This window comes from Anabaena sp. UHCC 0187, from assembly GCF_009712035.1.
GTDB lineage: Bacteria > Cyanobacteriota > Cyanobacteriia > Cyanobacteriales > Nostocaceae > Dolichospermum.
In genome coordinates this window covers 628952-686622 of sequence record NZ_VILB01000011.1, presented here as the reverse complement: position 1 = coordinate 686622, position 57671 = coordinate 628952, and the positions used below count along the sequence as shown (strand labels likewise).

Sequence of the window (57671 nt, the reverse complement as noted above, 5' to 3'; positions counted from 1 at the left end):
CACTTGAGTAATTTGCAAATTAGAAACTTTTACCCCAGAAACTCTAGCAGCGTCCCTTAGCAATTTTTGAGAAATAGATTTAGGTAAAGTATTTTGGTTTAACTGTGACTGTTCGGGATTTTTAGCATTTGCAGATGTATTATTTTCAGTTACACCTAAACCACAGGCAAACAAACTGGTAATAATCAAACCAAAGACCAAGATTTGCGGAAACTTGAAATTGTTATACATTTGGGAAACTAGCTTAGTGATTAAATTCATGACCTTATAAATTAACAATTGAATACTGAATTAAACTTAACTTTACAACTTATAAATAATTCTTTTCCTCCGCATTCCTCCTCATTCCTCCTCATTCCTCCGCATTCCTCCTCATTCCTCCGCGTCCTCCGCGTCCTCTGCGGTTCGTTTTGATATTAATTTCCTCCCCATTGCTAAAAGTGCCGTTCCATAAGCTGCTTCTGTATTTTTGGATGAAACAATAGGTACTTTTAAATAACGTTGACGAATAGCTGTCCAAGTAGAATTAGCAGCACCACCACCAGCAGTATAAATATGAGTTAAAGGATCTGCACCTAGATTTTGTAATAGTTCATATCCTTGAGCTTCTATTCTAGCCATACTTTCTAATAAACCATGTAGAAATTCTTGAGGTTGATCTGGACGTGGTTCTAGTCTGGGTAATAATTGGGGATCATTAATAGGAAAGCGATCGCCTGGTTTCAATAATGGGTAATAATCTAACACACTGGCTTGAGTCGGATCAATTTTGGCACTTAACCGCACTAACTCAATATCGCTGAAAAAATGCTTTAAAACAGCACCTCCAGTATTAGATGCACCTCCAGTTAACCACAAATCTCCTAAACGATGGCTGTAAATTCCATATCGCGCATCTTCGATTCTGTGCCGACTTAAAAGTTTTAGTACCAAAGTTGAACCCAGAGAAGTTACCGCTTCCCCCGGAAATTTAGCTCCACTGGCTAGAAAAGCCGCAATACTGTCCGTTGTGCCAGCAACCACCAAACAATCGCCTTTAAAGCCAAAATCAGCCGCAATCTGGGGAAGTAATTCACCAATAGCTGTACCCGGTGCTAATACTTGCGGTAACTGGAGGGGAATTTCTAGCTGTTCCAACCATTCTGGATATTGCAATTTTTCCACGTCATAACCCAATTTTAAGGCGTTGTGGTAATCGCTAATACCTAAATTTCCATGCAAGAGAAAACCCAGCCAATCGGCTTGATGCAATAAATATCTAGCTTTTGGAAAATCAGGTAATTCTTGCATCCAGAGGAGTTTCGCCAGACTAGATGTAGCACTTAACACAGTGTGATTTGCTGGTGCAATCTTGCTCAATCGTTCCAAAGCCATTGCCCCCCGACCATCATTGTACAATAGCGGCGCGTCCACAGGCTCTCCAGCCCCATCAGTCAGCAAAATAGTGGAAGAAGTCCCATTAATAGCGATCGCCCCGATTTCCTGTCTGAATACCCCCGGAATTTGCCCTAAAAGACTCCATAAAGCCTGTTGCCAACATTTCACCCAATCAACAGTCCCAACCTGCCAACAATGGCGCATTTCGCACTGAATGCGACCTTCTTCATCAATTACCACACCCCGTGCGCCAGAAGTACCAAAGTCAATACCAAGGGATAAATTCATAGATTCAGGGAAAAGGGGACTGGGGACTGGGGACTGGGGACTGGGGACTAGGGACTGGGGACTGGGAAAACTTCTTAACAACTGACCACTGACAAAGAACAACTGACCAATCCCCGGTTTTTGTTGCATCTTGTAACAAGATGTTTCCTAATTTTGGCAAAACAGGGAAAAGTAGTAAACGGAGTCTTGAAAATCTAGTTCAACTTAGGAGGATTTCCATCATGCCTATCTCAGATACCCAAGTTTACATTGCTTTGGTTGTGGCGCTAATTCCAGGAATTCTAGCTTGGCGTTTAGCTACAGAACTATACAAATAACACCAATGTAACTCTGTTACAGGTGATTAACCCTAGTATGAGTGGGTGTGGTTTCCAAATGCTTGTGGTTCTAAGCTATCAGGATTATGGAAATTGCACTTTACTTTACTAGGTAATATTTTATTCATCTTCATACTTGTATAAATTTCCCAAAAATGAAGTAATATGGCAGCTAAATTAAGCCGCAATTAGCACCTGTTTGCTTTTGACGGTAATTACCGTAAATTATGCAAGCCTTTTGTTATTACCATGAATGCGTTTCAACCATCTAGACCTCCTATACAGCCAGTAGAACAACGCCGAATTGTACCAAGACCTAAACGACACTTACGCCAACGTGCTTATCAGGTAATGGCACTGGAAACTACAGCTAAAGTAATAGTTAATATAGTTATTAGTGCAGCATCGGTATCTGCTTTAGTACAATTATTGCCTTATCATTGGTCACAACAGGACAAGTTGCGAGAAGTACGTACCGAAGTAAAAGTTATGGAAGGGCGTGTCCAAAAATTACGGTCGGAATTTAGCCACAATTTTGATCCCGGCGAAACTAAGAGTATTATGCAACAAAAATCATATCGTTTTGATGCTAATCAGCGTCCAATTATATTGATGAATCAAGATCAAACTGTAACGGAACAATCTGATTCAGCACCATAAAAAAGTGCAGAAAACATATTAATCATCATGGTTATTAGGGTGACTACCAAATGATAGAACTTTATATTTAGTGACAAAATTCAAATTTTTGAGTCAGTTTTACCAATAAATTCTAAAATTCTGAATTCTCAATTTAGCCATCTACCAAATTATTCTTCAAAAAATAGCAACTCGTTTAACCAGTTTTCGATTTGTAATCGCAAGCGATAACCGGAAACATTTTGATCACTTAAAAATGGTAGCTCTGCTAGTGCGCGACGGTAATCAGCAATTGCACAATTCCAATCACCCCAGAGATGATAAGTCCGTCCCCGTTCAGCCCAAATATTGCCTTTGAGTTGACCAAATAGCATAGCAATTTCTAAGTTTTCAATAGCTTCCGCATAGTCTCCTAAGTCACGTAAAGTAATACTGCGATTAATCCAAGCTCGAACATGATGGGGATTTATATCTAATGCTTGTTCATAATCAGCCAAAGCGGCTGTTAACTGACCACAAGCAGCGTAATAATTAGCCCGGTTATTGTAGGCACTAGCTAATTTAGAATTTAAGTCTAGGGCTTTGTTATAATCAGAGATGGCTTTTTGGCTGTCACCACTTTGAAAATAAATCAACCCCCGGTTATTGTAATCAACAGCATTTTCAGGATGATGATCAATGAGGTGACTTAACAGAGCGATCGCTTTAGTATAATCCCCTTGTTGTGCTAACTTCAAAGCACAAGAGCGTAAATAACGTTCTTCTAGCATTGATTCCTGACCATCCTGTAACCCCGCACATTGATAACAAGGATTGTTTTGATCAAAAAGACAGACTTGATTGTTTTGAATACCAGAATTTAAAAAAGAGTGCTTATTCATACGTTGCCTATTTGGTTTACTTGGTTTGTCAAATAAAGTTACAGTTTTTGTGTCCTGATGGCTCTAGGATTATTGAAGGACGTGGATTTTACATCCGGAAATAACACTAGCCATAAATCTAATAATGTATACTTCATACCCAAGTTCAATTCCCGAATCAGTAAAATTCTAAAGAATTGAAGTGTAAATTTTAATGATGGGGGGAAGAGGGAAGAGGAAGAGGCAATAAGAGTCTTACCAATCACAACTGACAACTGACAACTGACAACTGACAACTGACAACTGACAACTGACCAATCCCTATTTACCAATTCTAGAAGAGACATTTATAATGACAACAACAATTTCTTATGCTGATGCTACCGATCTCCATACCGATGACTATATTGTTCTTGGTTTAGCTACGTGCTTCTATAAAGAAGATGGGGAAGTACATCAAATTGAAGTGATAGAACCCATTCCTTCAGCAGCATTAGAAGCCCTATTTAAACAGATTCCTACCTCTTACAGGCTGGCTTACGCCACGACTTTAGGATCTGTATTAGATGGTGATAAAATGCTGTTGCCAGCAGGTTTCCCGGAATCGGCGCAATTTGGAGATGAATTTCCATTACGCTTGTTTTCTGCGGCTCGTACCTATAAGCGCCGTGAAGCAGCCCAAACTCTGATTCCCTTGGGAACTACTAAAACCGATTTGAATTATTCGATAGAGCGCAAACGGGTACTAAATGCGGCTAGAGTTGTCACCAAAGACGACAATGTAAAACAACATTCCCACACTCACAAAGTTCTTTAATTTCAGATTACCATGTTGAAACTTTACGGCGGCGCTCGTAGTCGGGCTGCAATTATCCAGTGGTATTTAGAGGAACTAGAAGTTCCTTATGAATTTGTGCTGCTAGATATGCAAGCAGGGGAACACATTCAGCCTGAGTTCCTGAAAATTAACCCTATGGGTAAAGTTCCCGCTATCGTGGATGGTGATTTCCAACTTTGGGAATCAGGGGCTATTTTGCTTTATTTGGCTGAAAAATACGATAAAACCGCTTATTCACTAGAAGAAAAAGCTGTATTTACCCAGTGGGTATTATTTGCCAATGCTAGTTTAGGAACAGGTATTTTTATAGAAGCCAATCGTGAGCGAGAAATGCCACGATTACTGACTCCTTTAAATGAAATTTTCGGAAAACAGCCCTTCTTGCTGGGTAATGATTTTACAGTTGCAGATGTAGCCGTGGGATCAATTCTCTCTTATATTCCCATTATGCTCAAATTAGATTTGAGTGCTTACCCAGCAGTTGAGAATTATATCAAGTCAATGTCTGAACGCCCCGCGTTTCAAAAAAGCATCGGTGGACGCAAGTAATTGACAATTGATAGCTGACAACTAACAATTGTCAGTTATATTTTCTAACGATAATTCGTAAATTGCAAGGCGACGGGAAAGTCTTCTTGTTTAAGACGTTGAATAACCAGTTGTAAGTCATCTTTTGATTTAGCTGTTACTCGCACAGCGTCACCTTGAATTGAGGCTTGGACTTTTTTAATTTCGTCCCGAATCAATTTAGAAATTTGTTTAGCAATTTCTTGGCTGATGCCTTTTTTCAAGGTGATTTCTTGACGAACACGATTGCCGCTGGCAGATTCGATTTGGCCAAATTCAAAGATTTTTTGGGAAAGGTTACGCTTGGCGGCTTTTTCCCGCAGGATGGTATGGACAGATTCTAAGGTAAAGTCGCTGTCAGTACCAATGGTAATTTTTTCCTCGCTTAATTCGATTGTAGTTTTAGTGTCTTTAAGGTCGTAACGGCTTTTAACGTCTCTTGTGACTTGATCAATAGTATTAACTAGTTCTTGTCTATCAAAGTCGCTGACGATATCAAAGGAAAAAGAAGTAGCCATAAATAAAATTGGTAATAGGGAATAGGCAAGAAGCAATAGGCAAGAGGGAAGATAGATAAATATTCTCCTTATTCCCTCAGCCTAATTATTTAATTTGCATGAGACTGAGAAAAAACAAAGTTCCCGAACTAAAAGAAGCAATACCAAACATGAGCGATCTTAACAAAGGTATATTTGCAATATAGAAAATAGAGTATAGCAAACGAGCAATGATAAAAGCGATGGCTGCGTTTACTCCTTGGGGAGAATTCACCCCCGTGACATAAGCCATTAGCGCTGCTGCGGCAAAAACCATAAACCCTTCAAAGGAGTTTTCATGGGCCCATGTTGCCCGTTGGGCATAGGGTGGCAACTTGTCAAACATGGCGCGAGGTGCAGAAAGATCATATCCTATCTGCACTCTAGCAAAAGCTACTAATAAATAGGGCAGATAAATGAGAATAGCCGCGACAACAATAGAGTATAAAAAAATAGCAGGTGCTGGTAATTGAGATAGGGACATTCAACTAATTTAATAGGGTGCTTGGTGTAGTGTTGATCATTTACTGTTAATGGATAAAGGGTAATTTAGTTAACTCATTACCCTTTACTCAATAATTTCCAATCTCTATTATTGGCTTTACAAAAACTGCGGTTCACCCTAGTCAAAGTAGAAAAGTGTTACCACTTTTCGCTGTTCTTCGGCATCACTACAGGTTTGTAGCAGAGTGCGACTATCGTGAAATGCAAAGCAGATGAGTTGTTGGCAACGAGAGACGATTTCTTTGTTACATAAGTAACTCGCTTCAGCTAAGGACAGGCTATCATTACTGGGGTTTTCTACCAGGTGCATTACCTGTTCTAATTGCTGGCGCGATTCTTGGGGTTGGCGTTCCAAGCTCTGGGGTAAAATTACCGTGAGTAAATTGGGATCAGCCCGTGTTGCGCCCCGGATGGCCGCAGAGTTTGTGCCTGTAGCACCAGAGGTAATGACGCGGTTGCCCGATAGAATCAGGGCATAAGTCATCATTTCAATGAGGTTCTGATGGGTAATTGGCACATGACGAGAACCTAGCAAGGCAATCCGCTTGGAACCTGTCTGTTGGATTGTTGCCAGTTCTTGGGCTAATGTATCTAGTTCGATAGTGTCTATTGACTGACTCAAAGATGAAGATCATGAGATTAAACAACCCAGATATTCTACCAAACAGCGTGTAGATGGGAAGCTAACTAGAGTTACATATTGCTACAATTTATTTAATAAACCAATTCTTCCGTACTATAGGGCAGATTTAAAGATTAAAAAGCACATTAAACAAGCTTGTTGGGAATTTTCAATAAATCCGTATCTAAAGTAGCTGTAGGCATATTTCTCATTTCCCAAACTTTAAGTAAAATCAAATACTCATAAAATGCTTGTAAAGTACACCAAGTAAATCCAGCCCGTCCGTCTAAGCACCCACCTAAAACAAAATACATATACATAAAGCGCACTAAGGGTCTAGCCGGAACGCGCAAAGACAAATCCTTTAAAGCGCGTCTTCGTTCTACTTCTGAATTACCGAAAAATAAATTTTTATAGTTAATCTTACCGCTGCTTAATTGGGATAATGTTTCTTTAGCTTCATCTGTAGAATAACGGTTATGTTTTTCAATCCAGCGACTTAAGCCCTTACCAGAAGTGTAATGAGGATAAGTTTCTTTTAAAAATCCTGTAGGACCATCACAGACTTCTCTTTCAGTATGTCCATAGTCTGTAAACCAAACTTTCCCATGACGGAAAAGACGCAATTGATAGCGAGGATACTGGGTACTGTGACGAATCCAACGATTCATAAACATCACCCTTTCGGCGACATAATAGGCAATGTATTCTGGATTTTGACAGGCTTGTTCACATTCAGCAAATAGTTGTGGTGTGATCCGCTCATCAGCTTCTAAAATATACACCCATTCATACTTAGGTTGTATGGACTCTAACATCCAAGTTCGTTGTTTTCCGTGACTTTCAAAGGGATGTGAGAAGATCCGCACAGGATAACAACTAGCGATTTCTACAGTGCGATCGCTACTGCAAGAGTCTACTAAAATAATGTCATCAGATAGCATTGCCGATTCTATGCAAGGGGCAATATCTAGCTCTTCGTTATATGTCAGTATGTAGACTGAGAACATTCTTTTCTAGTTTTATGGTGATGTGATTAAAATTATAACTGGCAGTCAGAATTAATTAATGATACCTTCTTTCTGCCAGATAAATACTGAGATTAACGCCCTGATGTGTTCCGTTTAGGACTACCTTGCAATGCGCCCATACTTCTTAATCCTGTCCAACCAATGATGATATAACCAATTGCCAATAATAAACTACTAATCCCAATTCGCAATTCCTTAACAGCATCATCCTGAATTTTTTTCAACTGTTGTTCTTTCTGACTGCGAATTTGGGTAATTCTCTGGGTGGCTAATTGTTGAGGATCTGTTTGCTCGGCGATAAAATCATCAAGAGCTTTAGGATTTGCTTTATACTTCTTGAGTAAATCCTTTTGGGCAGCAGGTAATTGCTGATTATTAAGTGCCTGATTGTACTTCTGCTCATCTTTAACTAGTTCACTTAGTTGAGTCCCTAGTTGCTCTTTTAATGCAGCCCGTTGCTTCTCTACAGCCGCCTTTACCTGATCATTACCCAGTTGGTTTTGTACTTGCGCTAACTGAGTTTTAACTTGAACTTCTAACTGTTCTGCTTCTTGATTAGTGCGTGTTAACGCCTGCCCCTTTACTTGATTGACGTTATTGAGGTGGAGGGGAAAAATTAGTAAAAATATCAACCCCAATAAACTTGAGATTATAAAAGTTGGGAGTTTTAAACTTAAAGATGATGAACGACTACCTTCATTGAGGCTATCAAACCAGTATGCAGTCAGAATTGCGCCCAAACCAACCATAGGGACAATACCTCTGTCTACAAGATTTCTACACAGGTTGATTTGCCAAACTTTATCTGTAGGTTGGAAAGGGACTAATAAAAATAGAAAATCTAGAAAAAAGGACAGTATACAGATTATCCCTATTAATTTCAGTGAGAGGGATGTATTGGAAGATGCAGGACGGTTAACCATATTTATTCACAGTGTTAATACAACAAATTAATTAGCATATCTAAAGTTAGTTTCATCATGTTCTCAACAAGATCAACCTGATGGCAACACAATTAGTAACAAATTTTACTAACTAATCTCATGATCTTTGGATTTCAAACTATACTACAGTATCATTTGTCATCTATTTTTTGTTTATGGCAGGGGTTAGTTGCTAATGGGAGAAGACGCTACAATTTTCTCCGCCATTTTTTCACCCTTGCTACTAAATCTCCATCTAACCAGTCATCAAACTGGGGATACAGTGGTAAACGTGGTAATAAATTCCAGCCCCCAGACTCTAAAATGCTTCTGAGTTCCTGTTCTTGTAAATGGGGATAATCAGGATTAACTTCATCCTTGGGACTTATTCCTCCCAAATCCCTCGCTCCAGCAGCTATACAAGCAAGTAACCAATTTTCATCTTTAACTAAATTAGGGGGAATTTGAATGGTAATATCTGCCGGTAAAATTTCCCGCGCTTTGGCAATAACTTCTGGTAATTGATGGGGATTAAATGGTGGAGCGTCAAAGGTTTGCACATTTCCAGGGCTGTGAGGCTGAAGAATTACCTCTTGAATATGATGGTAATGTGCATGAGATTCAGAAATAGCGGCTAAAGTCTCCCAACAATCTTCCTCAGTTTCCCCTATTCCTAAAAGTAACCCTGTAGTAAAGGGAATTTTTAACTCTCCTGCCCATTGTAATTGTTGCGATCGCACTTGGGGGAATTTACTCGGTGCGTGACGATGGACTGTATCTAATAATTTTGGTGTCAACTGTTCCAACATTAACCCCATAGACACATTCACATTTTTTAGTTTTTGCATTTCTGTCCAACTCAGTGGACCGACGTTGGTATGGGGTAAAAATCCCATTTCTATTGCTAATGCACACAAATCATAAATTCGCCCAAACCAATCTTCCCGTCTCGATGAATGGGGATGGACTTCACCACTCAGGATGAGGATTTCACAGACATTTTGGTTTTTAAGTTGTAACAAAATTTCTTTTGCTTCTTGAAGATTCAACCAGGGACTTTTACCCGGTTCTGTGCGGAAATTGCAATAAGAACAGCGGTTAAAACATTCATAAGTAGGAACAATAGTATAAGCAGGGCTGTAGGTAACAATATTTTGACTAGATAGAGACATATATAGTGGGAGTCAGGAGTCAGAAGTCAGGAGTCAGAAGGAATTAGGAGTCAGGAGTCAGAAGGAATTAGGACTTTAGGACTTTAGGAATCCAGTGATAAGTTAGGTTGCGAGAAAATGAAAACTTGTTACAAAAATATTAATGCTTGAAAAGCTTACTATATCTAGTTTATTGCTCTGAAGATGACTCGCTGTAAAAGATTTATTAAAAAATATTACGAAAACCCCTTTACAAATCGAAACATAAGGCTTAATATAAATTCATGAGGTAGAAACACCTACCAAAACATACATAACTCAAACGCAATTATAAACACATGACCACAACCTTACAGCAGCGCGAAAGTGCTAACGTCTGGGACCGCTTTTGTGAGTGGATCACCAGCACAGACAATCGTTTATACATCGGTTGGTTCGGTGTACTAATGATCCCTACTCTATTAGCTGCTACCACCTGCTTCATTATCGCTTTCATTGCTGCGCCTCCCGTTGACATTGACGGTATCCGCGAACCAGTTGCAGGTTCTTTGATTTACGGAAACAACATCATCTCTGGTGCAGTTGTTCCTTCTTCTAACGCTATCGGTTTACACTTCTACCCTATTTGGGAAGCTGCTTCCTTAGATGAGTGGTTGTATAACGGCGGTCCTTACCAACTAGTAGTATTCCACTTCTTAATCGGCGTATTCTGCTACCTCGGTCGTGAATGGGAACTTTCTTACCGCTTAGGAATGCGTCCTTGGATTTGCCTAGCATTCTCCGCACCTGTAGCAGCAGCTACCGCAGTATTCCTCATCTACCCCATCGGTCAAGGTTCATTCTCTGACGGTATGCCTTTGGGTATCTCTGGAACATTCAACTTCATGATCGTGTTCCAAGCAGAACACAACATCTTGATGCACCCCTTCCATATGTTAGGTGTAGCTGGTGTCTTCGGTGGTTCTTTGTTCTCTGCAATGCACGGTTCACTAGTAACTTCTTCCTTAGTTAAGGAAACAACCGAAAACGAATCACAAAACTACGGTTATAAATTCGGTCAAGAAGAAGAAACCTATAACATCGTTGCAGCCCACGGTTACTTCGGTCGCTTAATCTTCCAATACGCTTCCTTCAACAACAGCCGTCAACTACACTTCTTACTAGCTGCTTGGCCTGTAATCGGTATCTGGTTCACAGCTTTGGGTGTAAGCACAATGGCTTTCAACTTGAACGGTTTCAACTTCAACCAATCCATTATTGATTCTCAAGGTCGCGTCATTGCTACATGGGCTGACGTAATCAACCGCGCTAACCTAGGTATGGAAGTAATGCACGAGCGCAACGCTCACAACTTCCCTCTAGACTTGGCTGCTGCTGATGTTGCTCCTGTTGCTCTAACTGCTCCTGCAATCAACGGTTAATAAGTTTAGTTAAATAAGAAACGCCCTCCGTGTGGAGAGCGTTTTTTTTGTGTTCACTTTTCACATTCGCGCTTAGTTACATAATGCCGATAGCGAAACATGGCTTCTAGCTGTGCTTGTACTAACCAACCACTCATAAATTCCACTCCATCACCACCAGGTATAGAATAGTTGATATTATCGGTTAATTTAGTTTTTCCATTTTCTTCTGTAAACTCATGACGATGTACCCAGGACTCAAAGGGTCCAGATATCTGTTCATCAGTAAACAGACGATATTGTTCATAGTCTGTGTGACGCGCTAACCAGGTTAAGGGTAAGAGTCCTAGAAAAAGACGAAATTCTGTAATTGCCCCTGCACTTAGTCCTCCTTCCCGTCTGACTACTTGTAAAGGTTGCCAAGGTGGGGTGAGTATTTGGAGAATGTCTGGTCTTTCGTGGAATTTCCAAACTACTTCTACTGGTGCGTTGATGATTGAGAAATGTTTAAAGTGCAACATGGACAGAAAAACCTAAAATTGAGCCTTCAGATTCAGTATCTATAATTTTATACTTAGTCTAAATTGCGTAAAACGACGAAAATAGATGATTATCCCGGCTTTAAATTCACTAAACTCAGTATAATGAGAAAATACACAGAAAATCTGATTATGGGATTACTGGTTGAGTCGGGAACAAAATTATAAAAAATTTTATAATTTACCCAGCTACATATCCATTTTTTATGCCATAATGGAAATCGAGAAGTAATTCGGTGGACCACGTTTGTTTTTAGTATTGATAGGCTTTTTCCCTTTGGTATTTACAGACTTTTCTCCGAAATCTAAATCTCTACACTCTTATGATTTTGGAGAAAATCTATGTCAATTTATGTAGGCAACCTCTCTTATGACGTTACCCAAGATACTTTAAGTGCAGTTTTTGCAGAATATGGTACTGTAAAACGTGTTCAATTACCTACTGACCGGGAAACAGGCAAAATGCGCGGTTTCGGTTTTGTAGAAATGGATTCAGATGCAGAAGAAGAAAAAGCCATTGAAGCCCTTGATGGTGCTGAGTGGATGGGACGTGACTTGAAAGTGAACAAGGCTAAACCCAGAGAAGACCGTGGTTCTTTTGGTGGTGGAAACCGTGGTGGTGGTGGAAACTTCGGTGGTGGAAACCGTAACCGCTACTAATATTCAGAGATTTAAGGTGGATAAATATCTGCCTTGAGGATAACTAGGTTTGACAAAAGCTCAGGAATAAATGCCTGGGCTTTTTTAATGGAAAATTTTCTGATCAGAAAATAGGCTGAAAACCCCGGAATTGACACCTAAAAATTCAAAAAGTTTTTAGGTGTCAATGTCTTTTAATCTGGGAATTTACGCTTTAGCATTCCCAAAGGGTAAGCCGTGTGGGGGATTTAGCACCCAGTGACGTATGGTGTTATTAAGGTTCTTCAGCAATTTTTACAATCAGTTTTCCTATTTTATTACCATCAAAAAGTTTAAGAATCGCCGTTGGGGCATTTTCTAAGCCTGCAACGATTTCTTCAGTATATTTAATCTTCCCTTCTTGTAACCATTTCCCCATGTCCCGAAAAGCAATATCCCATTGCTGAAGATAATCAGTGACAATAAACCCCTTAACTAGTACACGCCGCATTAAAATTTGGCTAAAATTATAGGGGCCCGGTACAGGTTTTTGAGCATTATAAGTGGAAATTAAACCGCAGAGGGGAATGCGGGCGTTTAAGTTTACCTGTGTTAATACAGCATCAAGAATTGAACCGCCAACATTCTCAAAATATACATCAATCCCGTTGGGGCATGATTCAGCTAATGCGGGGATTAAATCGGCGGTTTTATAGTTAATTGCGGCATCAAAACCTAGTTCTTCTAACAGCCATTGACATTTCTCGTCTGAACCAGTGATACCTACGACGCGACAACCTTTAATTTTAGCAATTTGGCCGACAATAGAACCTACTGCACCGGCTGCGGCTGAGACAACTACAGTTTCTCCAGCTTGGGGTTTACCAATATCTATTAGCCCAAAGTAGGCAGTACAACCAATAAAACTCAAAGGACCTAAAAAGGCAGTTAGGGGAACTGGTAAAGGTTTGGGTAATTTTGTTAAGGAAAAGAGGTTTTGGGAAGATACTATGGCATAATCTTGCCATCCTAGGAGTCCTGAAACCAGATCCCCAGCTTGAAAATTGGGATTTTGAGATTCTTCAACTACACCTAAAACCAAACCACGCATCACTTGTCCTAGTTCCACAGGTGGCATATACTGGGGGCGATCGCTCATCCAAATCCGATTGGTAGGATCTAAGGAAAGATAGATATTGCGTACCAGCACTTCACCATTTTGGAGATGAGGAATTGGTTCTTCTCGATACTCAAAGTCACTGCTCTTAATATCCCCAACAGGACGAGCAACTAAGCGCCACTGACGATTTATCAATTTGTTCATAGGTGTTGAGATTAGCAGTTTTCAAACGCAAGAATATCCGTCAGGAGAAGTATTTTGGCAAATTGGCAGCAGTTATTCACAAAAATCATGATAATGATGGGGCAGCACTTGCCAGCATGATTAGTCATAAAATGTTACTTTGGGAAGCTATCACTCATTTACACTTCCCGACATTTACCAATGCCTTATCTTACTACTGCTGGGGAAATTTGTTCCCTAATTACTGAACATGGCAAAGCTAAAACTCTGTGGATAGATACAGAAGTTGCTGATTATCAAACTCGTAATCCGAGGTTATCACTAATTCAGGTTTTGGATAATCCTGAAGATATGACTGGTAATAGTGTTTATTTATTAGATGTTCTCGATAAATCAGATGTGATTGCTGATTTTGTGGAGAGGATTATGGCTAATGATGTTATTGAAAAAGTTTTTCATAATGCTCGTTATGATGTGAAATATTTGGGAGGTAAAAAAGTCAAAAATATTACTTGTACCTTGGAAATGGCGAAAAAAATACCTGCCTATCTCCTCCCAGTCCCTAATTATCAACTGAAAACTCTAGCTACTGAACTTTGTAATTTTCATGATATTGATAAACAAGAACAAAGGAGTAATTGGGGAATAAGACCATTAACTGAAGCACAAATAGAATATGCTTATCTTGATTGTATTTATTTAGCTCAAGTACATTTACAGTTATTGGAATTAGAATCAAATCTAATCGTAGATCCAAATCAGGAAGATCTAAGTTTATTGACTGCTAGATATATAGAAATTGAACAGCGACAAAAAATACTTAAGTCAGAATTTGAGCATTTGCAAGAACGAGTCAAACAAGCGATGTTAGCACAGAATATTTCAGAAACATCATCTTGCAAACTCACAAGTTATCAACGAAAAACTGTCAAAGCTCAGTTTCAAGACTTGGTAGATTTGGTAGAGAATCAAGGTATTGAGTTAGATTTTACAATTAATTTGACCGAGGATATCCGGAAAAATCTAGGAAGAAATCTAGAAAAATTATCTGTAAATGTTGATACAAATACTTATTGGAAAATAACTTCTAAAAATCAAGAAAGTGAAGAAGATTAATAATCACAATAATAAAAAATAAATCCTGGTGCTGGTATAAAAAATTTCTTGAAAGTGTTAACAAAATTAACAGAATTATCAGCAGTAATCTAGTAATAATATAAATGTAGATATAAAAGATTTTATTTTAAATATTTACTAATATCCGGCGATTAGCCAAATATAATTTTATTTATTAATTCAAGATAACGTCAGGAAATCTCGTTGTTTGGCTTGAATATTAATCAAAAAGCTAGAATATTGGAGAAGTAAGAAAGTATTTAGTGAATGATTTACTCCAGGCATAATGACGATTTATAGTAAATTATGAAATGGCAGTTATTGACACAAAAACAGCGAGGGTTAAACAGAGCATTCAATATAGCGATGTTTACCATTTTTAGCGGTATTATTTGCGTTTCTTGCAGTAATAATCAAGATGTCTTAGTGACAGAAAGAGGAGGAAGTACCCCAAATCCACAGATAGGACAAACATCTAAAGCTGGGGAATTTTATGTTCAGGGACAAACTCAACATCTTAAAGGTAATTTCCAAGCGGCTATTGCTGCTTATAGTAAATCAATTAGTCTTAATCCTCAATATGCACCAGCATTTAAAGGTCGAGGATTAGTGTATTTTGATACTGGCAATAAAGAAGGGGCAATTGCGGATTATAATCAGGCATTACGTCTGAACCCTAATGATGCCGAAGCTTACAATAATCGTGGCAATGCTTTTGCATCTATACGAGATTATAGAAGAGCAATTGCGGATTATAATCAAGCGATTAGTATTACGCCTAAATATGCCGAAGTTTACAATAACAGAGGTAACGCCCGTGCCAACCAAGGTGATAAAAACGGGGCGTTAGAAGACTATACTCAAGCGATTCGCATCAATCAAGAATATGCTGTAGCTTATAATAATCGAGGCAATGCTTATGCAGCAAGGGGAGAACAGCAAAAGGCAATATCTGATTATGATGAAGCTGTTCGGATTAATCCTAATTTCGGTGCTGCCTTTAATAATCGTGGTAACGCCTATGCTGCAACTGGAGATAAAACAGGAGCATTAAAAGACTTACAACGAGCAGCAGCTATTTTTGATAAGGAAGGAAATAAAGATTTGTATCAACAAGCAATGAAGAATATGGAAGAATTAGGTAAATAAATTACCGATTTCAACTTCCGCAAATTCTTCTAATGCTTGTCTTTCCGATTTCCATAAAGATACAACAATCCCGACAATGAACGCCAGGGGAATAGTGACTAATCCCAGATTTTTCAGGGGGAAAGGGGCTGAATTCACCACAAAATGTTAAATCTAGTAACGTTGAATAATAAAAAACCAACGTGAAAGCACAAGTATTTAGAGGCGTAAATCAATTATCCTACGAGGAAATCCCCGTTCCGACACTAGAAGCAGAGGAAGTTCTAGTACAGGTGCGGGTTGTAGGTTTGTGTCAGTCAGATATTAAAAAGATTCGCTATCCCTTGTATGAACCGCCACGCATATTTGGACATGAAACCGCTGGAATTATTGCGGCTGTTGGTTCACAGGTGAAAGGATGGACAGTAGGACAACGGGTAGCGGTGATGCACCATATACCATGTATGCGTTGCGCTTACTGCTTGAATGATAATTTTTCCATGTGCGATGTTTATAAAAATATCTCCACTACCGCAGGTTTTAACGCCAGTGGTGGCGGTTTTGCGGAGTATGTGAAAGTTCCAGGTCACATTGTCGAGAATGGGGGTTTAATTCCCATTCCTGATGATATCAGTTTTGAAGAGGCGAGTTTTGTTGAACCCACTAATTGCTGTTTAAAAGCCGTTAAAAAAGCCCAAATTGCACCGGGTCAAACTGTATTAGTTACTGGTGCAGGTCCCATTGGGTTAATGTTTATGATGTTGGTGAAGTATTTTGGAGCGAAAGCGATCGCTACCGACCTCTTACCATCTAGAATTGAAAAAGCTCTAGAAGTAGGCGCAGAAGCGGCTTTTGATGCCCGTGACCCGGAATTATCTGCCAAAATTCAGGCTTTAACTGGGGGAATGGGTGTAGATGTCACCTTATTAGCTGTTCCCAGTGATAAAGCATTTTTCCAAGCTTTAGACTGCACTCGCAAAGGTGGAAAAATCCTCTTCTTTGCAGAGTTCCCTGACGAGTTGACAATCCCCATTAACCCCAATACTCTCTACCGTCGGGAAATAGACTTAATGGGCAGTTATAGCTCATCCTACCGTCTACAAAGCCTATCTGCGGACATAGTTTTTAATCGCCGTATTGATGTCAAAGCCTTAATTAGCGATCGCTATCCCTTACAAGATTTACCACAAGCCGTAGACCAAGCCATCGCTCCCACGGCGGAAACCTACAAAATTTTAATCTATCCATAGGGTTGGGGACTGGGGACTGGGGACTGGGGAGAGAAATATTCTTATGTAACGGACAACGGACAACTAACAACTGACAACTGACAACTAACCAATTTTATGAAGTTTTATATCGTTTTTTTCATTTTGTAGTTTACGCTACAGAATTTTTGTTAGTTTAATAAATGAAAGGATAAAAGATTATCTATCACTAAATTAATAAACTTAAAAGGAGCGTAGTGTTATGTCTATTCAAGAAAAAGCCCGTCAATTAATGGTACGTCAACATCAGCAAGCTAAGAATCGTCAACAATCCATGTTGATGCGGGCTGCACAAGAACTTGGTTTGCATGAAGAAATATCTCACTACTGGAATCCCATTCAAGGTAAGATGGACCCAGCGACTCAAACGCTGTATGGACGTAGCCAAGCGGCTATGAGCTAGTTTTCTGGAACATTTGTGATCATGAGAAAAAGAAAGCCACCTGAAGAGGGTGGCTAAAAAATTTACTACTTTTACTACTCGTTGCAATTAGCAATCGTAATATAAGAAGAATTCGTAAGGATGTGGACGCAATTGCATTTGCTTAACTTCGTTAGCAACCTTGTAATCAATCCAATTTTGGATAAAGTCTTCAGAGAAAACGCCACTTTCAGTTAAGAAAGCGTGATCATTTTCCAAAGCTTCCAAAGCCAATTCTAAAGAACCAGGAGTAGAAGGAATCTTAGACAATTCTTCTGGAGAGAGTTCATAGATATTCTTATCTAAGGGTTCACCAGGATGAATTTTGTTTTTGATACCATCAATCCCAGCGCAAAGCATAGCAGCAAAGGCTAAGTAAGGATTAGAAGTAGCGTCTGGACAACGGAATTCTAAACGCTTGGCTTTGGGGTTGTCTCCAGAAAGAGGAATCCGCACAGAAGCAGAACGATTACCTTGGGAATAAGCCAAGTTTACAGGGGCTTCATAACCAGGTACGAGACGTTTGTATGAGTTGGTGGTAGGGTTGGTGATTGCCAACAATGCTGGAGCGTGTTTGAGAATACCACCAATGTAGTAAAGTCCCATTTCGCTCATCCCAGCGTACTTGTCACCGGCAAATAGAGGTTGACCATTTTTCCAAATAGATTGGTGACAGTGCATACCAGAACCGTTATCGCCAAAAATGGGTTTTGGCATGAAGGTGACGGTTTTGCCGTATTTTCTAGCAACGTTCTTGATCACATACTTGTAAGTCATCAACCAGTCAGCCGCTTCAATCAACTTACCAAATTTGAAACCAAGTTCGCACTGACCACCAGTGGCAACTTCGTGGTGTTGTTTTTCAATGGGTACGCCACAATCTTTCATGGTTAGCAGCATTTCTGTCCGCATATCTTGAAAGCTGTCAGTGGGAGGAACTGGGAAATAACCTTCTTTAACGCGGGTTTTGTAACCCAGGTTAGGACCCTCTTCTCTACCAGTGTTCCAACGACCTTCTACGGAATCTACATAGTAGTAACCGGAGTTGGTGGTTTGGTCGTAGCGGACATCATCAAAAATGAAGAATTCAGCTTCAGGACCAAAGAAAGCTGTGTCACCAAGTCCGGTGGAAGCTAGATAATCTATGGCTTTTTGGGCAATAACACGGGGGCAACGGTTATACCATTGGCCTGTGCGGGGTTCTTTAATACTACAAATGATACTTAGAGTTGGCTCTTTCATGAAGGGGTCAATCCAAGCGGTGTTTGGATCAAGCACCATTGTCATGTCAGATTCTTCGATGCCTTTCCAACCCCGAATACTAGAACCGTCGAAGGGAACACCGTCAGAGAATGAACTTTCATCAATCTGGTCTTGGTACATGGTCAAATGCTGCCAAGTTCCCAGTGTATCAATGAATTTCAGATCAATCATCTGAATTTTTTCGTCTTGAATCTTCTTCAAGATTTCTTTTGGGGTTGTCATTTTTACTTTACTCCTGATGTAGCCGATTAACTAATATAAAACCAAACTCTGCCCAAGCATCCTCACCTTGTTACGCTAACCCAAGTTGTCACACACCACCTGGAATATCGTAAATAGTTAACTTGACATGGTTTTGTCATGTTTGTTACAGATTGTCTGGATTACAGGTTATGTTAACCTTTCTTTCTTAATCTGTACAAAACTAGAAAATTCATAATCATGGGTCAACTTTGGCATAAAATCCTTAAATAGCAGATAGTTTTTGTGCCAGTAACTATTTTATGTGAATTGGCACGGGATTTTGTTGGTGCATAATTGCAGCCAAATTAATATCAAATCATAGATAGCTAATGATTGGGAGAAAAAAGAATGCGCGATGCCGTTACAACTTTAATTAAGAATTATGACGTAACCGGACGTTATTTTGACCGGAATGCTATTGATACCCTCAAATCCTACTTCGATAGTGGAACAGCTAGAGTCCAAGCCGCAGCCGCAATTAATTCTAATGCTGCCGCAATTGTGAAACAAGCTGGGGCAAAGTTATTTGAAGAACTACCAGAATTGATTCGTCCTGGTGGCAATGCTTACACAACCCGTCGGTTTGCCGCTTGTTTGCGAGATATGGATTATTACCTCCGCTACGCTACCTATGCGCTAGTAGCTGGTAATATGAATGTTCTGGATGAGCGGGTATTACAAGGACTCCGGGAAACTTACAATTCCTTGGGTGTACCCATTGGTTCTACTGTGCAAGGTATCCAGATTATGAAGGGTATTGTTAAGGAACAGGTAGCGGCTGCTGGTATTGCTAATACTGCTTTTGTTGATGAGCCTTTTGACTATATCACTCGTGAATTGAGTGAGATTGATATTTAATCGCTAATTTGGGTGATTATAAATCGCGGGACCACACAAACAAAGTCCTCATGGAGTGGGACTAAATGATTATCGCACTTTGGCATTTTTGACAAGGTGCGTTTATTTTTTTAACGGATTTTTTTAACTAACCGCAGAGGCGCAGAGGACGCTGAGGAAGAGAAGAAGGAGTTGTTTACATCTTAGTCATCTTAGTTGTTAATTGGGAAATTTCACAGTAACTGTTGTAATTATAGGGGGGAACATCTTGAAAGTCTTTATGTCTCTAAATTTCACTGGCTACATCACAGAAATGTTGAAAAACAACCATTTTAGGCAACGGTGATTTAATATAGGATTTTTACACACAATGTTTTTAGACTTGCCAAAAGTCTACAACTACAAATATTGTGTAAATAAAAACCACATTCTATTGCAATTAAAATTCAATGAAAACAGAAGTGATTGAATTAATAACAACAGTTATCCAAGTATTACAAATTAATATGCGGTGGATGACTTGGAATTTGTTTCTGGCTTTTATACCTTTAGCTTTAAGTATTTGGCTGTTTCGCAGTAAACGTGGAGGTTCTTGGATTTGGTGGCTAGGATTTCTGAGTTTCTATGCTTTTTTACCCAATGCGCCTTATTTATTAACTGATGTCATTCACTTAATAGATGATATTCGGCGAGTTCAATCAGTCTGGATGATTACATTAGTTTTAATTCCTGTTTATCTTGTTGTTATTCTTGGCGGATTTGAAGCTTATGTCATATCTTTAATAAATTTGGGTTACTATTTACATCGCATTGGCAAAAGTAAATGGATTTTTGCTGTTGAATTGATTACTCATGCTCTGTCTGCTGTGGGTATTTATTGGGGACGGTTTTTGCGGTTTAATAGTTGGGATTTTATTACTCAACCAGATGCCATAATCACTAAAGGTGTCGAAGAAATTCTTGGTAAACAACCCTTAGTAATTATTACCCTCACTTTTATAATTCTTTGGTGTTTGCATTGGTTCATGAAACGAGTTACTTTGGGTTTTGTGAATCAGGGAGTTAATTCACAAGCGAATGATCATCAGATTCAGAATATTGGCTAATTACATAATATTAAAGATCCCCGACTTCTCAAAGAAATTGGGGATCTATTTTTATTTTTGGTATCTATTTTTTGAATATTTAAGATTAATAGCATAATTTAGGATTTAGAATAGAAAAGCACCCATAAAAATATAGAAGGTAAAATTGGTTAAACAGCGATTAGATACATTATTAGTGGATTTGGGATTATCTCCCTCCCGTCAACAAGCACAACGGCTAATTCAGGCTGGGGAAGTGACTGTAAATCAACAAATGGTTGATAAAGTTGGGACGGAAGTTGATATTACCGCAGAAATTCAAGTTAAAGAACGTCCACCTTTTGTTTCTCGTGGTGGTGAAAAACTCGCTAAGGCTTTAAAATTTTTTGAGATTTCTGTAACTGACAGGATTTGTTTAGACGGGGGAATCTCCACAGGTGGATTTACAGATTGTTTATTACAAGCCGGTGCAAAACAAGTTTACGGTGTAGATGTTGGTTATGGACAAGTTGACTGGAAAATTAGAAATGATGAACGGGTAATTTTAAAAGAACGCACGAATTTACGTCAACTACAACCAGAAGAATTATATGCTGAAAATGCTATATTTCCTGATTTAATAGTTGTGGATGTTTCCTTTATTTCTTTAACCAAAATTTTGCCAGCAGTATGGCAATTAACACAAGCTCCTAGAGAGGCTGTATTGCTAGTAAAACCACAATTTGAGGTTGGCAAGTCTCGCATAGGCAAAAAAGGCGTTGTCCGCGATCCTCATGACCAAGCTGATGCAATTTTTAATGTTATGAAAGGGGCGTTAGAATTAGGATGGAAATATAAAGGTTTAACTTGGTCACCCATAACAGGCCCAGCAGGAAATATTGAATATCTTTTATGGTTGGCAATGGAAAGCGAAATCATACCACCAACTTTAGCAGCAATTCAAGAAATTACTAAACAAGTAATTCAGGAGTTTGGGAAAAAATAATGATTAATTTTGTAGTAGTAGTAGGGGTTTAGCATTGCTAAACCCTGATCTAAATTAAAGATAATTAAAGATCGTAAATTAAACACTCCAAAGCATCTGGATACATTTCACAGTATTCTTCCAAGGCTGTTTTGCGGTGTTTTGCTTGTTTTTGATGGGCTTTTTCTGCTTGCAATTCTTCGACAATATCCCAAGCTACTGCACAATTAGCGGAATTATTACCATTTTCTGTACAGGTTGTCCGCGCTTCTGTAATAGCTTCAAGAATTGCTTCTTCAATGGGTTTTTTACCATTGATAACTTCGTTTAGGGATGTCATGATAATATTACCTTTGTTGAGAAAGAGAAAGGTTAATTAGGAACTTTAATGATTGCTAATGAAGAGAATTACTCATAGTTGGTAAACTCTTTTTCACAGTAACAATTGAAAGAATTATTTTTAGTTAATTTATATACTTTTTGATTCTATAATGAGATAACCATGACTTAATAAAGTAGGCTCTTGCGCTACTTAGTAGAATTACAGCACCTCCAGGTGTTATGAGGTACAAGAACCCCATCTTCAACGAAGTAAGATGGGGTAGTTGATAAAAACCAACAGGAAATAATAATGGATAACTTTTTGTTTTTAACCCGTGTATTCCCATCAGTTGATATTTTTGTAGGATTTAAACCAGCTTTAAAAAGAAATACAAAAGGCAAAACAATTTTTAGTTTTTTTGATGTTGATGACAATTTACTAGGTAGTCGGGTATTAAAAGAAGCAAGAGGTCTAAAAAAACTTGCAGTTCCTTCCATAACTCATAAGGTACATATTAAATCATTCAATGAAGATTATTATCTTGTTGATGTCAAATTAATGATTGAAGACTGTATTAAAGATAAAATTGCCTATGTGAAGAGAGATTATGGGTTAACACCTGAAGAATATTATCAAGAAATATTAGACAGTCGTGCAAAAGCAGCCTTAATTAAAGAAGCTGCTCTAAAAAATAACGCCGCTGCCCTTCCTGTTTAGAACCATACCTGATTCTCAAAATCCCCTGGAGTGAAAACTCTTGGGGATTTTTCTATAACCGAGTGGGGTTATTTTAATATGTAAAAGCAGTGGAGAGATTATGAGTTTTCTGGTAAAGTCAGGATTTCTACCCCATCTTCCGTGACAGCAATGGTATGCTCAAATTGAGCAGAGAGTAGGCGATCGCTTGTTACCGCAGTCCAACCATCACTGAGCATTTGGGCTTCATGAGTTCCTTCATTAATCATCGGTTCAATGGTAAACACCATACCGGCTCTGAGTTTCTTGCCTCTCCCCCTAATGCCATAATGGGGAACATCCGGTGCAGTGTGGAAAATATTACTAATTCCGTGGCCGACAAAATCCCGCACCACTGAAAAGCCGAAAGACTCAGCATACTCTTGAATAGCTGCCCCAATATCCCCAATTTTCGCCCCTGGTTTTACCTCTGCAATTCCTAAACGCAGACACTCTTGGGTTACTTCTACTAACTTTTGGGCTGTGGGGCTAGGATTACCAACCAGAAATGTTTTTGACGTATCACCATGATAACCCTCAACAATAGGTGTAACATCTATATTAATAATGTCCCCATCCTTGAGAATTTGTTTAGCATTGGGAATACCGTGACAGATTACCTCATTCACACTGGTACAAATTGACTTAGGATAACCTTTATAACCTAAAGGGGCGCTTTTAGCTCCGTGCTGTAGAGTCCATCTTTCCGCTTCATCGTTCAATTGCAGGGTACTTACCCCCGGTTTCACTAAAGGTTCTAAATGTTGTAACAACTTAGCGGCCAAGCTGCCAGCGCGACGCATTTTTTCGATTTCTCGCTGGGATAAAATGACTATGGTTTCGGTTTTCATCAATTTTGTATCTACTCTTTTAAAAATATAGTTAATCCAGTTGTCGCCGCTCTGCGTGCAGCATCTGCCACCTTTAAAGTATACAAGCTTTGTTCTGGGGTGATATATAAGGGACTACCATCAAACAAGTAATCTAATACCATAGTCGTATCTTTGGCAAATAAACCCCGACGCGTACCCACTTCGATCAATTTTGTTTCCTCTGCTAACACCAAAGTTCCTGTATCACCATCCAGAATTATCTCCCCTTTTTCACCTTGAACTTCTAATTTGCGTTCTGACTGCCACAAGGTTTCACCCTTGCCATAAATTACCTGGGCCAATAATCCACTATCAAAGCACAACTGGGCTGAACATAAACAGGTTTGGTAATAATCAGGCTCGGTTTGCCAATATCGCTGATGACTGTTGACTGTAAAGACTTTACCAAACAAATCAATGAGACGATGTAACCGAGATAATGCCCCAATCAGCGGAAAGCCAAACATCTCATGATCATAAGTCCACTTGCGTGGGGCTGGGTGTTGGGAGTTAAGGGTACTATAGCGAACATAAAACAAATCACCGATTTGATCTAGGTATTGTTTTAAAGTTTGATGCCAACCACCCAAAAGTTCAATGTGTTCGACGTGCAACAGTTTATTGACTGTTTTCGCTAAAGCAATCAGTTCTTCAGCTTCTTTCACATCCACAGAGAGAGGATATTCAACAATGACGTGCTTACCGCTAGATAGGGCAGCATGGGTAATTTTACCATGATCTCGATTAATGGTGCAGATGACCACCATATCTAAATCTTCCCGTTCTACTAACTGTTGCCAAGAACTTATGGCAACAGTTGCGTATTCTTGGGCTAAAGCTGGTGTTCTTTCGGGATTGCCAGCTATGGCGATTAAATCAGTGCGAGGGTCTTGCAATAAGGCTTCAGCCCTGAGTTTAGCTGCGTAACCAGTCCCCACTAAACCCACCCTGAGACTGTTCGTGGATAAAGGTGACTCGTAATTGTACATGAATTTATCACCAGTTTTCAATGTTTGAGTTTAATGTCATTAGTATTTTATCAACAAGCCGACATCAGGAAATATCTAATACCTCTAGGGTATTTCTCTTGAATGTAAAATATTATAGTTCTTTGGTAATTTTGGAAACATCATCACAACTATAATACAGCTTAAAAATCGTGTAAAACTCAGGATAGAGAAGTAATTAAACGATTTTGACTTTTCATAGATGTTTTTTTAGGGTTTTTGAGCATTTTTCTTTGAATTTTTCATGAATTCGCGTTTGCAAATAATTAGGTTCTGTTATAAGTTTTACACGATATGGTATATAGATTAAAAAATACCCAAAAAATTATACATCTTGTGTATAAAATGTGTCTATTCTCTCCTTTAAATATCAAATCCCTGGATAACTTTCAGAAGTATCTACTAGATTGCTATTTTTCTAATATCTAAGATGATTACACAAATCCAAAATCTGCGGATTTTTTATCCATTCCTAGTGCCATTTATAAGTTCATCTGAGATTCATTGGTTATATATACTTTCGGCTTTGTTACTAGCTTTAGTTATATATAAATTAGGTTTATCTCAACAAGACGAACAGATAAATTTAAGACAGTATCTTTTGCCAAAAGCCGTTTATTTACATCCTTCAGCGATCGCTGAATACAAGTATTATTTTTTATCTTCGTTCTTAGAAATATTTGTAATATTGCCAATTATATTATCTCTACCAAATCTAGCAAATATCATTTGTCATTATTTAACAGAAATTACGCACCTCACAACACCCTTTTTCATTACTCATCCTCAATGGTATCATTATGTCACATTAAGTATTGTTGTGGCTTTAGCGGGGGATTTTGCTTATTATTGTTATCATTACTTAGCTCATAGAAGTTCATTCTTTTGGGAATTTCACAAAGTCCATCATTCTGCGGATGTACTAACTCCGATGACTGTTTATCGTTCTCATCCCTTTGATTTGCTTTTAAGTATGATCTTTGCAATGGCAATGCTGGGTTTTACTACAGGAATTTGGATTTATTTATTTGGTAATCAAGTCTCCCATTTATCCATTTATGGAGTTGATTGGGAGATATTTCTCTTTTATTTAACTGGTGCTAACTTACGACATTCTCATATTTGGTTGAATTACCCCTATAAAGTTAGTCATGTTTTCATGAGTCCTGCTCAACATCATATTCATCATAGTGTTGAGCCAAAGCATTATGATAAAAACTTTGGTTACATTCTGTCTTTTTGGGATTGGATATTTGGTACTTTATATGTACCAAGGAACTATGAAAAACTCAGCTTTGGTTTAGCAAATGGCGAATCGAATTTGTTTAATAGTGTCACCAATATGTTGTTACAGCCTTTGAGATCAATTGGGCAGAGAATTAACAAAAAAGTGATATCTTAGGAAAAATTAAACCTAGAAAAAGACTGATCATGAATTATCTAAAATTGCCAGATTTTATAAAAGATGACACCTCTTATAATCAGTAGTTTAGCCAACTTTGAAAACATTCTCTGAAAAATTTTACAATTTATGAACGAACATCAGCCCAATAATTATAAAAATGAAGTTGTTTTAACAATGATAGAGCATATTCAACAATTTATAGAACAGCCAAATTCTGTCTTTGGTAATATGCCTATCTGTCCCTTTGTCAACAAAATTCGTCGTGAAGGTAAAATTTTGCTTAAAGTTGAGACCTTTTATTATACTAAAGAATTTAGTTTAGACCCAAAAGTTTTGGATTTAATCACTGAATTTAAAAAAGATAATTATTACGAGGTAATGATGGTTATCCATCCAAATAAACTGGCTTTATCATTAGATGCAATGAAAGATTTCACTCAAGATTTAAATGATTTTATAGCTCCTCTGGGATTAATTGCTTTCAGTGGTCATCCCCTTGATAATTTTAATATAGATGGTGTTTACACAAGACGAGATCCATTTATAAATTTTACAGTTCAAGAGATAGAAAAAGTGAATTTATATGCAGATGTTTTGAAATCTACTGCTTATTATGGAAGATGGTCTTTAGAAAATCTTGAATACATTCAAAGATGAAGGCATGAACACAGTAAAGGGGTCCATAACCCTTTCAGGGTACTTCGTCGCCCCATCAGCTACCAATTAGTGGTATTTTGTCAGCAAAAAGTAGTGCAAAATCCGGTTAAAACAATTCAGCTATAAAATTCAGATGTAGCAACAGAAATGAAATATTCTCAAAACAAGTGCATTCATCAAGTGTTTGCAGAGCAGGTAGAAAAAACACCTGACGCAGTAGCAGTAATATTTGAAAACCAGCAATTGACCTACAGAGAATTGAATGCAAAAGCTAATCAATTAGCACATCACTTGCAAGGGATGGGGGTAGGATCAGAGGTATTGGTGGGTATATGTGTAGAGCGCTCTATTGAATTAATTATAGGCATTCTCGGTATTCTCAAAGCGGGTGGAGCTTATGTTCCTTTAGACCCTGCTTATCCTCAAGAACGCCTAGCATTTATGTTAGAAGATGCCAGATTAACAATTCTTTTAACTAAAGTAGAATGGCTAGAAATTCTGCCTGTGATTAGTGCTTCAGTCATTTGTTTAGATGCAGATTGGCATGAGATTGAAAAACAAAGTCAAGTAAATCCAATTACTGAAGTTCAATCAGAAAACCTTGCTTACCTAATCTATACTTCTGGTTCTACTGGTAAGCCAAAAGGTGTACAAATGCCTCATGGTAGTATTTGTAATTATCTTGAAGCGATCGCTAAAATTCTACCAGTTAATCATCAAGATACTTATCTCCACACAGCATCTTTCTCTTTTACTGCTTCAGTCAGACAATTATTTTTGCCTTTATCCCAAGGTGCAACCAGTATTCTTGCTACTCGTGAACAAACCAGAACTCCTTTAAGCCTATTTGAATTAATTCAAAAACGTGGTGTTACCATTTCTGATGGTGTACCCTCTGTATGGCGATATGGACTCATTGCTTTAGAAAGTTTAGATCAACAATATACAAAAGCTCTGAGCGAATCACAATTAAGATTAATAGTATTTGGTGGGGAATTACTACCCTATCAACTAATTAAAAAGTTACGCAACCTATTCAAAACACCACCCCAGTTTTTTAATATTCTCGGTCAAACAGAAAGTATTGGCCATGGTTTTTATACTGTTCCTGAAGATTACGATCTTGAAGATGGCTATGTTCCCGTTGGTCATCCTTTAGCAAAAATTCAACAAGTTTATGTACTCAATTCCCAACTAGAACTAGTAAAAATTGGTGAGTCTGGAGAAGTCCATATTGCCGGTTCTACCTTAGCGCGAGGCTATCTGAACCGCACCGAGGCAAATGAGGAAAAATTCATTATTAATCCTTTTAATCCTCAACAACGACTCTTTAAAACCGGGGATGTTGCTCGTTATTCAAGTAATAAAAATTTAGAAATTCTTGGCCGCATTGATTTCCAAGTAAATATCCGGGGAATGAGGGTTGAACTAGAAGAAATTGAAGCAGTAATTAAACTCCATCCTAGTATTCGAGAAGCTGTGGTTTCTGCCAGAGAAGATGTATCCGGTGGTCAGCGATTAGTTGCTTATATCGTAGTCAATAACCAAGACTTTAATTCAGGAGAATTACGCAATTTTCTGTCCAGCAAACTACCAGATTATATGATTCCCCATACCTTAATGGTGATGGAGAAATTGCCAGTTTTACCCAATGGAAAGTTAGACAGAAAAAGTTTACCAGAACCTGATATATCAGCAATTCAAAGTGAATTTGTAGCTCCGCAAACACCCACACAAGAAATCATTGCTAAAATCTGGGCAGAAGTTTTAGGCATCGAGAAAATTGGTATTCATGATAATTTTTTAGAATTGGGTGGACATTCCCTACTAGCAAGTTTAGTTATATCAAGATTGCGTGAGGCACTATCCATAGAATTATCTATTGCCAGTTTATTTGCCGCACCCACAATTGCCAGACTTAGCGAAGAAATTGGATCTTCTGCCCAGAACTTACTGCCAACATTAGAACCAGTTTCCCGAAATATTGAATTACCGCTTTCGTTAACCCAGCAGCGTTTTTGGTTTCTTGATCAAATGGAAGGGGCAAATCCTGCTTACAATATTGTCAGAGTCCTGAATTTACAAGGGTTACTTAACTTTACGGCACTTGAAGGGGCGATCGCTACAATTATTAATCGTCATGAAACTCTGCGTACCAGTTTTGGGATTGCTGATGGTAAACCCATCCAAATTATTGCTGATAAATTAGCATTTACCTTACCTGTAATTGATTTACAAGAATTAGCAGAAGATCAGAAAACGACTGCGGCACAAAGATTAACTACTAATGAATATCTTCGCCCTTTTGCCCTAACTGAATCATCTCTCTTAAGAGTGACATTGATGCAATTGGGGGCAGAATCCCATCAGTTATTAGTAATAATGCACCACATCATTTCTGATGCCTGGTCAGTAGGGAATTTTCTCCAAGAATTATCGGTTATTTATTCAGCCTTGACAGCCGGTTTACCTTCTCCTTTACCCGACTTATCAATTCAGTATGCCGACTATGCTTATTGGCAACGACAATGGCTGGAAAATCAACCAGCACAAATTGATTATTGGCAACAACAATTAGCAGATATTCCCGCAGTCATTGAATTACCTACAGATCGATCACGAACAGCAATTCAAACCTTTCGCGGTGATCTCCAGAAATTTCAATTTGATTCCCAACTCACTCACAAACTCAAAAACCTCAGTCAAAAATCGGGTTCTTCCCTGTTTATGACACTTCTGACGGCTTTTGTGATCTTACTTTCTCGCTACAGTGGTCAGGAAGATATTGTTGTTGGTTCTCCTATTAGTAATCGCAATCGTGTCGCGTTAGAGCCATTAATTGGCTTTTTTGTGAATACTTTAGTTTTACGGACTCGTCTCGAAGGAAATCCCACATTTGAAGAATTACTTCAACAGGTACGACAGATGGCGCTTGATGCTTATGCTCATCAAGATGTCCCCTTTGATCAACTTGTAGAAACCCTCCAACCTCAGCGCCACCTCAGTCATAGTCCCTTATTTCAAGTTATGTTTGTATTGCAAAATTCTCCCTTGTCAAAACTGGAATTAAGAGATTTGCAAGTTACACAAATAGAACTAGAAAGAGCGACAGCAGGAGCAACTTTTGATTTAACTCTGTCGATGCAAGAAATAGACTCAGAAATCAGGGGAGCATTTGAATATAATGCCAACTTGTTTGATGCTGATACTATTGCCAGGATGGTTGAGAGTTTTCACACCTTAATTGAGGCGGTTGTAGCTAATCCTCAAAAGCAGATTAAATCTCTACCTTTACTAACAGCATCCCAAAAACATCAGTTATTAGTTGAATGGAATAATACGAAAACAGATTATCCTCAAAAATCCATTCATCAATTGTTTGAGAATCAGGTTGAAAAAACACCGGATGCAGTAGCGGTAGTTTTTGAAGATCAGCAATTAACCTACAAAGAGTTGAATAACCGTGCTAATCAAATTGCCCACTATTTACAAAGTTTAGGAGTTACTCAAGAAGCCCTAGTTGCTATCAGTTTAGAGCGTGAATCCCCTTTAATAGTAATTGGTTTATTAGGAATTCTCAAAGCCGGAGCCGCTTATTTGCCAATAGATGCTAATTATCCGCCCGAACGCTTGGCTTTTATTCTCAATGATGCGGAGATTTCGTGGCTGCTAACTGAACAGAAATTTATAGATAAGTTCTCTAATTTAACAACAAAGATTGTATCTCTCGATAGAGACGGGGATTTGATCAATCAATATTCTCAACAAAACACTATTAACGAAACATTACCAGATTCTCTCGCATACATAATCTATACTTCCGGCTCTACAGGCAAACCCAAGGGAGTTTGTGTTCTCCATCGCAGCGTAGTTCGATTGGTAATCAATACCAATTATGTGCATCTCCAACCAGAAGATACCATCGCCCAAGGGGCAAATACTGCCTTTGATGCTGCCACCTTTGAAATATGGGGAGCATTGCTTAACGGGGCAAAATTGGTGATTCTTGACCAAGATACTGTTACCTCACCACAAAACTTAGCCAACAGTATCCGCACTACGGGAATTAATACCCTATTTCTAACTACGGCTCTATTTAATCAGATTATTCAAGAAGTACCAACAGCCTTTAAACCCTTGCGTTATTTACTATTTGGTGGTGAGGCTGTAGATCCGCATTGGGTACGACAAGCGATCGCTCAAGGTGCGCCTGAGAATTTATTGCACGTATATGGACCAACGGAAAACACCACCTTTTCAACTTGGTATCCTGTGGAAAAAGTAGCCCCAAATGCGGAAACAATTCCCATCGGTCGTCCCATTGCTAACACGGAAGTTTACGTACTTGATCCCCATCAACAACTTGTTCCCATCGGCGTACCAGGAGAATTGTACCTTGGTGGTGATGGTTTGGCGCAAGCATATTTTCATCGTCAAGAATTAACTCACGATAGGTTTGTACCTCATCCCTTTAAATCTGGAGAACGCCTTTATAAAACTGGAGACAAAGTTAAATTATTAGCCGACGGCAATATTCAGTTTCTCGGTAGGATTGATTTTCAAGTTAAAATTCGCGGATTTCGGATTGAACTGGGAGAAATTGAGACGGTATTAGGGCAACATCCTCAAATTCAGCAAGTTCTAGCAATCGCCTTAGAAGATACTAGAGGTGATAAATATATAGCCGCTTATGTCACTAATGACAGTGAAAACTTGACCACTAAAGAAATACGTGAATTTCTCAAACAACGTTTACCAGAATATATGCTGCCATCAGCATATATCATTCTCAAAGCCTTTCCTCTCACTAGCAATGGCAAAATTGACCGCCGCGCCCTCAAAACCCCAAATTTAGAAGAACTGAGACAAAATACCTTTATCGCCCCCAGAAACCCCACAGAAGAAATCATTGCCAGCATTATCGCCAATGTTTTAGGTTTAGAACAAATCGGCATTTATGATAACTTCTTTGAATTAGGTGGACATTCTCTTTTAGCAACCAGAGTTGTTTCCAAACTCAGCGAAGCTTTTACAACAAACATTCCCCTACGTCGTTTATTTGAATCACCGACAGTGGCGGAATTAGCACAATTAATTACAAGTTTATCGCCAACAGATTCTACAAAATTACTACCAACAATTCCATCAATTTCACAAGATCGCCATGAATTTCCCCTATCTTTTGCCCAATCTCGACTTTGGTTTCTTGATCAATTAGAAGAACAGAGTGCTACCTACAATACCGCTTTTGTGACGAGAATTACTGGAAGTTTGGATCTCCAAATTTTAGAAAAAGTGATCCAAGAAATTCTCACCCGCCATTCAGTGCTACGAACTAACTTTAAGATTGTTAATGGTTCACCTATCCAGGTAATTAATCCTATTGATGCCAATGTCTTGAACGTGATCACCGTAGATAGTGCTATCAGCGAAAGTGAATTACAAAAACTATTAAATGCACAAGTCCGCAAAAGGTTTAATTTAGCTGAAGATAGATTATTTCAGGCGACAGTTTGGCAAATATCGGATCAGTCATATCTATTGGGGATTGCTATCCATCATATCATTACCGATGGTTGGTCAATTGGTATTTTAAGACAGGAAATATCTAGTTTATATACTGCTTTTGTGAATGGTAAAACCTCTCCTTTAGCAGATTTAAGGATTCAATATAGTGATTATGCAGTTTGGCAAAGAGAATGGCTGACAGGAGAAACACTGGCCAATCAATTGCAATATTGGCAGCAACAATTAGCAGATGCACCACCCTTGCTAAATTTACCCACAGATCGTTCACGTCCCGCAGTCCAAACATTTGGTGGTGGAACTGTTAGCTTCGTTTTAGATATTCAACTGACACAACAACTAGAACAATTAACTCGGAAATCTAATACCACTTTATTCATGACGCTATTGGCAGGTTTTGTAACTTTGCTATCTCGTTATAGTGGTAGTGGAGATATTTTGGTAGGATGCCCAATTGCTAATCGTCATCATCGTGAAACAGAGCAGTTAATTGGCTTTTTTGTGAATACCTTAGTATTGCGAACTAAAATTCAAGATAATCCTAGTTTTTGGGAATTACTTCATCAAATAAGAATCAATACTTTAGAAGCTTATGCCCATCAAGATGCACCCTTTGAACAAGTGGCGGATGCTTTACAAACTGAACGATCTTTAGGTCACAATCCAGTTTTTCAAGTCATGTTTGATCTGTTATACGAATCCACAGCGTTAACCTCAGCAACATGGGAATTGGCAGATATTAAACTGACATCAATCACTTCCGAAAATGTCACAACTAAGTTTGATTTATCGCTGGAATTGGTCAAAACTGCCAATGGTATTCGGGGAACTTGGGAATATAACTGTGATTTGTTTGAGCAAGCAACCATTGAAAGATTCTCGGAACATTTACAAGTTCTTTTCACAGGAATTGTCCACAATCCCCAGGAAAATATCAGACAATTGCCATTATTAAGCGATAGGGAACAGCAGCAATTATGGCAATGGAGAACAAGTAATCCAGGAAATTTGCCATTACCAAATCTAAAATCTGCAACTATTCATCAGCTTTTTGTCCAACAAGCTAAAAAAACTCCCAATGAGATCGCTGTTGAATTTTGTGGTCAGAAATTGACTTATCAAGAATTAGATATTTGCTCAAATCAACTCGCACATTATTTGCAAAATTTAGGTGTGCAATCAGATGTTTTAGTAGGAGTCTGCATCGAGCGCAGTCTGAATTTGATTGTGGCATTATTGGGCATTCTCAAAGCTGGTGGAGCTTATGTACCACTTGATCCCAGTTCTCCAGCAAATCGTTTAGGGCTGATTGTATCTGATAGTCAAATCTCAATTTTACTGACTCAAGAGAAATTACAATCCCTATTCTCCTCTCTAGAAAATCATGATCAAATTGCCCACATCATTAACCTAGATCAAGACTTACCACAAATCATTGCCCAATTCCCCAAAACTCAACCAAATATTACTGCTCAGGGTGCTGATTTAGCCTACATTATTTACACATCAGGCTCTACAGGAACACCAAAAGGTGTGGAGATAGAACATCACTCTGTAGTTAATTTTATCAAAGCTGCCAGCGATCGCTATCAAATTACCCATCAAGATCGAGTCCTACAATTTGCTTCCATTGCCTTTGATACTGCCGCTGAAGAAATCTATCCTTGTTTGACTCGCGGAGGGACTTTGGTATTGAGAACCGATGAAATGTTATTGTCAGCGCAGCGATTTATGGAGCGATGCCATGAGTGGAATGTTACCGTATTAGATTTACCTACTTCTTATTGGCATCAGTTGATAGGGGAATTAACACAGATAAAATCATCACAAATAAACTTAATGGCATCATTACGCCTTGTAATTATTGGTGGTGAAACTGCATTACTAGAAACTTGTAAATTATGGCAAAAATATGTTGATCAGTTGCCTAATCCACCGCAATTAATCAATACCTATGGTCCCACAGAATCCACTATTGTTGCCACCAGTTGTCATCTCTCTGAATATCTACAAACTAAAGATATTTCTGTCGTGCCGATTGGTAAACCCCTTGCTAATATACAAACATGGGTTCTTGATTGTGATTTACAACCAGTTCCGATGGGAGTTATTGGAGAATTACATATTGGTGGTTCAGGTTTAGCGAGGGGATATTTAGGTAAACCAGAGATTACCGCAGAAAAGTTTGTTAATCATTCCTTTGGACAAAAATTTAATCAGGAAACAAATCAAGAAGAACGTTTATATAAAACCGGAGACTTAGTTCGCTATTTACCTGATGGTAATTTGGAATTTTGTGGCCGCATTGATCAACAGGTCAAAATTCGAGGTTTTCGGATAGAAATTGGGGAAATTATCGCTGTATTAATCCAACATTCTGATATCCAAGATGCCATCGTTTTCATCAATGAAGATCAAGGACAGAAATATTTAGTTGCTTATCTCGTTCCCCAAGAATTTAACTCCATAGAAGAATCTAATTTAGTTAGCAAAGTGAGGTTATATCTAAGACAACATTTACCAGAATATATGATGCCTACAAGCTTAGTAATTTTAGAGAAATTACCTCTAAATATAAATGGTAAAGTAGATCGAAAAGCCTTACCTGCTCCATGTATTGTAAATAATACTACTACTTTGGTATTACCACAAACACCTGTGGAAAAATTAATTGCTGAGGCTTGGCAAAGAATTTTAAAAATAGCAGAAGTGGGACTAGATGATAATTTCTTCGATCTGGGAGGTAATTCTTTACTGCTAGTACAATCCCGTGAGGAATTAAAAATAGTTTGCAATCAAGAATTATCCATTGTCCAAATGTTTCAAAACCCGACGATTAGAACATTAGCAACCTGTATAAATGGATTATCTCAAGATTCCCAAAGTTCTTTAGAATTAGAACGTCAGCGCCCTGAAAGTCGTAAAGCTAAGGAAAATTCAGTTAAACAACAAAGAGAATTGAGAAAACAAAATCGTTTCCATAAAAGGGAATAGGTAACAGATATAGCCTTTCCCATTCAAGTGAGGTACAAGCAGTGATAATTGAACGCAGATAAACGCAGATAAACGCAGATAATTTTGTACTTCATTAGACTGGGAAAAGCTATAAGAAACTTTAGTTCTGAGTTTAGAAACCCTTAATAATTCATTAAATATCTATGACAAACACTAACTCTATTTCGACGATTAAAGATTCAGATATTGCGATTATTGCCATGTCTGGACGGTTTCCTGGTGCTAAAAATGTTGATGAGTTTTGGCACAATTTAAGCAATGGTGTAGAATCTATTCGGCAATTGTCAGATGCGGAACTGTTGGCTGCGGGAGTTAGTTCGGAATTACTGCAAAATCCTGATTATGTTAAAGTCTGTTTTCCCCTTGATAATATTGAATTATTTGATGCCAACTTTTTTGGATTTAATCCCAAAGAAGCCGAAATTCTTGATCCACAGCATCGGCTCTTTTTAGAATGCGCTCATGAAGTTTTAGAACAGGCTGGTTATAACCCTCACACCTATGCCGGTTCAATTGGTGTTTATGCAGGTGCGGGAGCAAGTCAATATTTCTTAAAACATCTTTTTCCCAATCCCACGCTGCAACAATCTGTCAGCACCTATCAAATTAGGTTAGCAACTGATAGCGATTTTTTGCCCACAAGAACGGCTTACAAATTAAATCTGACAGGGCCAGCCGTTAATATTCAAACTGCTTGTTCTACTTCCTTAGTATCTGTGCATATTGCTTGTCAGAGTTTACTAAATGGTGAATGTGATCTGGCTTTAGCAGGGGGTGTTTCCATCGCCACAACGCTCTCAGGTTATTTATATCAAGAGGGAATGATTCTATCTCCTGATGGTCATTGTCGCGCCTTTGATGCCCAGGCACAGGGGACAATTGGTGGTAGTGGTGTGGGAATTGTCTTGCTAAAGTTAGCAAAGGATGCGATCGCTGATCGAGATTATATTCAGGGCATTATCAAAGGTTCGGCAATTAACAATGATGGCTTGAATAAGGTGGGATTCACTTCTCCTAGTGTAGAAGGGCAAGCAGCAGTGATTGCGGAAGCTCAATCAATCGCAGATATAGATGCAGAAACGATTACCTATATAGAAACTCATGGTACTGGGACAACATTAGGCGACCCCATAGAGGTAGCCGCACTAAATCTGGCCTTTCGTCAAAGTACAACCAAACAACATTTTTGTGGGATTGGTTCTCTAAAAACTAATGTTGGACATTTGGATACGGCCGCAGGTGTAGCAGGACTAATTAAGACAATCTTGGCAATGCAGCATCAAGAAATCCCTGCCAGTTTGCATTTCGAGAATCCTAATCCAGCGATTGATTTTGCAGATAGTCCTTTTTATGTGAATAACAGGCGATCGCCTTGGACTAGCACTAATTCACCACGACGGGCGGGGGTGAGTTCTTTTGGCATTGGTGGTACAAATGCTCATGTGATTGTTGAAGAAGCGGTGAGGGAAAAAAACAGGAAATCAGGACAGGGAAAACGTGAATTGATAGTGGTTTCAGGAAAGACAGATTCGGCTTTAGAAAATGTCAAGCAAAATTTGGCCAAGCATTTACAGGAACATCCCGATTTGGATTTGGCAGATGTAGCCTACACTTTGGCGGTTGGTCGTCAAGGCTTTGATTATAGACAGGTTTTTCTGGGTGAGGATTTAGCTGAGGTAATCACGGCACTAAATTCTCAATCAGGTTGGACAGGTTACACAAAATCTGCAAATCCATCTGTGATTTTCATGTTTTCGGGACAGGGTTCGCAATATGTGAACATGGGACGCGAATTATATGAAACAGAACCAGTATTTCAGGAATGGATAGATACTTGTGCTGAATTGCTGCAACCAAAGTTGGGATTAGATTTACGAGATATTATCTATCCCTGTGCCGATTTTACACCTGAGCAAATTACCGAAATAGAAACCAAATTACAACAGACAGCGATCGCTCAACCGGCAATTTTTACAATTGAATACGCGCTTACAAAACTTTGGGAATCTTGGGGAATTAAACCTGCGGGGCTAATTGGCCATAGCATTGGTGAGTATGTGGCCGCTTGTATTGCCGGAGTATTTGACCTCAAGGATGCTTTAGGTTTAGTTGTGGAACGCGGTAGATTAATGCAGCAGTTACCACCGGGAGCGATGTTATCTGTACCTCTGTCACCAGCAAAAATTGCCCCATTTTTAGAGGGAGAACTGGGGGAAAAACTGGCTATTGCTGCCATTAATGAGCTTTCTCGCTGTGTCATTGCCGGGGAATGTGAGGCGATCGCTACTTTAGAAACAAAGCTGATCAATCAAGGAATCGAAAGCCGTCCCTTGGTAACTAGCCATGCCTTTCATTCCCAAATGATGAATCCAATTTTGGCAGAATTTACGCAGATTGTGCAGCAAATTACCCTGCATCCGCCCCAAATTCCCTATATTTCCAACTTAACAGGTAACTGGATTACCCCCACAGAAGCCACTGATCCTGCTTATTGGAGTCGTCATTTGCGCTCTACTGTGCAATTTGCCAAGGGTCTGACTTTATTAAGTGAAAATAGCAATTATATTTTTCTGGAAATAGGTGCAGGAAGGACATTGAGTACCTTTACTCGACATATCCGCAAAGATAACCAAGCGCAGGTATTTACCTCTCTCCGTCATCCCCAAGAACAGCTATCAGATCGCAGCTTAATTCTCTCTAGTTTGGGACAGTTATGGTTAGCGGGTGTGACTCTGGATTGGGATAGTTTCTATGGTGAACAGGAACGATATCGGATTCCCTTACCAACATATCCTTTTGAACGTCAGCGTTATTGGGTAGAAGATTTTGGAAGACTGGTAAAGGGAATCCCACAGACTCCTACGGAATTATCTGCTTCAATATCTGACTTAAACAACTGCGATAGCATTAATTCAGATAAAAATAATCCCAGTGCGAGTGTTTATCGACGTTCTCAACTCAGCCATCCTTATGTTACACCTCGTAATTCTTTAGAGGAAGCGATCGCTAAAATCTGGCAAGAGTTTTTAGGTATAGAAAAGATTGGTATTGATGATAATTTCTTAGAATTAGGAGGTGATTCCCTATTAGCAACCCAATTAGTTGCACGATTGCGAGAACAATTTGCAGTCAACTTGTCTTTAGCAAGTATGTTTGAATTACCGACAATTGCGTTGATAACAGAATATATTGCTAATCAATCAAATGCAGCCAGACTTTTGCTAGGTAATGATCAATCTAGCGATTACGAAGAATTTACTTTCTAATTAAATCCAGCAACCAACTATCAAGAAATCATGAACAATATCGCAGCCTTAATCTCAGAACTTCAGCTTTTAAATATTCATATTTGGGTAGAATCAGGTAATCTCAAATGTAATGCTCCCAAAGGGTCAATGACTGCTGAATTAAAAACAGTTTTGTCTACACAAAAAGATCATATAATTTCTTTTTTAAACGAGCAATCATCTCAGCAAGAAAAACAAGCAATTGCTTTAATATCCCGAATTGAACCTCGAACAGAGAAACTACCATTATCATTTGGACAAATGCGGCTGTGTCTATTAGAACAGTTAGATATTGGCAGTACAGTTTACAATTTGCCTAATGCTTGGAAACTTACTGGTAAGTTAAATATTGATGCTTTAGAAAAGGCGATCAATGAAATCATCCGCCGACATGAAATTATCCGCACTAATTTTAAACTAATTGGTGGCGAACCTTATCAAATAATTCATCCTGCTCAAGATCAGAATATCCCAATTGTTGATTTACAAGAACTAAGTGATCAGCTAAAAGCCGCAAAAGTAAAAACTCTGCTCGATCAAGAAATAAATCATGTTTTTAATCTTGACCAAGAGCCTTTATTTCGTCTATCCCTAATCCGGTTAGCACCGGAAGTTAATATTTTATTATTCAACATTCATCATATTATTTTTGATGGTTGGTCAATGGGGATTTTCTTTCGTGAGTTATCAACCCTCTATAAAACCTATCTAAATAGACAATCATCTTCTTTACCTGAATTGTCATTGCAATATGCTGACTTCGCAATTTGGGAACATCAAAATGAAGCAAAACTAGCAAAACAGATTGCCTTTTGGCGAGAACATCTCCAAGGAATTCCACCACAGTTACCTTTACCGATTGCTCAATCAACTGCAACCACAACCACAGATTTTCATGGTGCTATTCAATCCTTTGTGATTGATGTCGAAACAGAAACCCAAATCAAGCAACTTGGCTATCGTGAAAACGTGACTCCATTTATGCTTTTATTCGCAATTTTTGCTGTCTTGATTTCCCGTTATAGTGCCGAGGAAGATTTAGTAATTGGTTTTCCGATTGCAGGTCGTCATCATCATGAAACCCATCAACTAATTGGCTTTTTTGTCAATCTCTTGGCATTACGAGTCAAAATAACACCGCAATCTCCATTTCGAGAATTTCTGCGTCTTGTTCGTCAAACTATTCTATCTGGTTACGAACATCAGGATACACCTTTTGAAAAAGTCGTAGAAGCAGCACAACCTGAGCGTAATGGCAGCCATAGTCCTCTATTTCACGTTATTTTTGACTGGCAAAGTGCTATTTCCGAACCACTAACATTACCAGAAATACAAATAGAATCATTAACAGATGCCGCCGTAATGGGAAAATTTGATTTATCCCTAACCATTAGTGAAGGTGTTGGCTTAAAGGGAATTTGGACATACAACCGCGATCTATATTCTGACGCAGCGATCGCCGATCTATCTTTACATTTCCAAACTCTATTAGCGGGTATTCTGGCCAATCCAGATCAAAACTTAGCAAAACTACCTTTACTAACATCGGTAGAACAGCAATTACTAACACAATGGAACTCAAATTTAACTCCCTATCCCCATCATCAATGTATTCATCATTTATTTGAAGAACAGGTTCAGAAAACACCACAAGCGTTAGCTGTGCTGGGCAAAAGCATAACCTTAGAGCAGATTGAAGAAAAAATTACCTATAGTGAATTAAATAACCGTGCCAATCAATTAGCGCACTATTTACAAAAGTTAGGTGTCAAGCCAGATAGCCTTGTCGCAATCTCCATTGAACGTTCTCTGGAAATGATCGTTGCTGTCTTAGCAGTCCTGAAAGCCGGAGGGGCTTATGTTCCCCTAGATCCCAAATTACCACAACAGCGATTAGCCTTTATTTTAGAAGATTCTCAAGCACCGATTCTGCTCACACAGGAAAATTTATATTTAAAATTTTCAGAAGCTGGGTTTGACAAGGTTATTTGTTTGGATGCTGATTGGAAATTAATTACCACTAGCCATCAACTCATTGAAAATCCCATTAGCCTAGTCACTAACGAAAATCTTGCCTATATCATATATACCTCTGGCTCTACGGGACGGCCAAAAGGTGTCGAGATTGCCCATCAATCATTGGTGAACTTTACAACAATGGCAATTCAAGAATATGGGATTAGTAATAGCGATCAGGTACTACAATTTGCGTCTCTCAGTTTTGATACTGCTGCCGAAGAAATCTATCCTTGTTTAACAACGGGAGCAACTCTTGTCCTCAGAAATGAGCAAATGTTAGCTTCTAGCCAGCAATTTTGGCAACAATGTCAAGATTGGCAGATCACAGTTTTGGATTTACCAACTGCCTATTGGCATTTCTTAACAGCAGATACGGTTGATTCTGTAAATATTCCCCATTTTCTCAAACTCGTAATTATAGGTGGTGAACAAGCCTTGGTGGAAAACTTGCGTCGTTGGCAGCAAAAAATTGCTAATTTACCAAATCCACCCAAACTGGTCAATACCTATGGTCCGACGGAAGCCACGATTGTGACGACGATTTATCCATTCCCAAATTCAATTTCAGTTTGGGAAACACCGATTGGAAAACCAATTGGCAATACACAGGTTTATGTTTTAGACAAATATCTACAGTCTGTTCCCATTGGTGTTGCAGGTGAATTGCATATCGGTGGCACAGGTTTGGCGCGAGGCTATCTCAATCGCCCGGAATTGACTCAAGAAAAGTTTATTCCTAACCCATTTGCAACCGGAGAAATATTCCCTCTGTCCAACTTTTCAAATCGGCTTTATAAAACAGGAGATTTGGTAAGATTCCGACCTGATGGCAATCTCGAATTTCTGGGCAGAATTGATAATCAAGTAAAAATTCGGGGTTTCCGCATTGAAATAGGCGAAATTGAAGCAGCGATCGCCCAACATCCACTTGTCCGCATGAATGCCGTGATTACCCAAGTCGAGCCATCGGGAGACAAACGCCTTGTTGCCTATATAGTGCCGCAAGCGGATATGACAACCAACTTATCCATTAACGAAGTTAAAGAATTCTTGCAACACAAACTACCCGATTACATGATTCCCATTGCATGGGTGAAACTCGACAATTTACCTTTAACAGCAAATGGGAAGGTAGACTATCGCTCGTTACCGAAAGTAACCGCACAGGTGATTGCAGATAGTCGCTTTGTTGCACCTCGAAATGATTTGGAACAACAAATTGCGGAAATTTGGGGGGAAGTTCTCAACCTGTCGCAAGTTAGTATCCATGACAATTTCTTTGAATTAGGCGGTCATTCTCTCTTAGCTTTTACCTTAATGAATCGCGTTCAACAGCAATTTGGTAAAGCACTGCCACTGGCGAGTATTTTTCAAGGTGCAACCGTGGCAAAGTTCGCAAATTTACTCAATCAAGAAGCCAAGCACCATGATTGGTCGCTGCTGGTGAAGATTCAACCTGGAGACGAAGCGCTTCACGGTCAACCGCCCCTATTTTTAATTCATCCTGGGGGTGCAAGTTTATTAGCTTATGAAGATTTGATTGGTTGTTTGGGCAAGTCAAGACCCATATATGGACTAGATGCGAGAGGTTTTGAAGAAGGGCAAACGCCTCAAGAAACAGTTGAAGAGATGGCAATTCAATATCTCAAAGCGATTCAGGATGTACAACCACAGGGGCCTTATCTATTTATGGGTTGGTGTTTTGGTGGATTAATTGCCTTTGAGATGGCGCAATTATTGCGATCGCAAGGTCAACGCACTACATTTTTAGGCTTAATTGATACATTTATCCGTTCAGGGGAAGAACCTTTAGACGAGATTAATTTACTATTTGGATTATTTGCAGAGCTATTTGCCGTGAAATTTTCTATGGAAAAATTACGCCAGATGGAACCAGATGAACGGCTCAATCATATTTATCAACACGCAAAAGCCACCAATGGTCTTCCAGCCAATTTTAGTTTGGAACGGATTAAACGTCTATTTGCAGTTGGCAAAAGTCATGATCTGGCCGCAGTTAAATATTTCCCACAGCCATATCCTGACCAAATTACACTCATTCGTGCTAAAGAGGGAAACTTCCATTTTGACAAGCCGACTGTGGGTTGGGAAATCCATGCTGCTGAGGTAGATTTACACTGGACAGATGGTAATCATTTATCTATGTTCCATCATCCTCATGTCCAAAAATTAGCGGATAAATTAAAGTTTTGTTTGGATCAAATCCTTCTCCCATCAGGATAGTAAGAGTTTTTCTTCCCATCTCCCAATTGCTCTATTTCCTGAAAATAAGGTATATAAACTATACATGAGGAACTATCCGTTAGAAACTATCCGTCAGAAACTATAGGAGTCCTATTTGATCGAACAGAATTCAGGAGTCAGAATACCCGGCGTTGCTTAATTGAAGTATGAAATTGGAAAATCAAAAAAATGAAACTCTTACTCTCTGAGACTCTGCGCCTCTGCGTGAAATAAAACGCCGGTATCCTCGACTGATTGATTCTGACTCCTGACTCCTTCTTCAAATAAATTCAAATCTCAGTATATTGTCAAAATTTAAACTAAATTCCTGATATATGTTAGAAAACAATCCCCTAGAGTTGCCAAAAGATCGCCAATCTTCATTACCCATATTCACATCCATTTTCAAGTGGATGAATATTTTTGGTCTCGGAAATGAAGCGGTTCCTGCCCCCAGTATGAGTAATTTTGTCTTGATCTGGATTGGTCAAGTGTTATCTCTGGTTGGTTCACGGATGACTGGCTTTGCTTTAAGTCTTTGGGTTTATCAACATACGAATTCCACTATTCAATTTACACTGCTGATTCTCTCTACGACTCTACCGACAATTTTGATTTCTCCCATTGCTGGCGTGATTGTCGATCGCTTTCCTCGGCGCTGGATTATGATTATTAGTGATTTCTGTGCAGGTTTATGTACCTTGCTAATTGCTTGGTTATTTATCAGTAATCACTTAGAAATTTGGAGTTTGTGTCTAGTCAGTGCGATTAGTGCCAGTTTCAATGTTTTTCAGGGACTAGCCTATTCCTCAGCCACTACATTACTTGTGCCGAAAGCACAACTTGGTCGGGCCAGTTCGATGACGCAGATTAGATTAGCGATCGCCGAAATTCTCTCCCCAGCATTAGCAGCAGCCTTGTTAGTAACTGTCCAACTTCCAGGAATTGTCATCATTGATTTATCTACCTTAGTCCTGGCCTTGATCTGTTTGCTTGTGGTGAAATTTCCAGAAGTCAATTCCAGAGAACATCCCCATGCCGAAACTAACTCTTTTTGGCAAGAAATGACCTTTGGCTGGAACTATTTAGTCGCACGTCCTGGACTCCTGGCATTAGTCATGTTCATTGCCATTACCAACTTCCTCATTGGCAGCGATGAAGCCCTCACTACACCCTTAGTGCTTTCCTTTGCTTCTGTACAATCTCTGGGAACGATCTATTCCATTGCTGCTTCTGGGCTATTGGTGGGTAGTGTGGTGATGAGCATTTGGGGAGGAATAGAACGCCAAATGAAGACCATATTTGTGTCCATGGCATTTTTAGGTCTCTTCTATGTATTAGCAGGACTGACGGCTTCCACAATTGTCTTTACCATCGCTAATTTCTCGATATTTCTGATAGTTCCCATTGTCAACGGCTCAATTCAAGTCATCTATCAGAAAAAAGTAGCGCCAGAAGTCCAGGGAAGGGTCTTTGCCTTTCGCAGTGCTGTTGTCCAGGGATTTTTACCACTTTCCTATCTTGCCTCTGGGGCTTTAGCTGACCGATTTTTTGAACCAATCATGGCAACAGATGGGGCTTTAGCCCATAGCATTGGCCAGATTATTGGAGTTGGTCATGGTCGGGGTATTGGTTTAATGTTTATCATTATGGGTCTGTTTTCTTTGGTCGTAACCTTTATTGCCTATTTGTATCCACGTCTTCGTCTCGTAGAAAATGAACTACCTGATGCAATACCTGATCAACTAGTACCGCAGGGTGGAAGTCAAAAGTAATATTCAGCAAGCCCTAAATATAGCAACGGACAAGCTGGTTAGGACATCAAGCAATGCTAAAGCTTAGATGCAAAGAAGCTCTTAGCACTATCACCTACTATACTTATTGACGTTACAAAATGACAATATACTTATTATGGTATTGGTATTCACCCGCAAAGCCAGCATGGGAACATTTCATCAATACGCGGTTTGACATCTATCCCAGAGCTTATTTCATATAACAAAAACTTATTAGTAACAAGTAACTAAATTTCATTACTAATCGTGGTCAATTTTCTGTCATAACTTTTAACTTTTCCCTTAGTATCAGAATTGAAGCAAATTTAAACCAGCGGCTAATCTGATCAGAATAGCTGTAAAATCTGCTTGAAAATAACTTATACTGCCGATTTCACAAAAGAGGATAATCAAATGGCTACTTTCAAAGTTACTCTCAAAACCCCAGACGGTACTACTGTTATTGACTGCCCCGATGATACCTATATTCTCGATGCAGCAGAAGAAGCTGAACTTGACTTACCCTACTCCTGTCGGGCTGGTGCTTGTTCCACCTGTGCAGGTAAACTGGTTTCCGGTACTGTTGACCAATCTGATCAGTCTTTCTTGGATGATGATCAAATCGAAGCTGGATATGTATTGACTTGTGTTGCTTATCCCACTTCTGATGTCACCATCGAAACCCACAAAGAAGAAGACCTTTACTAATACAAGTTGCTAGTTATCTAAATTTAGGCAGGGAAAAAGGTAATTGGTAATGGGTAAAAATTCTTGCCTCTTGCCTCTTGCCTAACTAGCAACTTACCTAAATTTACTTCTGACTGCGACAAAGTTTCACCTTGGCTAATCATAAAAATGCTATTGGCATTTTATTGAAAAGCCAACACAAGAAAATACCACACATTTTCATCAGCCGTACCCATCAAGATACACCTTGACATCTATCCCAGTGGGTATGATTTCGTATAATGAAAACTTATTAGTAACAAGTAACTAAATTTCATTACTTGCTCTGTTTAATTTTAGTACCAGGATAATAGAACTCTAAAATCTTGGAACTAGACCAACCTAACTTGGCTAAATTTTGAGCGCCTGTTTGACTTAAACCCACTCCATGTCCTAAACCACCACCGATAAAGGCATATCCCCACAGAGTTGTTTGACCTTTGTTCAAAGGTTGAATATAAAAAAGAGTGCTGATAGGGGCAGCAAAGGCACTACGCACTTCATCTTTTTGTAAGGTAAAAACGCCGATATCTGTTTTTACAGCCAGCTTTAAGATCCGGCCGCTGGAACTGCGTTGAACGACGGACATGGCTTGGATTTTTTTGAACTTGCTATAGGGGCTTTTTTTGGCCTGTAAGAATTTCTGCAAGTCTGTGGTAATTTTATTGATGTCCGTTTCTCTGCGCCAACGGAATACATCCCATTTACTCTCATTAAATCCGGCTTTAAGATTGATAAATTTCTGGAAGTTCTGATCATCTGCTAAATTCTGGCTGGACAAGTTCCAAATCTGATTATTAGCAGCGTCTATGACTGGTTTTAAATATGGGCGATCTTCCCCATTCCAGATATCGCTAAAGTTAGCGGTCACGCCACCTGTCGTGGAAGAATACAACGCATCCACTATTTCGTTATTATAAGTGAGTACCTGACCTTTAGTCGAGGCGATCGCCTGATCTGTATTTTTGGCAGTTCCGGTGAGTCCTTGATAAACTTGACAGTGAGTATCAGCACATAACTGATAATTATCTGCCGCAAATCTGCGGACATTTCGTAAAGCATAGGTGCGAGCAATAATAGCTTGGGCTTCTAGGGCTGCCGTTGGCGCATTTGTACCAATTTCATGGGGTAAAACTCCCCGCACATAAGTTTCTAGTGGTACTGTATTTACCAAGGTATAATTTCCATAGGCGTTGGGTTGCAAGGTGAGTTTCCCCGCATAAACACGCTTTTGGTTGGACTGATCACTTGTATTCACCTTGATTGAGTTCTTACCCGCAGTCACTTCTAAGTAATTGGGACTATAATTTTTACCATTTACTACCCAGGTAATTTTTGGTACTTGTTCCAGAACATTGGTTGCTAAGTAAGTATTTTTATCACCGGATGTTTCTATAGTTTGTAATAGTAAGCGACGAATCAAGGGGGTACTGTAAACTTCCCGTTTTGCCCATACTTGCCACCGTTCTGGCTGGGCTATTTCCACTTCTATACCCTGAGAACGCCAGCGGTTAGCACTATCTTCTGCTGTTTCAAAGGTGCGGAAGTCACCTAGCACTAATACTTCCTGAACCACTGGTTCGGTTACGGGCTGCATGACTGTTGCTAACTGGATGGGTTTGTCTGTGACTAGGGTTTGCTGCTGACTTCCCACTGCAAATTTCAAGGTTAGGCGATCGCCTTTGGTGGCAGCTAATTCTAATTTATCTGTGGGTTTAGCCCCAAATCGCTGGACAATGCCAATTTGCAATTCTACATCCCGGTTTTGACTCACGGACTCTGAGGCCGCAGCTAATCCCAATAAGCACAAGGTTGTTATTAATCTGTAGCCAGAACGCCAAATAAATATTTTCATGAAGACTAAATCTGATTGATCATCCGCCGTTAGAGAGATTTGGAATTTGCTATGGCATTTACTAGGTAGTAGTTAACACAGAGTAATTATAAAAATCAGAGAAAAAACGACTTGCAACTGGGTTTTTTCTTTCCTACTATAATTTTCGCTTATGCGCTTCTATAATACCATTGGGGTTTTTTTTCTGCACATTTGCAAATCAAACTCATTATGAGTATGATTTACCATAAGAATAGATTAATTCTGAAAAGGGTATAATAGCTAACAATGCTTTATCTCCCATATTTTATGACGCAAATTGACTTCACCGAAAATTTGCAAAATTTAATGCAAAAAGTCGGTTGTCCTAGTTTTAAATCTTTAAGTCGGGCTGCTGGTGTCTCACAGTGGCAAATTTCACAATTGCGGAGGGGAAAAATCGGGCAGATGCGGGTGGAGGTATTAGTAAAACTTTCACAGAGTTTACAAATATCTTGGGATGAGTTGGCAGAAACTTTTGGACTTGGAAGTTTATCTTCAAGTTTAAATAAAACTCATTCTTCCAATATTGATAAAGACTTATTACAACAACTTGCAAGTTTACAAACTGAGTATCAGCGAGTATCATTATTTATGATACAGCAAAGGGAAGTATTACAGCAGGAATTTCAGCAGTCGAGTTTACAAATATTGGAATCTTTACTATTACAATGGCCAACAGCAGCATATAGAGCTAGGGAGGATCACCAGTTAGCAGCAGTAAAAATATTACCTTTGGTAGATCAGCCTATGGAAAAATTATTACAGGCTTGGGGAGTAAAAGCGATCGCGGCTGTAGGTACACACATCCCCTATAATCCACAATTGCACCAATTAATGGAGGGAATAGCACAACCAGGAGACATAGTTAATGTTCGTTATACAGGCTATATGCAATGTGATAAATTACTGTATCGAGCTAGGGTTAGTGTGGGGGTGTGAAAAAATATTATTTGTATTGACTTGCTTTTATGTTCGCTGGTATTTAATTAGGGTTTGCTGATCAATAAATATTATCAGCAAATATTGGATTTTTCTATTGTGTCTTTTAAAAACCTTGCTTAATTCTTGATTAAATATTACTTAATATTTTTGTGTGCTAAATATCTTTTTATGATCTAATATTAGGGTATACTCATAATATCAGAATCAAAACATTCTTAAAATTAAATCAAGATTAGGATATTATGAATCAGCAGGTGAAAGTGATTGCAATCAGTGGCAACTTCAATGCCAGTACCTCCCAGGACTTTCAGGAAAATATTCAAGAAGTAATTGCTAGTGAAATCAAAATTGTGTTAATTGATTGTCATAGTGTCACATTTATGGATAGTTCTGGGTTAGGCACTCTAGTTTTGACATTTAAAACTTTGCAGGAATCTGGGATAAAGATGGTTATTTGTTCGATTAATCAGCAAGTTAGAATGTTATTTGAATTAACTGGTATGGATAGCATATTTACAATTGTTCCTAGTCAAGACGCATTTACAAATCTTTTGCTTTCTGCTACTTGATTAATCAAATTTAACTTGCAAAATAGATAAATCATCCTCAAAATTCTCTTTGGAGTTTAAGTCAATCAAGTAATTCAGGATATAATCAAGTTGGTTATCAACAGAATACTGTAAACTAATGAGAATCTGAATAAAACTTTCTAAACTCCAAAGAGTACCATCGGATTGAGTAATCTCGTAAGCACCATCACTAAAAATATAAAGAGTGCTAGATTTTTCGACATAGCAAGAAGCATCAACATACTTAGCTTCAGGAAACATACCCACAGGCATTCCTGGAGTTTTTAATCTTTTTACCTCTGTGTTAGTAGGAGAACTTCCAGAGAGCATAATTGATGGTGGATGTCCAGCACTAGCATAGGTTAATTGACGGCTAACTCGATTATAAACTCCATACCAAATTGTAAAATATTTATCATTTTGATAATTCATTTGAAAGGTATTATTTAAAGCTGCTAATACCTCACTGGGTTGATAGTAATTTAAATCTTTGAGAGCGCGGGAACGTAATAGATTTAATACAGAAATAGCAGGGAGAGTGGCTTTGAGTCCATGTCCAGCCGTGTCTAGTAAATAAATAGCTATAGAATCAGGATCAAGCCAATTATAGTCGAAACAATCTCCACCAAGTTGCCGTGATGGTAAAAATTGAAAGTTGATATTCAGGGGTTTCTTGACAGGAAGGGGTAACAGGGATTTTACATATTCTGTAGCTTCGGCTAGTTCAGTTTCTAAAAGTAGCTTTTGGGTATGTAAATCCTGACTTAACTGATGTAGTCGTAACCCGGCTCTTACTCTTGCTTGTAATTCATTTTGTTCAATAGGTTTGGTGATAAAATCATCCGCACCTGCATCTAATCCCTTGACTCGATCTGCGACTGAATCTAGAGATGTTAATAAAATAAAAAATGTGGTAGATAATTTGGGATCTTTTTTAATGCGATCACATACTTCTATCCCACTCAAACCAGGCATAATCCAATCACATATAATTAGGGCTGGAGGTGAATCCAAGGTTCTTAAAATTCCTTCTTCTCCTGTACTAGCAGTAATAACCTCATAACCTTGTTTTTCTAACATCCTTTTGAGGAACATTTGTATGGATCGGTCATCATCAATGACTAGTATTTCAAACATAGGATCAGGATCAAGTAATCTATGGTTTCGTGAATGTATTTAAATCTAGAGGAGTAAGACTGGGTGATTTACCTCAAATAATTCTTGTTTTTTATATTCACCGAATGTCTAGTTAAGCCTTTGATTAACTCTAAATTAGGTGTAATCTATATGTAGACAACCAGAGATATAATGATAGTTTAAATACATATAAATTATCATCAGGAAAGGGGATTTAACCAAAACAACATAACTTGTTTTAATTGGTTTAAGTCTCGGTAAACTTCTTGTTTTAGCCATTGTCCTAAAGCATCAAAAGGGCTAAAAGAGCTTCCTGGTTGCCATTTAACATCTTGACCTAAAGGTGTGGTATGAGTTCCTGATAAAGTTTGTGTTGTTACCATTTCAGGAAAGAGTTGTTGTAAAATTGTTGTTAAGTTTGCTGATTGATCCAAAGTGTCTTTATTAAATTTTATTAATAAATTCCGCCGGATCTGATAGTTTTCTTGCACTATTTGGTTAGTTTGGGCAGGAGTAGGTGTAAATTCAATGTCTAAGGTGGAATTTAACTGTTCTACCAAGGGTATAGCTTCATTGGCGGTAAAGTTATTAAAGGATATTAAAATATTACCAGCACGTTGGACTAAAAAAAGACTGCCAATTAGTAAATGGAGTTTACAACCCATGCTATGTCCGACTCCATAGGTAGGAAGGTAAAGTTTGCGAAGTTCTCCAGAATCTTGGAGTTTTTCTAGGGTACGTTCAAATTTGAGAAGTACAGATTTGGCGATCGCTACGTGATCTAAGGTATTGACAAAAGGCGTAGCAATAATTACATATCCTTGATCCGCGAGATGTTCCAGCAACCAACGATAAGTTAAATGTGGTAGGGTAGCGACGAAAGCACCACCTAAAAAATGGATAATCCCGATGGGATTGCGAGGAACAAGTACCCAGTTGCCTCTAATTTCTTGCCAGTTCATAAGATAAGGATAGAGTTAAGAGAATTTAAGTGAAAGTATTTTCCATACCTACATCTTACATATAAACACATATAGCGTATTAATTTTAACTCTTACTTTGCAAATTTTTCATTTCATGCTGCACATCTAGGGAAATTTGCAACGCTTCATTTAATAATCTGCCATGTTCCGTGGCCTCTTCCGTAACTTGCATTGATGCCAAAGCTGCTAAATTATTGGTAAACAAATCAGAATTGGTAATAATAAAACTTTTATTCTCTCGCAAAATTCTCTCTGTTTTTAAAGCGCGTATTAAATCATATTTGGTTAGCTCAAGTGCGGCTAATACTTTTTCTCTTGCTTGTATACCTACTTCTAAGTTGCCAACATCCTCAATTTGGTCATTAATATCTATAGCTTTAATCACGGAATTATATCTTTCTACATCATTTATTAAAATCCGTAAAGAATTTGTCATATTCCTCTTGAGAAATTTGCTTTTCACTTTCCATATTAAATACAATAAAGTTTGTATAGTCCCACCTACCCACAAAAGTAAAAAGATCAATGATATCCAAGATGATAACTTTACTAACAGATAGGTACAAACAGAAATAGACAGTCCTACAAAAACTACATTGGCACTTTCTGTTGCTTGAGCTTTTTTTAGTAACTGTTTACCGAATTGCTGAATAGTATCAGTAATAATGATTAATTTATTATTAACAGGTAAGTTAGTCAATTCTTGCAGTTGATCATGACTAATATCCAATCCCTGTAAATCATCTCGCACAGTTACTAAATCCTTAACATACTAGTGATTTAGTCTAATATAACAAGTAGATTTCTGGAATGGTAGTGAACCGGGAATTTTAGTGAATGAATCCAGGGAATGGGGGTTTTTAACGTTGTGATAACTTATAGAACTATGGCTCATACCACCCTGAGCTATTAGGGATTAAAATCAACTAAATTTTAGTTTAATTTTGTGAATTAACGAAGGATAGCAAATTTAATATTCTTTAGATGTTCACGGTTAACCATACCAATATGTAGTCATCCTCAATTACTTTTGCTGTTGCCCTACCTAAGATACTTGTAACAAATAACTCATACAGTGTCCCATTAAAAAGTAAACTACCAGCATTGCTGCTGCGGCTAATGCTACTAATGTACCAGCCAACATGAGCGAAAATTCTTTATACTCATAGGCTTTTTCCATCAGGTGTAGCGACCATGCTACAAGTGCGACATCAAAGATTAAAATAGGAATCAACATATTTCTTAATATTTCTTAATAGAAGTACCCTTATCTTAACACTGTTTCGGAGAACTGTGTTTTATCTTCAACATATGTAGCTGGTCGCTATATCTGATCTCAAGTAGGAAGACGAACAGGAATATTGCGTTCATGCAAATAATTTTTAATTTGTGCCACACTGAGTTGCCCAAAATGTAACAATGAGGCTAAAAGTGCGGCTTCGGCTTTACCTTCAGTTAAAGCGGTGTGAATGTGTTCACAATTTCCCGCACCACCAGAAGCAATGACGGGAATTTCTACAGCATTAGCGATCGCTTTTGTCAACTCTAAATCATAACCAGCTTGGGTTCCATCAGCATCCATACTTGTGACTAACAATTCTCCCGCCCCCCGTTTTGTTACTTCTTCAGCCCACCTTAGAGCATCTAGACCAGTATTTTCTCTGCCCCCACGAACATACACATCCCAACCAGGATTCTCAGGGTCAAGTCTACGTCTGGCATCAATAGCCACAACAATACACTGATTACCAAAGCGATCGCTTGCTTGATTGATTAAATCGGGATTTCTGACCGCCGCAGAATTAATACTAACCTTGTCAGCCCCGGCTCGTAACAAACCTTTAACATTTTCTAAGGTTTGAATTCCCCCACCCACAGTCAAGGGAATGAAGACCTGTTCCGCAGTCCGGTAAACCACATCAATAATCGTGTCTCGGTCTTCATGAGTCGCTGTAATATCCAGAAACACTAACTCATCTGCACCGGCTTCATTGTAAACCTTGGCCAGTTCTACTGGATCACCTGCATCCTTGAGATCAATAAAGTTAATGCCTTTAACCACTCTGCCAGCCTTGACATCTAGACAAGGTAAGATTCTTTTAGACAACATAATCCTTTTTTTACTCCTGGTAATTGCTAGGAATCTAAATTGTAAAGGTAATTGGGAAATAGATGACAAGAGTGGATCAAGAGATAAAGGGTTTTGTCCAGACGAGAATATAATTAAGGTTATATCATTATAAGCGAAAATACACCTACCCTATAGGAGTTACATTAATGTTTTCAGCGATCCACTTTCATGTTAGGAAGATCAGAGGTATGTAGCATTCATGTGATAGAAGTCACTAGTTTATAGCTATTGCTATCACTATAATATTTGATCATTTTCACAATTCAATGCTTAGGTTAATCACTTAGATAAAATCAAATGTAGGAGATATTAAACGAAGAAGAGGTACAAGCTATCAATAGACTGCTACGTTTTGTAGTTAGAGGGAGAATTAAAATCACAAATAATATTTCTCAGCCATGATGAAAATTTTTTGACGGGGAGATCATATTGATGATTATGAATACATTTTATTTAACTTATTAATACCATAACCCGTAATTTGTAATTGATAAAACGCGCAACTTTTACCTATTTTCTATGCCATTTATCAAACTTAACTACGAATTACGAATTACGAATTACAAATTATTTTAATCTACTTCTACTTCTACTTTGTCCCCCCGTTCAAGTTCCCAGAGAATTTGATTACCTTCCCGTCTTACCCGTGAAACTATCCAATTTCGCCAGCGCCATTCATCACCTCGGCTAGTAACGGCACTAGAGTGGACACTCATTAAGTCTGCTAATTCTGAACTGGTAATTAGATAGCCTTTTTCGGCAATTTCGTCCGCAATGCGTAAAGTTTCCACCAAGTTGCGAAGCTGTAAAACCCTGATTTCAGTGGGTTGTTCATTGGTTGTCGTCGCAGTTGGCGTTGTAGATAGTTCCATAGTGCTTGTATCTGATGCAGAGGGACTGCTTTCCGGTGTATTTTTATTAGTTATTGTAGAGTTTATGGGATCATTAGGTACTTTTACTACGCTTATCTCCTCAATTTTAGGTAAAGTTTCGTGAAGAAATTCGGGTAATGACTGTTGGAGGTGGGGGATTTTGTAATTGGCGAAGGAGCGAGCAATCGTATCACAGCGTTCATTGCCAATATTACCAGAATGTCCCCGGACGTGTTCCCATTGTACCAGTCGGCTATTGAGTGCATCGAGGATTTCTAAGAGGTCTTGGTTTTGGACAGGATTACCATCTGATTTTTTCCAACCGTTCTTTTTCCAGCCTTTCACCCATTTGGTAACACAATCAATCACATATTTGCTATCAGTATACAGGGTAATAGCTTCAGTTTGTCGAGATGATTTAAAAAATTCCAAAGCGGCGATCGCGGCTTGCATTTCCATTTTATTATTAGTAGTGTGGTGCGATGAATCACCCATTTCATGCACCGAACCATCATTAAAATAGACGACTGTACCCCAACCACCAGGTCCAGGATTGCCTGTGCAAGCCCCATCTGTGTATATACTTTGAATTATGCGTTGATTAGACATGATAAAATTAGAGAACTGTTTTTGGATTCTTATATTATTGGTAACGGTACATTAATTCCAGCTTCACAACATCTGTGAAACCCCAACGTTGATAAAATGGTATCATTTCTGGTAAACAAAAAAGAGCAATATTTTCAACTTCTTTTAATTGGGGATGATTAACGACTTCATTTAATAATTTAGCACCAAATCCTCTTTTTCTATAACTAGGTTTAACAATGACATCATAGAGAACTGCGCGATAAACAAAATCACTCAGGACGCGACAAAAACCAATTAATTGTTCTTCCTCATTTACTAAACCGATAATAATATCAGATGCAACCAGCATTTTGACAACACCTTGATATGTCCGGTTTTGACTCCAGAATTCATTTTTATATAATTCTACAAGTTCACAAATTTGGGTTTCATTTAATTGGTTAACAACTTGATAATTCATATTTTTTAAAATTTTATGAGGAAATAGAGGATAGAGAGAATTCCATGCGGGAGAATCTGGTAAAATAGTTTGTCCCTGACCATAAAGACGGAGAATACAAGCAGGTTCTTGAAAAGCACAAAACATCAAGGTTATCCGCCCATTTTCCTGCAAATGAGCAGATGTTTCGTTACGACTACCTGTTATATCTAAATAACCAACTTGGTGGGGGGAGAGAATGCGAAAACTTATCTATTCCCTTGGGAGAAAGGTTAACATGATCTGTCGAATTTAAGGGGGCTGTCCTGACAAAAAATATTTTTTGATTAATAATAAATTTTTGTAGTTCTTCCGTGATTAAATCAAAAGTTTTTGCCATAATTGGGGTATTTTTTTGGTAAAATTGGCATTTTATACTATTCTAGTAAATAATAACTTTTTTTGAAAATGTCTTCAATTTTTTTTCCTCCACTTATTCAACAAATTAATAGTGAAATTGGAGCGAATGCAGGTGTTAAGCTATCTGTCTTACGTCTCGATATCATGCACCCCCAAATCAACGGCAATAAATGGTTTAAACTGAAATATAACTTGGTGGAAGCTAAACAGAAAAATTTATCTACAATTCTTACTTTTGGTGGTGCTTATTCTAATCATATTTATGCTACCGCAGCCGCAGGAAATTTATTTGGTTTTCGGACTATTGGCTTAATTCGTGGAGAAGAAAATATTCCTCTCAATCCTACTTTAGAATTTGCAGTATCACAGGGAATGGAATTAGTATATATTGATCGTCAGACATATAAAAAACGCCATACAGAAGAATTACAAAACCAATTGAAACAACGATTTGGGGAAGTATTTATTATTCCTGAAGGGGGTTGTAATTTAAATGGTATGCGTGGTTGTATAGAAATATTACAAACAGTTAAAGGATTTAATAATATCTGTTTAGCTTGCGGTACAGGAACAACATTAGCAGGGATAACACTATCATTAAGTCAAGAACAAAAAGTGATTGGTTTTCCTGTATTGAAAGATGGTGATTTTCTCAAAGAAGATATCAATAATTTATTAACAAAATATCTAGCTGCTAATTTACCCACACCTGTCAATTCTCCCGCACCTTGGCAACTTGTATCTGATTATCATTTTGGTGGTTATGCTAAAGTGACTAATAAATTAAAGCTATTTTGTCAAGATTTTCAACAACAACATGACATACCTTTAGATCATGTATACACAGGAAAAATGTTTTATGGAGTTATGGATTTAATTGCTAAAGGGTTTTTTAAATCGGAATCTTTGCTATTAATCCATACTGGTGGTTTACAGGGTAATTAAGCGTGTAAATTAGCTTGTTCTTGTAACCAAGGATCTACAGGTTGTCCGTCTTTGCGTTTTAGTTCTATTTCTATTACCATGACTTCTTTTGAACCAGGAGGTGCAGGTTTTTTGTGAAAGATAATTTCAAAATCTAAGGGGTTTTGATTATGTTCTTTTAACCAATCTTGAACTTTGGTTAGGGCAAAAAATGATTGTCCTTGGGCAAACATTTGGGTGATTTGCATTTGTAGGGTATAAGGATTAATACGACTCATTTTTATTGACTCCTTTGGTATTTAGAATTATTATCTCACGCAGAGGCGCAGAGGCACGGAGAGGAAGATTGAGGTTACAAATCATACAAATCCTTAAACCAATTGATAAAACCCTGCACTTTGGGAGTTTGCGGATTTAAAATATTATACTTGATAGCTTGATGTATTTGTCTCCCTGGTTCATCTTGCCATGCTAACCAGGTGTAAATTTCCGCTTTATCAGTATAAGATTCTTTGAATGTTGCACCTTTATTTTTTGCTTCTCTTGCTACTTCCTGTGCATATTGCCAAAGATGTTCTCCCTGTTCTGGAATCATATAACCTAAAAATGTTTCTAACATCCCTTCGATGATATTATCTGGCATAATCCAAACACCAATTTTTTTATCATCTTGTGTATTAATAATTAATCCTGTCTCTGGTATTTGTTCAGGAAGATGAGAAATACTTTCAATTTGCAAACAAGCATTTCTGATACTTTGCCAACGTAAAGACGCATTATCATCTGCATCCACCATTAAACCTAAATGTGTACATCTTCCAGTTTGTAATTCTGTATATATCAGGTCATAAGTAATATTTTCATAACCTCCACATTCTTGAATTGATATAATTGCTTCTTCTTTTTTCGTTCCCCAATTAATTCCATTTTTTTCAATTAATTCTGGTATGACTCGTAAATCATCTTGACCTTCAACTAATAGCCTTTTAGGGTGATAATGTTTTGCCATTGCTAACGTACCTCTAATTCTCTTTCAACAGCAATAACAATTTGTGCTTCATTAAACACTATACTTTTTTCTTTACCTTTCTCAATTCTATGAATCCTAATTCCATCATCAGTTACATTTTCTTGTTCTGCAATTTCGGCTAAACTTTTCCAACAATCACTATTATGTGTAGTTGCAAAAACTTGGACATTTAATTTTTTCGCTGTATCCCAAATCATTTTCCACATATCAGACATTGCAGTAAAATGGAGTCCAGTGTCAATTTCATCTACAAATAAATATCCATCTTTAGCTGATACTATAGCTAATGCAAGTCCTAAAATTCGCCAAATACCATCTCCCATACTTCCAATAGGTACACGCTTACCATC

Annotated in this window: 52 protein-coding genes and 1 pseudogene (2 of these 53 running past the window's edge); 25 read left to right on the top strand and 28 right to left on the bottom strand. The window is 38.3% G+C overall.

The window, feature by feature from the left end:
• Together FJR11_RS12255 and FJR11_RS12250 are read right to left on the bottom strand one after the other, a co-directional pair.
• Positions 1 to 231 carry the 5' portion of a hypothetical protein gene (locus FJR11_RS12255; RefSeq protein WP_254444740.1) on the bottom strand. 441 nt of this gene lie to the left of the window's left edge, so 231 of the gene's 672 nt are visible here — the first part of the coding sequence; it begins with the start codon at positions 229 to 231; its stop codon lies off the left edge, out of view.
• A 141-nt stretch (positions 232 to 372) separates the two neighbouring features.
• Positions 373 to 1665 carry an FGGY-family carbohydrate kinase gene (locus FJR11_RS12250; RefSeq protein ID WP_168504216.1) on the bottom strand — a complete coding sequence of 431 codons (1293 nt, stop codon included), beginning with the start codon at positions 1663 to 1665 and terminating at the stop codon, positions 373 to 375.
• 221 nt (positions 1666 to 1886) lie between these two features.
• On the opposite strand from FJR11_RS12250, the gene psaM reads away from it, so the two are divergent.
• The gene (gene psaM, locus FJR11_RS12245; protein ID WP_027404816.1) at positions 1887 to 1982 is read left to right on the top strand and encodes a photosystem I reaction center subunit XII; all 96 of its coding nucleotides are present in this window, start codon (positions 1887 to 1889) and stop codon (positions 1980 to 1982) included.
• 249 nt (positions 1983 to 2231) lie between these two features.
• The gene (locus tag FJR11_RS12240; RefSeq protein WP_168503964.1) at positions 2232 to 2642 is read left to right on the top strand and encodes a hypothetical protein; all 411 of its coding nucleotides are present in this window, start codon (positions 2232 to 2234) and stop codon (positions 2640 to 2642) included.
• 149 nt (positions 2643 to 2791) lie between these two features.
• Here the strand turns inward: FJR11_RS12240 and FJR11_RS12235 are convergent, their stop codons facing one another.
• Positions 2792 to 3502, bottom strand: a complete 711-nt coding sequence (locus tag FJR11_RS12235) for a tetratricopeptide repeat protein (protein WP_168503963.1) — start codon at positions 3500 to 3502, stop codon at positions 2792 to 2794.
• Between the two features lie 331 nt (positions 3503 to 3833).
• Here FJR11_RS12235 and FJR11_RS12230 point away from each other — a divergent pair, with 331 nt between their 5' ends.
• Positions 3834 to 4298: a hypothetical protein gene (locus FJR11_RS12230; protein ID WP_168503961.1), complete on the top strand. Its 465-nt coding sequence runs from the start codon at positions 3834 to 3836 to the stop codon at positions 4296 to 4298.
• A gap of 12 nt (positions 4299 to 4310) precedes the next feature.
• Positions 4311 to 4868, top strand: coding sequence for a glutathione S-transferase family protein (locus tag FJR11_RS12225; RefSeq protein ID WP_168503959.1), 558 nt, complete (start codon positions 4311 to 4313; stop codon positions 4866 to 4868).
• 44 nt (positions 4869 to 4912) lie between these two features.
• On the opposite strand, the gene FJR11_RS12220 is transcribed toward FJR11_RS12225, so the two are convergent.
• The 6 genes from FJR11_RS12220 to cofG all read right to left on the bottom strand — a co-directional run bounded on the left by FJR11_RS12220 (position 4913) and on the right by cofG (position 9674).
• Positions 4913 to 5404 carry a YajQ family cyclic di-GMP-binding protein gene (locus FJR11_RS12220; RefSeq protein WP_168503957.1) on the bottom strand — a complete coding sequence of 164 codons (492 nt, stop codon included), beginning with the start codon at positions 5402 to 5404 and terminating at the stop codon, positions 4913 to 4915.
• An 85-nt stretch (positions 5405 to 5489) separates the two neighbouring features.
• Positions 5490 to 5906, bottom strand: a complete 417-nt coding sequence (locus FJR11_RS12215) for an MAPEG family protein (protein WP_168503955.1) — start codon at positions 5904 to 5906, stop codon at positions 5490 to 5492.
• 138 nt (positions 5907 to 6044) lie between these two features.
• The gene (locus FJR11_RS12210; RefSeq protein WP_168503953.1) at positions 6045 to 6548 is read right to left on the bottom strand and encodes a DNA recombination-mediator protein A; all 504 of its coding nucleotides are present in this window, start codon (positions 6546 to 6548) and stop codon (positions 6045 to 6047) included.
• A 146-nt stretch (positions 6549 to 6694) separates the two neighbouring features.
• Positions 6695 to 7558, bottom strand: a complete 864-nt coding sequence (locus FJR11_RS12205; protein ID WP_168503951.1) for a glycosyltransferase family 2 protein — start codon at positions 7556 to 7558, stop codon at positions 6695 to 6697.
• A 92-nt stretch (positions 7559 to 7650) separates the two neighbouring features.
• A complete protein-coding gene (locus FJR11_RS12200; protein ID WP_168503949.1) occupies positions 7651 to 8502 on the bottom strand; it encodes an HpsJ family protein in 852 nt (283 codons plus the stop codon).
• A gap of 209 nt (positions 8503 to 8711) precedes the next feature.
• Positions 8712 to 9674 (bottom strand): 7,8-didemethyl-8-hydroxy-5-deazariboflavin synthase subunit CofG, encoded by a 963-nt coding sequence (gene cofG, locus FJR11_RS12195; RefSeq protein WP_168503947.1) that lies wholly within the window; start codon positions 9672 to 9674, stop codon positions 8712 to 8714.
• Positions 9675 to 9991: 317 nt separating this feature from the next.
• On the opposite strand from cofG, the gene psbA reads away from it, so the two are divergent.
• Positions 9992 to 11074, top strand: coding sequence for a photosystem II q(b) protein (gene psbA, locus FJR11_RS12190; protein ID WP_168503945.1), 1083 nt, complete (start codon positions 9992 to 9994; stop codon positions 11072 to 11074).
• A 53-nt stretch (positions 11075 to 11127) separates the two neighbouring features.
• Here the strand turns inward: psbA and FJR11_RS12185 are convergent, their stop codons facing one another.
• Positions 11128 to 11574: an SRPBCC family protein gene (locus tag FJR11_RS12185; RefSeq protein ID WP_168503943.1), complete on the bottom strand. Its 447-nt coding sequence runs from the start codon at positions 11572 to 11574 to the stop codon at positions 11128 to 11130.
• A 360-nt stretch (positions 11575 to 11934) separates the two neighbouring features.
• Here FJR11_RS12185 and FJR11_RS12180 point away from each other — a divergent pair, with 360 nt between their 5' ends.
• Positions 11935 to 12252: an RNA-binding protein gene (locus FJR11_RS12180; RefSeq protein WP_168503941.1), complete on the top strand. Its 318-nt coding sequence runs from the start codon at positions 11935 to 11937 to the stop codon at positions 12250 to 12252.
• Positions 12253 to 12505: 253 nt separating this feature from the next.
• Here FJR11_RS12180 and FJR11_RS12175 read toward each other — a convergent pair whose 3' ends face one another.
• Entirely contained in the window at positions 12506 to 13534 is a 1029-nt protein-coding gene (locus tag FJR11_RS12175; RefSeq protein WP_168503939.1) for an NADP-dependent oxidoreductase, read from the bottom strand.
• A 2-nt stretch (positions 13535 to 13536) separates the two neighbouring features.
• Here FJR11_RS12175 and FJR11_RS12170 point away from each other — a divergent pair, with 2 nt between their 5' ends.
• The 3 genes from FJR11_RS12170 to FJR11_RS12160 all read left to right on the top strand — a co-directional run bounded on the left by FJR11_RS12170 (position 13537) and on the right by FJR11_RS12160 (position 15778).
• Positions 13537 to 13761, top strand: coding sequence for a hypothetical protein (locus FJR11_RS12170; protein ID WP_168503937.1), 225 nt, complete (start codon positions 13537 to 13539; stop codon positions 13759 to 13761).
• A complete protein-coding gene (locus tag FJR11_RS12165; RefSeq protein WP_168503935.1) occupies positions 13715 to 14629 on the top strand; it encodes a ribonuclease D in 915 nt (304 codons plus the stop codon). Before FJR11_RS12170 ends, FJR11_RS12165 begins: the two co-directional genes overlap by 47 nt.
• Positions 14630 to 14935: 306 nt before the next feature.
• The gene (locus FJR11_RS12160) at positions 14936 to 15778 is read left to right on the top strand and encodes a tetratricopeptide repeat protein (protein ID WP_168503933.1); all 843 of its coding nucleotides are present in this window, start codon (positions 14936 to 14938) and stop codon (positions 15776 to 15778) included.
• Here FJR11_RS12160 and FJR11_RS12155 read toward each other — a convergent pair.
• Positions 15767 to 15919 (bottom strand): hypothetical protein, encoded by a 153-nt coding sequence (locus FJR11_RS12155; RefSeq protein WP_217358230.1) that lies wholly within the window; start codon positions 15917 to 15919, stop codon positions 15767 to 15769. The two genes, FJR11_RS12160 and FJR11_RS12155, sit on opposite strands and share 12 nt — an antisense overlap.
• Before the next feature lie 41 nt (positions 15920 to 15960).
• Here FJR11_RS12155 and FJR11_RS12150 point away from each other — a divergent pair, with 41 nt between their 5' ends.
• Entirely contained in the window at positions 15961 to 17007 is a 1047-nt protein-coding gene (locus FJR11_RS12150) for a zinc-dependent dehydrogenase (RefSeq protein WP_168503931.1), read from the top strand.
• A gap of 220 nt (positions 17008 to 17227) precedes the next feature.
• Positions 17228 to 17428 carry a hypothetical protein gene (locus FJR11_RS12145; RefSeq protein ID WP_168503929.1) on the top strand — a complete coding sequence of 67 codons (201 nt, stop codon included), beginning with the start codon at positions 17228 to 17230 and terminating at the stop codon, positions 17426 to 17428.
• Between the two features lie 87 nt (positions 17429 to 17515).
• Here the strand turns inward: FJR11_RS12145 and glnA are convergent, their stop codons facing one another.
• Positions 17516 to 18931 (bottom strand): type I glutamate--ammonia ligase, encoded by a 1416-nt coding sequence (glnA, locus tag FJR11_RS12140; protein WP_168503927.1) that lies wholly within the window; start codon positions 18929 to 18931, stop codon positions 17516 to 17518.
• 369 nt (positions 18932 to 19300) lie between these two features.
• Here glnA and apcB point away from each other — a divergent pair, with 369 nt between their 5' ends.
• From apcB to FJR11_RS12125, 3 genes are all read left to right on the top strand, one after another.
• Positions 19301 to 19810: an allophycocyanin subunit beta gene (gene apcB / locus FJR11_RS12135; RefSeq protein WP_168503925.1), complete on the top strand. Its 510-nt coding sequence runs from the start codon at positions 19301 to 19303 to the stop codon at positions 19808 to 19810.
• Positions 19811 to 20238: 428 nt separating this feature from the next.
• Entirely contained in the window at positions 20239 to 20895 is a 657-nt protein-coding gene (locus FJR11_RS12130) for a DUF1361 domain-containing protein (RefSeq protein WP_168503923.1), read from the top strand.
• A 145-nt stretch (positions 20896 to 21040) separates the two neighbouring features.
• Positions 21041 to 21859, top strand: a complete 819-nt coding sequence (locus tag FJR11_RS12125) for a TlyA family RNA methyltransferase (protein ID WP_168503921.1) — start codon at positions 21041 to 21043, stop codon at positions 21857 to 21859.
• A 64-nt stretch (positions 21860 to 21923) separates the two neighbouring features.
• Here the strand turns inward: FJR11_RS12125 and FJR11_RS12120 are convergent, their stop codons facing one another.
• Complete coding sequence (locus tag FJR11_RS12120; protein WP_168503919.1) at positions 21924 to 22178, bottom strand: Calvin cycle protein CP12; 255 nt, start codon at positions 22176 to 22178, stop codon at positions 21924 to 21926.
• 291 nt (positions 22179 to 22469) lie between these two features.
• Between FJR11_RS12120 and FJR11_RS12115 the strand changes: the two genes are divergently transcribed.
• Complete coding sequence (locus tag FJR11_RS12115) at positions 22470 to 22877, top strand: hypothetical protein (RefSeq protein WP_168503916.1); 408 nt, start codon at positions 22470 to 22472, stop codon at positions 22875 to 22877.
• A 98-nt stretch (positions 22878 to 22975) separates the two neighbouring features.
• Here the strand turns inward: FJR11_RS12115 and map are convergent, their stop codons facing one another.
• Together map and FJR11_RS12105 are read right to left on the bottom strand one after the other, a co-directional pair.
• Positions 22976 to 23746 carry a type I methionyl aminopeptidase gene (map, locus tag FJR11_RS12110; protein WP_168503914.1) on the bottom strand — a complete coding sequence of 257 codons (771 nt, stop codon included), beginning with the start codon at positions 23744 to 23746 and terminating at the stop codon, positions 22976 to 22978.
• A gap of 11 nt (positions 23747 to 23757) precedes the next feature.
• Positions 23758 to 24756: a Gfo/Idh/MocA family protein gene (locus FJR11_RS12105; protein ID WP_168503912.1), complete on the bottom strand. Its 999-nt coding sequence runs from the start codon at positions 24754 to 24756 to the stop codon at positions 23758 to 23760.
• Between the two features lie 448 nt (positions 24757 to 25204).
• Here FJR11_RS12105 and FJR11_RS12100 point away from each other — a divergent pair, with 448 nt between their 5' ends.
• The 7 genes from FJR11_RS12100 to FJR11_RS12070 all read left to right on the top strand — a co-directional run bounded on the left by FJR11_RS12100 (position 25205) and on the right by FJR11_RS12070 (position 45410).
• On the top strand, positions 25205 to 26176 hold the full coding sequence (locus FJR11_RS12100) for a sterol desaturase family protein (RefSeq protein ID WP_168503910.1): 972 nt from the start codon (positions 25205 to 25207) through the stop codon (positions 26174 to 26176).
• A gap of 129 nt (positions 26177 to 26305) precedes the next feature.
• Complete coding sequence (locus FJR11_RS12095) at positions 26306 to 26836, top strand: hypothetical protein (RefSeq protein ID WP_168503907.1); 531 nt, start codon at positions 26306 to 26308, stop codon at positions 26834 to 26836.
• 147 nt (positions 26837 to 26983) lie between these two features.
• The gene (locus FJR11_RS12090) at positions 26984 to 35356 is read left to right on the top strand and encodes a non-ribosomal peptide synthetase (RefSeq protein WP_168503905.1); all 8373 of its coding nucleotides are present in this window, start codon (positions 26984 to 26986) and stop codon (positions 35354 to 35356) included.
• A gap of 164 nt (positions 35357 to 35520) precedes the next feature.
• Positions 35521 to 38643, top strand: coding sequence for a type I polyketide synthase (locus FJR11_RS12085; protein WP_168503904.1), 3123 nt, complete (start codon positions 35521 to 35523; stop codon positions 38641 to 38643).
• A 30-nt stretch (positions 38644 to 38673) separates the two neighbouring features.
• On the top strand, positions 38674 to 42927 hold the full coding sequence (locus FJR11_RS12080) for a non-ribosomal peptide synthetase (RefSeq protein ID WP_168503903.1): 4254 nt from the start codon (positions 38674 to 38676) through the stop codon (positions 42925 to 42927).
• A 335-nt stretch (positions 42928 to 43262) separates the two neighbouring features.
• Positions 43263 to 44702 (top strand): MFS transporter, encoded by a 1440-nt coding sequence (locus FJR11_RS12075; protein WP_168503902.1) that lies wholly within the window; start codon positions 43263 to 43265, stop codon positions 44700 to 44702.
• 414 nt (positions 44703 to 45116) lie between these two features.
• Entirely contained in the window at positions 45117 to 45410 is a 294-nt protein-coding gene (locus FJR11_RS12070; protein WP_168503901.1) for a ferredoxin, read from the top strand.
• A gap of 295 nt (positions 45411 to 45705) precedes the next feature.
• Here FJR11_RS12070 and FJR11_RS12065 read toward each other — a convergent pair whose 3' ends face one another.
• Positions 45706 to 47283, bottom strand: coding sequence for a SpoIID/LytB domain-containing protein (locus FJR11_RS12065; protein WP_168503900.1), 1578 nt, complete (start codon positions 47281 to 47283; stop codon positions 45706 to 45708).
• Positions 47284 to 47571: 288 nt separating this feature from the next.
• On the opposite strand from FJR11_RS12065, the gene grpE reads away from it, so the two are divergent.
• Positions 47572 to 48243 carry a nucleotide exchange factor GrpE gene (grpE, locus tag FJR11_RS12060; protein WP_168503899.1) on the top strand — a complete coding sequence of 224 codons (672 nt, stop codon included), beginning with the start codon at positions 47572 to 47574 and terminating at the stop codon, positions 48241 to 48243.
• Between the two features lie 245 nt (positions 48244 to 48488).
• Positions 48489 to 48815 carry an STAS domain-containing protein gene (locus FJR11_RS12055; protein ID WP_168503898.1) on the top strand — a complete coding sequence of 109 codons (327 nt, stop codon included), beginning with the start codon at positions 48489 to 48491 and terminating at the stop codon, positions 48813 to 48815.
• Here FJR11_RS12055 and FJR11_RS12050 read toward each other — a convergent pair whose 3' ends face one another.
• The 8 genes and pseudogenes from FJR11_RS12050 to FJR11_RS12015 form a co-directional block, all read right to left on the bottom strand.
• Complete coding sequence (locus FJR11_RS12050) at positions 48816 to 49952, bottom strand: PP2C family protein-serine/threonine phosphatase (protein WP_168503897.1); 1137 nt, start codon at positions 49950 to 49952, stop codon at positions 48816 to 48818. It lies immediately after the preceding gene.
• A 200-nt stretch (positions 49953 to 50152) separates the two neighbouring features.
• Positions 50153 to 50914, bottom strand: coding sequence for a DUF1350 family protein (locus FJR11_RS12045; protein WP_168503896.1), 762 nt, complete (start codon positions 50912 to 50914; stop codon positions 50153 to 50155).
• A gap of 85 nt (positions 50915 to 50999) precedes the next feature.
• Entirely contained in the window at positions 51000 to 51686 is a 687-nt protein-coding gene (locus FJR11_RS12040) for a hypothetical protein (RefSeq protein WP_168503895.1), read from the bottom strand.
• A gap of 294 nt (positions 51687 to 51980) precedes the next feature.
• On the bottom strand, positions 51981 to 52172 hold the full coding sequence (locus tag FJR11_RS12035) for a hypothetical protein (RefSeq protein WP_168503894.1): 192 nt from the start codon (positions 52170 to 52172) through the stop codon (positions 51981 to 51983).
• 99 nt (positions 52173 to 52271) lie between these two features.
• Positions 52272 to 53045, bottom strand: a complete 774-nt coding sequence (gene hisF, locus FJR11_RS12030; RefSeq protein ID WP_168503893.1) for an imidazole glycerol phosphate synthase subunit HisF — start codon at positions 53043 to 53045, stop codon at positions 52272 to 52274.
• A gap of 593 nt (positions 53046 to 53638) precedes the next feature.
• Positions 53639 to 54547: a ribonuclease HI gene (gene rnhA, locus FJR11_RS12025; RefSeq protein ID WP_168503892.1), complete on the bottom strand. Its 909-nt coding sequence runs from the start codon at positions 54545 to 54547 to the stop codon at positions 53639 to 53641.
• A 34-nt stretch (positions 54548 to 54581) separates the two neighbouring features.
• A complete protein-coding gene (locus tag FJR11_RS12020) occupies positions 54582 to 54989 on the bottom strand; it encodes a GNAT family N-acetyltransferase (RefSeq protein ID WP_168504214.1) in 408 nt (135 codons plus the stop codon).
• A gap of 18 nt (positions 54990 to 55007) precedes the next feature.
• A pseudogene (locus tag FJR11_RS12015) lies at positions 55008 to 55347 on the bottom strand (pyridoxamine 5'-phosphate oxidase family protein); the annotation flags it as partial.
• Between the two features lie 68 nt (positions 55348 to 55415).
• Here FJR11_RS12015 and FJR11_RS12010 point away from each other — a divergent pair.
• Positions 55416 to 56312 carry a 1-aminocyclopropane-1-carboxylate deaminase/D-cysteine desulfhydrase gene (locus FJR11_RS12010; protein WP_168503891.1) on the top strand — a complete coding sequence of 299 codons (897 nt, stop codon included), beginning with the start codon at positions 55416 to 55418 and terminating at the stop codon, positions 56310 to 56312.
• Here FJR11_RS12010 and FJR11_RS12005 read toward each other — a convergent pair.
• The 3 genes from FJR11_RS12005 to FJR11_RS11995 form a co-directional block, all read right to left on the bottom strand.
• Positions 56309 to 56569, bottom strand: coding sequence for a hypothetical protein (locus FJR11_RS12005; RefSeq protein WP_148766275.1), 261 nt, complete (start codon positions 56567 to 56569; stop codon positions 56309 to 56311). The genes FJR11_RS12010 and FJR11_RS12005 overlap by 4 nt on opposite strands.
• A gap of 74 nt (positions 56570 to 56643) precedes the next feature.
• The gene (locus FJR11_RS12000) at positions 56644 to 57300 is read right to left on the bottom strand and encodes a DUF3226 domain-containing protein (protein ID WP_168503890.1); all 657 of its coding nucleotides are present in this window, start codon (positions 57298 to 57300) and stop codon (positions 56644 to 56646) included.
• A 2-nt stretch (positions 57301 to 57302) separates the two neighbouring features.
• Positions 57303 to 57671 carry the 3' end of an ATP/GTP-binding protein gene (locus FJR11_RS11995; protein ID WP_168503889.1) on the bottom strand. The gene runs 771 nt beyond the window's last position, so only the last 369 of its 1140 coding nucleotides appear in the window; the start codon falls outside the window, past its right edge — the gene reads right to left on this strand; its stop codon occupies positions 57303 to 57305.

Bases quoted from the DNA above. Each gene is read 5' to 3' on its own strand.
- FJR11_RS12250 (WP_168504216.1), bottom strand. From the start codon at position 1,665: ATGAATTTATCCCTTGGTATTGACTTTGGTACTTCTGGCGCACGGGGT.
- psaM (WP_027404816.1), top strand. From the start codon at position 1,887: ATGCCTATCTCAGATACCCAAGTTTACATTGCTTTGGTTGTGGCGCTA.
- FJR11_RS12240 (WP_168503964.1), top strand. From the start codon at position 2,232: ATGAATGCGTTTCAACCATCTAGACCTCCTATACAGCCAGTAGAACAA.
- FJR11_RS12235 (WP_168503963.1), bottom strand. From the start codon at position 3,502: ATGAATAAGCACTCTTTTTTAAATTCTGGTATTCAAAACAATCAAGTC.
- FJR11_RS12230 (WP_168503961.1), top strand. From the start codon at position 3,834: ATGACAACAACAATTTCTTATGCTGATGCTACCGATCTCCATACCGAT.
- FJR11_RS12225 (WP_168503959.1), top strand. From the start codon at position 4,311: ATGTTGAAACTTTACGGCGGCGCTCGTAGTCGGGCTGCAATTATCCAG.
- FJR11_RS12220 (WP_168503957.1), bottom strand. From the start codon at position 5,404: ATGGCTACTTCTTTTTCCTTTGATATCGTCAGCGACTTTGATAGACAA.
- FJR11_RS12215 (WP_168503955.1), bottom strand. From the start codon at position 5,906: ATGTCCCTATCTCAATTACCAGCACCTGCTATTTTTTTATACTCTATT.
- FJR11_RS12205 (WP_168503951.1), bottom strand. From the start codon at position 7,558: ATGTTCTCAGTCTACATACTGACATATAACGAAGAGCTAGATATTGCC.
- FJR11_RS12200 (WP_168503949.1), bottom strand. From the start codon at position 8,502: ATGGTTAACCGTCCTGCATCTTCCAATACATCCCTCTCACTGAAATTA.
- cofG (WP_168503947.1), bottom strand. From the start codon at position 9,674: ATGTCTCTATCTAGTCAAAATATTGTTACCTACAGCCCTGCTTATACT.
- psbA (WP_168503945.1), top strand. From the start codon at position 9,992: ATGACCACAACCTTACAGCAGCGCGAAAGTGCTAACGTCTGGGACCGC.
- FJR11_RS12185 (WP_168503943.1), bottom strand. From the start codon at position 11,574: ATGTTGCACTTTAAACATTTCTCAATCATCAACGCACCAGTAGAAGTA.
- FJR11_RS12180 (WP_168503941.1), top strand. From the start codon at position 11,935: ATGTCAATTTATGTAGGCAACCTCTCTTATGACGTTACCCAAGATACT.
- FJR11_RS12175 (WP_168503939.1), bottom strand. From the start codon at position 13,534: ATGAACAAATTGATAAATCGTCAGTGGCGCTTAGTTGCTCGTCCTGTT.
- FJR11_RS12165 (WP_168503935.1), top strand. From the start codon at position 13,715: ATGCCTTATCTTACTACTGCTGGGGAAATTTGTTCCCTAATTACTGAA.
- FJR11_RS12160 (WP_168503933.1), top strand. From the start codon at position 14,936: ATGAAATGGCAGTTATTGACACAAAAACAGCGAGGGTTAAACAGAGCA.
- FJR11_RS12145 (WP_168503929.1), top strand. From the start codon at position 17,228: ATGTCTATTCAAGAAAAAGCCCGTCAATTAATGGTACGTCAACATCAG.
- glnA (WP_168503927.1), bottom strand. From the start codon at position 18,931: ATGACAACCCCAAAAGAAATCTTGAAGAAGATTCAAGACGAAAAAATT.
- apcB (WP_168503925.1), top strand. From the start codon at position 19,301: ATGCGCGATGCCGTTACAACTTTAATTAAGAATTATGACGTAACCGGA.
- FJR11_RS12130 (WP_168503923.1), top strand. From the start codon at position 20,239: ATGAAAACAGAAGTGATTGAATTAATAACAACAGTTATCCAAGTATTA.
- FJR11_RS12120 (WP_168503919.1), bottom strand. From the start codon at position 22,178: ATGACATCCCTAAACGAAGTTATCAATGGTAAAAAACCCATTGAAGAA.
- FJR11_RS12115 (WP_168503916.1), top strand. From the start codon at position 22,470: ATGGATAACTTTTTGTTTTTAACCCGTGTATTCCCATCAGTTGATATT.
- map (WP_168503914.1), bottom strand. From the start codon at position 23,746: ATGAAAACCGAAACCATAGTCATTTTATCCCAGCGAGAAATCGAAAAA.
- FJR11_RS12105 (WP_168503912.1), bottom strand. From the start codon at position 24,756: ATGTACAATTACGAGTCACCTTTATCCACGAACAGTCTCAGGGTGGGT.
- FJR11_RS12100 (WP_168503910.1), top strand. From the start codon at position 25,205: ATGATTACACAAATCCAAAATCTGCGGATTTTTTATCCATTCCTAGTG.
- FJR11_RS12095 (WP_168503907.1), top strand. From the start codon at position 26,306: ATGAACGAACATCAGCCCAATAATTATAAAAATGAAGTTGTTTTAACA.
- FJR11_RS12090 (WP_168503905.1), top strand. From the start codon at position 26,984: ATGAAATATTCTCAAAACAAGTGCATTCATCAAGTGTTTGCAGAGCAG.
- FJR11_RS12085 (WP_168503904.1), top strand. From the start codon at position 35,521: ATGACAAACACTAACTCTATTTCGACGATTAAAGATTCAGATATTGCG.
- FJR11_RS12080 (WP_168503903.1), top strand. From the start codon at position 38,674: ATGAACAATATCGCAGCCTTAATCTCAGAACTTCAGCTTTTAAATATT.
- FJR11_RS12075 (WP_168503902.1), top strand. From the start codon at position 43,263: ATGTTAGAAAACAATCCCCTAGAGTTGCCAAAAGATCGCCAATCTTCA.
- FJR11_RS12070 (WP_168503901.1), top strand. From the start codon at position 45,117: ATGGCTACTTTCAAAGTTACTCTCAAAACCCCAGACGGTACTACTGTT.
- FJR11_RS12065 (WP_168503900.1), bottom strand. From the start codon at position 47,283: ATGAAAATATTTATTTGGCGTTCTGGCTACAGATTAATAACAACCTTG.
- grpE (WP_168503899.1), top strand. From the start codon at position 47,572: ATGACGCAAATTGACTTCACCGAAAATTTGCAAAATTTAATGCAAAAA.
- FJR11_RS12055 (WP_168503898.1), top strand. From the start codon at position 48,489: ATGAATCAGCAGGTGAAAGTGATTGCAATCAGTGGCAACTTCAATGCC.
- FJR11_RS12050 (WP_168503897.1), bottom strand. From the start codon at position 49,952: ATGTTTGAAATACTAGTCATTGATGATGACCGATCCATACAAATGTTC.
- FJR11_RS12045 (WP_168503896.1), bottom strand. From the start codon at position 50,914: ATGAACTGGCAAGAAATTAGAGGCAACTGGGTACTTGTTCCTCGCAAT.
- FJR11_RS12035 (WP_168503894.1), bottom strand. From the start codon at position 52,172: ATGTTGATTCCTATTTTAATCTTTGATGTCGCACTTGTAGCATGGTCG.
- hisF (WP_168503893.1), bottom strand. From the start codon at position 53,045: ATGTTGTCTAAAAGAATCTTACCTTGTCTAGATGTCAAGGCTGGCAGA.
- rnhA (WP_168503892.1), bottom strand. From the start codon at position 54,547: ATGTCTAATCAACGCATAATTCAAAGTATATACACAGATGGGGCTTGC.
- FJR11_RS12020 (WP_168504214.1), bottom strand. From the start codon at position 54,989: ATGAATTATCAAGTTGTTAACCAATTAAATGAAACCCAAATTTGTGAA.
- FJR11_RS12010 (WP_168503891.1), top strand. From the start codon at position 55,416: ATGTCTTCAATTTTTTTTCCTCCACTTATTCAACAAATTAATAGTGAA.
- FJR11_RS12005 (WP_148766275.1), bottom strand. From the start codon at position 56,569: ATGAGTCGTATTAATCCTTATACCCTACAAATGCAAATCACCCAAATG.
- FJR11_RS12000 (WP_168503890.1), bottom strand. From the start codon at position 57,300: ATGGCAAAACATTATCACCCTAAAAGGCTATTAGTTGAAGGTCAAGAT.